The organism is Alkalihalobacillus deserti, from assembly GCF_020734105.1.
GTDB classification, from domain to species: Bacteria; Bacillota; Bacilli; order Bacillales; family Bacillaceae_D; genus Halalkalibacter; species Halalkalibacter deserti.
In genome coordinates this window covers 115,344-173,014 of record NZ_JAJAFR010000004.1, presented here as the reverse complement: position 1 = coordinate 173,014, position 57,671 = coordinate 115,344, and the positions used below count along the sequence as shown (strand labels likewise).

Genomic DNA, 57,671 nt, shown 5'->3' with positions numbered 1-57,671 from the left:
TAATCTATCTACATCAGGTTCAGTTGGTAACACACACACAGCAGCAATTCCTTGTGGGGTCTCTGTTTCAGATAATTCCTTCATTACTTGATCACTTACGATAATGACGTCCTCATTTTGCAAGGATAACGTTGCAGGCGGATTTGTCCCCTCTGTTAAAAGAATATACTCCACAAGTTTCTGTGCCTTTATAGCCTCTTCAACAAGATGATAACCCTCTAAAAGAAAACGCCCCGTTGTTTCTCTACCCTTTTTCGTTTTTAATTTTTTCCACCGTTTTACATGTTCATTTTTTACTGAATCAATTCGCTTCATTTTCTACTCCTTTAGACCCTACTTTCTCATTTCATCCATCATACCCATTTTTTTCGTCATAATCCAGTCCATGCTGTTACATACTACTATTAGAATCATAATTATCACTAAAAAGGAGTGTAACACTTATGGGTTTTAATTTACGCGGTGCCATCATGGCCAACATTCAAGGAAGTACACATGAAGACGTTGAAGCAACAATTGTAGACGCCCTTCAAAAAGGCGAAGAAAAAATGCTACCAGGATTAGGTGTTTTATTCGAAGTTTACTGGAAAAATGCAAGTGAGCAAGATAAAGATGCAGTTTGCGAACAGATTAGCCAAGGCTTGCAATAATCACAACAGAGCTTGTCTCCTTAGGGATAAGCTCTTTTTTTAATAAAGCTTTTTTCGATAAGCCTTTTACTGTGTTGGTCTTTTAAGTCAGGTAGTTCCTTTTGTTGTTTTATTTATATTTTCCGCTGGTAAGTACTAAACGATCGCTAATATACTTTGATTGCAGTTGAAATAGAACTTTCTTTGATATGTGAGATATATTTAAACAACTATGTTTCTCTTTTGTCTAAGAGACTTTCATACCTCTACTTCTCGTAAAAAGTGCTATTTAACGGCCTACTCTAAATTGAAGATCCTATGAAAATTCACAATCACAAAAAAACCGAACTTCATTAATGAAATTCGGCTCTTACTCTTATTAGTTATACGTTATTTTCTCAACTGTCTCCTGATCAAGCTTTTTAATCACTTCAACAATTAATTTAACTGTATTCTCATAATCATCACGATGTAGCATAGCAGCGTGAGTATGAATATAACGAGTTGGAATCGTGATAGATAAAGCTGGAACACCGTTTGCTGTTAAGTGAATGGCTCCTGAATCTGTTCCGCCTCCTGCCATTGAGTCGAACTGATAAGGGATACTATGTTCATCTGCCGTATCTGTCACGAAATCGCGTAACCCTTTGTGAGAGACCATAGACGCATCATAGAGAACGATTTGTGGACCGTCACCCATTTTAGCCAGAGCTTCCTTTTCTGTCACTCCTGGCGTGTCGCCTGCAATCCCTACATCTACTCCAAATCCGATGTCTGGTTCAATTAGATGAGCAGATGTTCGTGCACCACGTAAACCGACTTCTTCTTGAACTGTTCCTACCCCATAAACCGTATTAGGATGATCTACTCCTTTCAGACCGCGTAATACGTCAATCGCAATTGCACAACCGATTCGGTTATCCCAAGCTTTTGCCATTAAAAACTTTTCATTTTTCATCACGGTGAATTCACAAACTGGAACAACAGAATCACCTGGACGCACACCAAATTCCTGTGCTTCTTCTTTACTTGTTGCACCGATGTCAATAAACATATCTTTCTTATCTACCGGCTTCTTCCGGGCTTCAGGTGCTAAAATATGTGGAGGCTTCGAACCAATAACACCAGGAATGTTGCCATTCTTTGTCATAATTGTGACACGCTGTGCGAGCATCACTTGCTCCCACCATCCTCCGACTGTTTGAAAACGAAGGAATCCTTTATCATCGATTCGTGTAACCATGAATCCAATTTCATCAAGGTGGCCTGCAACCATAATTTTAGGTCCGTCTGCTTTTCCTGTTCTTTTCGCAACTAGACTACCTAGCTTATCCGTTGTTACTTCATCAGCAAATGGAGTTATGTATTTAGACATGACTTCTCTTACTTCACGTTCGTTCCCCGGAATTCCATTCGCATCCGTTAAATCCTTTAACATTTGCAGTTTTTCGCTAAGCTTTGTCATCGTATAGCCTCCTTTTTATTTAATCCTTTTTAGTATACAGAAAACTATTTCTCTACTCAAATTATCTAATAATTTTAACATTAATATCCATTATCTTGCCTCTCATGATTAACTTTATTCTTTTCTAAATATGCTTTTTCCATTTCATCGTATGTAAAACTAAGCTTATGACCTAGAGCGAAGAAAGAGTCGATAAATTGTTGAAATTGTTCCTGCGACTGATTTAAGCCTAACTGCTGGGCAAGATTTAGTACATCTAGAAAATGATCTGTTAGCTTTTCTTTTTGTTCGAATTCATCTTTTAAAATTACCTCTGTATATCCAAGACTCAATCCTAAAGTAAGAGCAAAGTGTAGCCCGTCAACATACTCTTCTAAAATAATCGTGCGTTCTGAAGAAGGTTTGCGACTCCAATATTTAAAGCACCTTGTTTCATTCGCAAGCTCTCCTACTTCGACGATAAAAGCAAGAAGTTTCTCTTGAAATAAATCTTGTCCAGCAAGTTGATGCTCTGCGATAATTCGATCATTTAATTGTTTTTGTATGGAAAATAATGATTTAATGTCCACGTGAATCCCTCCTCTATATAATGATTATAACAATGATGGAACATTGGGTGGAACTACAATAATTTTTTTAAAAAAGCGTAACCAATTGACAGCTTATTCGTATTACCTATTAGAGACTTTACTTCTTTAAATAAAGTATGTCAAAATCAAGTTAGAACTCTAGAAATCACCTCATAAGGAGGCATAATAAATGGTTATTTTATTTAGACTGCTATTATTAGTAGCACTCATTGTCCTAGCGTATTCAGCTTTTAAATATTTGTTCCATCCAAGAAGAAAACTAGAACAAGCACATGACCGTAAACAATTCTTCTTTTTTGATGATGATAAAGATGTACGCAAGAATTTCTTAATTACGTATAAAGGCGTTATGTTTGAAGGCGAAAAATATTTAGGTACAACAGAACAATCCTTTGAGATTATCTCGATTTATGTATGGGCTAGGCAAACCGATCAATTAAAAGGCTGTAGCAAGGAAGACTTTCAATTTATTGCCGATGATATTCGCCTACGGTACCCACGCGCAAAAATAGAATGGAAAAGTCCAATTAAAGAACTATTGCGAAAATAACGGTTTTACACTCACGAGCCTTGGAGCAGTCATTGCCGAGTTAGTCGGTCCATTAATCTTTGTACCTTTTTCGATTCAGTAGATAAGAAAAACTCAGTCTACAGACTGAGTTTTTTTCCTAAAATGCACTACGTTCTTTTCGTTGAAAAAAAGTCATCCCAACTAATACTCGTTCTTTTTTTTCGAAAAAAGAGAAACAAGACCGCTAAGAATAACGTAAAAATTATAGTACCGGCAAGCGGCAGCTCGTGAATCATATCTCCAGAAGCTGTATAGATAACAGCCGGGGGAATACTAACAAGAAAAGAGTATTTGCTATATGTTTTAAAGTTCTTTGTTGACTCGATTAAATATAAAGATACCAAATGAAAATGAACGAAAGGCATTAACCTCATGATCACCATTTGTGGAATTGTCAGTTGGTGTTTTCCTTTAAGAATACGCTTCTTAAGCTTTGTCAATTTCTCTCTCATACTAGGTAAAATATGAATGAGACCGTAAAACACCATGCTTACTGCTGTAAGACCAATAATCGAATAAATTGACCCATAAATAGTTCCAAATAAGTAACCGCCTAAAAGGCAAACCAACAAGACTGGTATAAAAAATATTTGCCTGAAAACATGGAGAAAAATAAAAAAAAACGGAGCAAGCCATCCACTTTGCTCAATAAACAGAAATGAGCGTTCTAAAAATCCCTCCATTTGGTTGCCTCCTCTTCCTAGTCTATGCTAAGAAAGCTATAAGATGAAGACGAGTATTCCAATTTGGGCAAAAAGAATAATGGGAGTTCCTATCTTAAAACTATTATGCTTTGTTTTATGCCGGAATGACTTCATTCCTGTATAAACTCCTAAACTTCCTCCAAACAAAGCGAATAAAAACAACGTTCTTTCAGGTATCCTTTTTTGATGCTTTTTTGCTCGACTCTTGTCCGTACCCATCAACACATAAGCTACTAAATTGATGATAACTAGATAGACTGTCAGAATCATATAGACACCCCAATTATTCTTTTTTAATAAAACTATAGAAAAAAGCGCGACGAATGCCGCGCTTTTCTAAAATTATGCGTTAAGACTTGCCTTTGCTTTGTCAGCAAGTTGTGCAAATGATTTTTCGTCAGTGATTGCAAGTTCAGCAAGCATCTTACGGTTTACATTGATCTCAGCAAGCTTTAAACCGTGCATGAAACGGCTATAAGAAAGACCATTCATACGAGCAGCTGCGTTGATACGCGTAATCCAAAGCTTACGGAAATCACGTTTCTTGTTGCGACGATCACGGTAAGCATAAAGTAATGACTTCATTACCTGACCTTGAGCTGATTTAAATAATGTATGTTTAGAACCGTAATAACCTTTAGCTAACTTTAGAACTTTCTTACGACGACGACGAGCGACATAACCGCCTTTTACTCTTGGCATCGAAGTTCCCTCCTTCTATCAAACGATCAATTATTTTTTGTACGTTAACATTGCGCGGATACGCTTGAAATCACCAGAATGAACCATTCCAGCTTTACGTAACTTACGCTTTTGCTTTTGTGACTTGTTACCGAATAAGTGACTTCTAAATGCGTGTGAGCGCTTCAGCTTTCCAGATCCAGTCTTCTTGAAACGCTTTGCAGCACCACGGTGAGTTTTCATTTTTGGCATAACTCAGGTCCTCCTTTAATCTTGTTACAAGCTAGTGTGAGATATTACTTTTCAACTTTTGGAGCAAGCATCAGAAACATGCTACGCCCTTCCATCTTAGGCATTGATTCAACCACTGCAACATCTTCACAGTCTTTTGCAAGACGCTCTAGTACTTTCCGTCCAATTTGAGAGTGAGTAATAGCACGTCCACGGAAGCGAATCGCCACTTTTACTTTATCTCCTTTTTCAAGGAATTTACGAGCGTTGCGAAGCTTTGTATTAAAATCATTATCTTCAATCGTTGGGCTCAAACGAACCTCTTTTACATTGATAATTTTTTGATTTTTACGAGCTTCTTTTTCTTTCTTTTGTTGTTCATAACGGAATTTTCCGTAGTCCATAATACGACACACAGGTGGTTTCGCAGTTGGAGCAACACAGACTAAATCAAGATTGACATTTTGTGCCATTTCAAGTGCTTCTTGTTTTGACTTTACACCAACTTGATCTCCGTTTGCTCCAATAAGACGTACTTCACGAGCACGAATCCCTTCATTGACCAACATGTCTTTACTAATAATGAGCCACCTCCAAAGGATATTAACGAACCAAAGCATTATATAGCATTACTACTGGGTACAGTAGCATCAATGCACCTCATTTAAGTACAAAAAAAAGTGTAGGCGCAATACATACACCCACACTTATTCCATTTATCAAAAATGAAACGTTTTATACCTGCAAACTGCTATTGCGTCATCAGGTGAGAAGCGGGCGCCTCTGCTTGCTTTGTTTCCAATGTTTAATTGTTTACTAAATGACTATATCATATCGATTGAAAGGTGTCAAACTTTTTTAGTGGCCGACCTATATTATTCTAACTCCTAAGTTACTAGAAAGCAATGACTTATTACAACAAAATGGAGTAGAAAGTTTGAGAAAGCAGTTACAATGGCTCCACTCGCTGCGCGCCTCTCTGAGAAAACCGCTCAGAGTGGCTTAAAACCTTGCAGCGGTTCCGCTCTTTGCTTCGTTTGTACAAAAAGGTAAAGTTCGACCTTTTTGTACAAACTACTATTTTCTAGCTTCTGTTTTCATTTGTTCTACAAATTGATCTAGGGCAACAGATGCTGAGTCTTGTTCGCCATATTTACGGATATTTACAGCTGATGCTTCCATTTCTTTGTCACCTAGAACAAGCATGTATGGAATCTTTTGCATTTGTGCTTCACGGATTTTATATCCTAACTTTTCATCGCGCTCATCGATTTCAACTCGAACGCCAACCGCTTGTAAGCTTTCTTGAACTTTTTTAGCATAATCAAGATGTACATCATTTGATACAGGAATGATTTGCGTTTGAATCGGAGCCAACCAAGTTGGAAATGCCCCTTTGTATTCTTCTAATAAGAACGCAACAAAACGCTCCATTGTTGATACAACACCGCGGTGAACAACAACTGGTCGGTGCTGTTGACCGTCCTCCCCGACATAAGTTAAGTCAAAACGTTCAGGTAGTAAAAAGTCTAATTGAACCGTCGATAACGTCTCATCTTTACCTAGAGCTGTTTTCACTTGTACATCAAGCTTCGGACCATAAAATGCAGCTTCCCCTTCAGCTTCATAATACTCGATATCACCAAGCTCATTCATCGCATCTTTCAGCATACTTTGAGCCTTTTCCCACATGGCATCGTCATCAAAATATTTTTCTTTATCTTCAGGATCACGATAAGATAAACGGAATTTAAAGTTCTCAATTCCAAAATCTTTATATACTTCACGAATTAAGTGAACAACGCGCAGAAATTCATCTTTAATTTGATCCGGTCGACAGAAGATATGAGCATCATTTAGTGTCATTCCTCGTACACGTTGAAGACCAGAAACAGCCCCAGACATTTCATAACGGTGCATCATACCAAGCTCAGCAATACGAAGAGGCAATTGACGGTAACTTCTCATGTCTTGTTTATAAACCATCATATGATGTGGACAGTTCATTGGACGCAGAACGAACTCTTCATTATCGCGTTCCATTACCGGGAACATATCATCTTTATAATGCTCCCAGTGACCAGAAGTTTTGTAAAGTTCTGAGCTACCTAAAATTGGCGTATATACGTGTTGATAGCCGAGTCTTTCTTCCTTATCAACAATATAGCGCTCAATAATTCGGCGAACGGTTGCGCCTTTAGGTAACCATAGAGGTAGACCTTGTCCCACTTTTTGCGATAGAGCGAAAATACCTAGTTCTTTTCCTAACTTTCGATGATCGCGCTCTTTTGCTTCCTCAAGCAAACGAAGATGTTCTTTTAAATCTTCTTTGTTAAAGAAAGCCGTTCCGTAAATACGTTGTAACATCTTATTTTTGCTGTCTCCACGCCAATAAGCCCCAGCTAAGCTAAGCAGCTTGAATTCCTTAATTTTATTTGTCGATGGGATGTGAATACCACGGCAAAGATCAAAGAATTCACCTTGCTCATAAATCGTCAGCATTTCTCCCTCAGGAATCGCTTCAATAAGCTCGAGTTTATACTCGTCACCAATTTCTTTGTATTTCGCAATTGCTTCTTCTCGTGTGACTTCAATCCGCTTCAACTCAAGGTTTTCAGAAATGATTTTCTTCATTTCCTTTTCAATCCTCGGCAAGTCCTCTGCTGTGATCGATTCCTCTGAATCAATATCATAATAGAACCCGCCTTCAATGACAGGACCTACACCAAGCTTTACATCTTTAAACAAACGTTTAACGGCTTGTGCCATAACGTGTGCCGTACTATGACGCATAATTTCTAATGCTTCATCTGAACCTGCTGTCACAATGGCCATTTCACCATCATCTGTAATAGGTGTCCGTAAATCAAGCAATGTATGATTAAATTTTCCAGCGATTGCCTTCTTTTTTAATCCCGGGCTAATAGATGCAGCAATGTCTTCTGTTGTTGTTCCAACAGGAAACTCCTTTACTGCACCATCTGGAAACGTTATTTTTACAACGGCCATACTTGTCAACTCCTTCAAAAGTATAAAATAAAAAACACCCATCCCTCCATATAGAAGGGACGAGTGTAGTTCGTGGTTCCACCCTTGTTCGAGACAACTCAAAAAGCAGAGCGTTCTCCTCAAGATACAATGTAACGGTTGATACCGGCATTAGATAGTCCACAGTTGTGTTTCCCTAACGCAGTTCAGAGGTGGTAAGAACGCCTTCTAGCTAGGAAGCTCTCAGCAATACTTCCCTCTCTGCAAACCAATTTGAACGCCTCATGTCCTCATCAAGACTCTTTCTTATATTGACTATGATATGTAGTATTATAGGGAGCCTTGTCTAGAAAAGCAAGTGTTTCCAAAAGTTAATTCCAATCTTGTTCGTACGCTTTCAATGGAAAGAGCTTCATTCTTTCTTGAAAAATAGCTTGAATGGATAAAATGACACCATGATCAGGATCATCCGTGAAAACATGAACAAGACCTGGGACCATACTTACTAACGGACTTATGACCATGTCCTGTATATCTACTTCTTGTTCAAAGACTAAATCGTCTTGCAAATGAAAAAGCAGTTCTTCTCTCGTCATACGACGAAAATGTTCATCGTAAAATGTAAAACTACCATCATGGACAACATAAACGAGTTCTACTTTTGATCGTTTAAATTGAACAAATTGCCGGAAATCCTCAATCATATTTTGATATTCTTGCTCAAGCATATACTCATCAATAGCTATTTCTACACAGTCAATTAATATTTCACCATAGTCCCGCAACCTGAAGGTGAGAAAAGGCTCATAGTAAAATGTAGTTTCTTCCTCGAGATGCTTGGCAAAAGCGTCGTAAATAAAAGCTCTCCTGTTGAAGAATGGTTTCATTTGCGGTAAATCATTTCGATCACCTTCTAAAATAGAGCGAGCAATCGTCAATATTTGCTCCTGTTCTTCATTGTCAGTGAAATAGAACATGTTTTCAATAATATCTAATAACCAGTCATCTTCCTTCGTACTAATCACATAATCGGTTAACACAGATGCAAGTAAAGGATGAAACGAATCATAGAAATTTATATGCTTGTGTTCATAGTTGAGAATAATTGTATCATCCCCTTCTGCATTAACAGCTCCACCTAAGCCGTATTTAGCGTACTTTTGGATATACGCCGTCAGCTGATGAAACAGCTGCTTGCAATCGTGTTCTTCTTCAAAATGGATTGCTATCAACGTTACTCCCCCTTACATATAACGAACACCTCTATGGGTACATCTTCTTGTCTCCATTTTTCAGACAGGCTCTACTTTCATCCTATGTTTTTGTTTTGAAATAATGATAACAAAATGATTTCAACAAGGTAGGAGAAGCATTACTTTACCGTTGACCGTGGCTTTTCACCGAAAACTTCGCCTTTCTTTCGGCAACGCGCTCTTTTTCCAGCAACTTCTGCTCTTTTTCCAGCAACTTCTGCTCTTTTTCCGGCAACTTCTGCTTTTTTTCCGGCAACTCTAGCTCTCTTTCCGGCAACTTGCTCGCTTTCCGGCAACTCTCGCTCTCTTTCCGGCAACAACCGTGAAGCACAAAAAGGGCCTAGCTCCCATAAATGGGGTTAGACCCTCCAACAAAAATTTAATTTTGCATAATAAAATCTTTTTCTGCTGTTTCTTCTCCGTCAAATACACGAAGAATATCATACTTCGTGTTACGCTGTGCTGGAACCTTTCCAGCCTCACGAATCAAACGAAGGGTTTCATTCGTATTTACTTTATGTGTTGCCCCTGCAGCAGATACAACATTTTCTTCCATCATCGTACTCCCGAAGTCGTTACATCCATACTCAAGCGATAATTTCCCAACCTCTGGGCCCATTGTTACCCAAGAAGATTGGAAGTTTTCAATATTATCGATAAAAAGACGTGAAATCGCAACATTCTTCAGATAATCGCGTGGCGTTAACTTTTTCGTTTTATACATACCCGTATTCTCTGGCTGGAATAACCATGAGATATAAGCCGTAAAACACTGTGTTTCATCTTGAGCATCACGAATTCGCTGCATGTGTAGCGCACGTTCTTCAAATGACTCACCAAAACCAATAACCATCGTAGCCGAACCGTGCATCCCCACACGCTTACTCGCCTTCATCGCCTCAATCCATTGCTCCCATGTGATTTTCAAACGGCTAACCCGAAGTCTTGTCTCTTCAGTTAAAATTTCAGCACCACCACCCGGCATACTGTCAAGCCCAGCTTCATGTAATTCACGTAAAACGTCTTCGACCGACAATCCAGATACTTCAGCGATCTTCCAAATTTCGGCTGGAGAGAAAGAGTGCATCCAAATATCAGGATAGCGACTTTTAATCTCTTTCAATAGATCGGTATAATAACTAAGAGGTAAATCAGGGTTTGTACCGCCCTGCATTAGAATTTCTGTTCCGTTGACAGCTTGTGTTTCTTCAATCTTTTTAAAAATGACATCATCACTTAGAACATATCCTTCTTTATTTCCTGGCGCTCGGTAAAACGCACAAAACCGGCAGTACGTATCACAAAAATTTGTATAATTTACATTACGCCCAATCACAAATGTTGTAATTGGCTCTGGATGCCATTTTTTCATGATTTGATTAGCCGCTTCACCCATTTTCTCTACTTCATCACTCTCGTAAAGAGCAATCGCATCTTCCATCTGCAAGCGTTCACCATTTAGCGCACGTTTTAATATCGCATCAATGCTCATGTTGTACCCTCCGCAATAATCAAAATATGATACTCTCATCCTATCATAGTTGCTTCTTTCAGCAAAGAGAAGAGCTCGCAATTGGAAAAAAGTTCAACTTACCTCGAACGTCGATTTGTACCCTCAACCGACACAAACGTTGTGAAATGCTTAATTCGTTCCATAATTCTCTTTGCTTTAAGTTCTTCAATTCCGCCTCTTTCTGAATACGAGAGATGTTCTTCTAACTCATCATAATCATAGTTTGACGTAAACAAAGTTGGGAGATTTTCTAGCATTCTATGTTGTAAGATCGCGCCTAATACATCATCTCGAATCCAACCTGAGATCGTTTCGGCTCCAATGTCATCGAGTATCAACACTTTTGCTTTTTTAACCATATCAAGTTTTTCTTGAAAGGTACCATCACCAATGGAGGACTTCATTTCTCTAAAGAAATCTGGCGTATAAACGATATATGTTTCGATTCCTCTATCCCGTAGCTCATTTGCGACAGCACCCATTAAATGCGTTTTTCCGACACCAAATTTCCCAGAAAAATAAAGACCTTGACCATCCACACCTGGATTGGTTCCTAACGCAAACGCCAGAGCTGTTCGACTAGCTTCTTCACGCTCATGATCACGATCTAGCTTATCAAAGGTAGCCTCTAGAATATCCTTTGGTACATACAATGACTTTATTAATTGTCGCTGTTTACGCGCACTTTCTTCCTTTGTTTTTAAGGAACAAGGGTGATATTTAAGATCTAATGCTTTTCTTGTTACTAGCAATTCTGGTTGATACCCCTTCATCATATTAGGGCAGTTTGAAAGGCCAGGACAATCATGACAGTGATGGAGTTCTTTCTGCAATTCATATAGTTTTATTAAACCTTGCTCAAGCATTTCTTCTGTAACGGAAACTTGCTCTATAGCCTTTTTCACAATTGGGTCCGCGAGCAATGTGTTTCTCGCATCATTTAACCTCTGCTGAAATTTATTATTATCTTGACTCCATTGTTTCAGTGCAGATTGAATGGATTCCATATTTACGCCTCTCCTCTCTTTGCCTTGTTTCTTCTTCGTTCTTCAAGCATCTGTTCAAAACTTTTTTCACCCACTGGCACTTGATCTTTCTTCATTTCTACTTGGTTAGTCGCTTCAGGTGCTTTATTCTCTTTTTCTTTCTCTGCCAAAAGCCATTTAGGCAATTTATCTCGTTTCGGCTGTTGCTTGCGTCTAGTTGCTTGCTTACTGTATGGAGCCGTTGATTTCTTGACCTGCTGTTCATTGGTTTTTCTCTGCTCCTGCATCGCAAGTTGCATCGCTTCTTTAACCGTCTGCACTTTCTTTCTCGCCCAGTGTCCAGCTATTTTATCTATTAATGCCTTAGACAGTTTCATGTCCTGACTCCAAAGCATGAAGTCTAATAACACATTAGCTACACCTGGAAGTAATTGATGATCGAGGATAAGCGACTCGACAATTTTCATATCGGCTGCTGCTACTTTCGCGCCATCCGACCTGATTTCCAACAACGTTAGAGGAGGCGTCGTTTCGTAAAATTTAATGGTACGTTCTTCTTCTGTAACTGGTTCTTTTCCCTTCATCGACTGAAATTTGGCTGGGTGCTGCTGCAATCCTATACCAGGTGGTTCATTTCCATGTTCAATCTTATACCATTCTTGAATTTTCTTTCTAAATTCCATCACATTCAATTTATCATCGTGTAAGAGTGCTTGTTGTATAATAGAAGTCATTTCTAAAGGCTCAATTCGATACACGAAAGCAAGCCTGCCAATCAATGCTTTGACATCCTTCGTTAAAACCTCTTGTGGCACGATAAACGATGATAAGCTTTTTTCTAGCAGATCGAAGTCAAACTGTTTATTTTGAAAATAAAGTTCTTCCTCATCTGTTGAAATCAATTCTTTATCCTTATCAACGCGTAGCGCATTTCCAGTCTCAGATTTTAAATTTGAGACCATTTCTGAATGATGTAAGGAAGCAAACACTTCATCAAATGCATAAGTTAGCTCTGTGTACTCTTCATGTTCCATTTTTTCTAACGTGAATCTCTCACGAAGTTGGCGATAATGTGTTTTTCCAAGTCGGTTAAAAAGGTAAACACTTAGTACATCATTTTCAAAAAATTGTTTGGGCGTCATTGGTGGCTGTAACTCGTATAAATAAATCGTATCTCCATCTTCTTCTTTGCGTTTAAATGTTTTGAGCAAACCAATTCCCTCGAGCTTTTTTCGTTCTTCATAAATCACTTCGAGCGGAGCACCTAGCAACAACATTAATTGCCTATGTGTTTGCTCATTACTCCAGTATTGATCTTTTTCTAACTGAGACAAAAACGTTACATATAAGCTATGTGCGACAGCTCCAATAAGTGGTTGATATAACAATGTTAATGACAGACGATCCATCTCTGTTACATACTTACTTGTCCGAATTGTAAATCGATCAACAGGAAGTAGCTCTTTCCAATGCCATGTCATTTCTAAGTCCTCCTCTCGACTCTAACTTTCAGCTGAAAAAGAGCTTGCAGCGACTTACGCTTAAGCTCTTTTGTTCCTTAACTCTTATTCATCAGATCAGTCAGTTCTTTTATAAATACATTAATATCTTTAAATTGGCGGTAGACTGATGCAAAGCGTACATATGCAACATCATCAATATCAGCAAGTCGTTCCATAACAAGCTCACCCACATCATGACTCATTACTTCATTCTTCCCTAATCCGCGAAGTTCACGCTCCACACCGTTGACAATTTTTTCAAGCGTTTCTAATGAAACAGGTCTTTTCTCACAGGCACGAATGAGTCCTCGAAGAATCTTATCTTGACTGAATATTTGACGGGTCCCATCTTTTTTCACAACGATCAGAGGAATTTCCTCAACCATTTCAAATGTTGTGAACCTGTGACTGCATTCTTCACATTCTCTTCTTCTACGAATTGAACGGCCTTCATGACTGGGTCTTGAATCAAGTACTCGAGTTCCATTATGATGACAAGCAGGACATAGCATTTGATCAACTCCAATTTCCGTTACGTATCTTTCATAATAGTAAAAAACGGGATGACAAGAAAAGGCTCTTTGTCGTTCCTTATCGAAATTAAACTATATATATCATATCATATTCATCTTTTTTAGGGGAAAAATCCAAAGAAAAAGTACCAAATCAAAAAGAGGTTGACCCAAAATGTACTTAATCTCTTCCTCAATTGCTTTGAAACATCTAAGTTTCGTTCGCTATTGAACAAGAGTTAAGAACATTTGTTAGAGTCAACCTCTTCTATCTCACTTATAGTGCTTGAACTTTTGATTTTTCAATTTTAACTGGTCCCATTCCTCTAGGCACCTCAATGACTTCACTCGATTTAGCACCTAACGCCTCAGTAATATGATTTGCTGCCACATTAGGATCAAGATCACCACAAGTATACACATCAATACTCGCATATCCGTGTTCAGGAAAGCTGTGAATCGTTAAATGAGATTCTGAGATAATAACAACTCCACTTACTCCGTGTGGAGCAAACTTGTGAAATGCGACCTCTCTTACCTCAGCTCCTGATTTCAATGCTGCATCAACAAATACTTGTTCAATAAAACTCATATTATTCAACTTCTCCACGTTGCATCCCCAAAGTTCTGCAATTACGTGACGACCCATAGTGTCCATAAGTTGAATCCCCCTTCACAAAAAATGTCATGCCTTCTCAAGCATGTAGGAAAGTTAAATTACACGGGGGAAAGTTAGTCCAGAGAGGTCCTAACCCGGTCTGTAAAAAACAGTTCCTGATTTGCTTTAATTGAAGTTCACGAAAATCAGTATACTTGGTTTATAATTTGATTGCAACAGTTAGAAGTAACTTTTTTTAGGTTACTTCAGGACTATTATCATCTATCCTAGTTGAACTGCAATCAAACATCAAATGTGAACAACAATTATTTTTAAGGTTTCTCAACTTTATGGGCACTAAACCTTTTATAAAAATAGTTTTAATGCACTTTACTTGGTTCTTTTAGCTTTTCTGCCACAAAACATACAAGGTCTACCACACGACACGAATAACCCCATTCATTATCATACCAAGCAAGTACTTTTACTTGTCTGTCGTTCATGACCATGGTTGATAAACCATCGATTACAGAAGATTGCTCATTCCCGTTAAAATCGATGGATACAAGAGGTTCGTTTGTATAACCTAAAATCCCTTTTAATGAGTTTTCAGAAGCTACTTTTAGGGCGCTATTTACCTGTTCTACGGTGACATCTTGCTTTACATTAACAACTAAATCAACGAGTGAAACATTTGGAGTCGGAACACGCAAAGCCATTCCATTTAACTTTCCTTTTAATTGTGGAAGTACTTTGGCAATCGCCTTCGCTGCACCAGTTGAGGTAGGAATAATCGATTGGCCACAAGCTCTAGCTCTTCTGAGATCTTTATGTGGATTATCGATATTTTTTTGATCATTTGTATAAGCATGAACCGTTGTCATCATGCCACTTTCAATCTCAAAATTTTCATCAATGATTTTAGCTACAGGAGCTAAGCAATTTGTTGTACAAGAAGCGTTCGAAATGATATCATGTTCTTCATTCATATAATCGCCTTCATTAACACCCATTACTACCGTTATATCTTCATCCTTACCTGGTGCCGTTATCACTACTTTTTTAGCTCCTGCTTCTAGGTGATAACCAGCAGTTTCTTTTGATTTGAATTTACCTGTTGCTTCAATGACAATATCAATTCCAAGTTCTGCCCAAGGCAGTTCTCTAGGATCTCTTGATTGTAAAAGTTGAATCTCTTTACCCCCAACAACAATAGAGTTGCTTTTCGCTTCGACTTCTAACTCGTATATGCCATGTATACTATCATATTTTATTAAATGAGCTAATGTTTCTGCAGGATAGCTTGCGTTAATTGCTACTATATCAATTTTTTCATCCCTCATTGCCTTTCTGAACACCATACGACCGATACGGCCAAATCCATTAATTGCAACCTTCGCCTTCATTAGTGTGACTCCTCCCGCAATATGAGCTATACTTTATAATTCTCTTTATGTTAATTAGTATAACACATTAAATGAATAATGACATTAATTTCATCGTATTTTATAAAAATAAAAAAAGCGCCTAAATCAAGCTTGATTTAGGCATTTTTCGCCCAGAATCCATGCTTGTTTTAAGTCACTTTTCTGTTAGCAACTGTTCGAATACAAGATCAAGTTGCTTCTTTGTTTCTTCAATAGTAAATGAGTTATCAATAACATAATCTGCTCGTTCACGTTTATCAATTAATGGAATTTGTGATGCAATTCTCTGTTTAGCATCTGTTAATCCCGCTGAATCTCGATTTAATAGTCTTTGAAGTTGCGTTTTGGCATCCACATAAACAAGAATCACCTTTTCTACCAGATGAAATAAATCACTTTCATACAAAAGAGGGATATCATAAACAATCGTTGTTTCTTCCTTATCTAAATAAAATTGCTTTAATTCACCCATTCGTTTCCTAACAGCAGGATGCACAATCTCATTTAATACTTGGCGTTCTTTTGGATCTTCAAAAATAATGGCACCTAACTTTTTTCGTGATAATGTCCCATCTTCATTTATGATCGTAGGACCAAAATGATCGTAAATAGCTTGTAGTGCCTTCGTACCTGGCTCTACAACGTCTCGGGCAACTTGATCGGCATCTATAACGGGTATTCCCATCTCACGTATCATCTTACTTACAGTTGATTTACCACTGGCAATACCGCCCGTTAAACCTATAAACATGATTACTCCTCCTAAATATATTGAGGTTATTCAAAAAGGTAAAAACAACCTTTTTGAATAACCTCTACAAACTAAAAATGCCTATTATCATAAGCAGGAGTCCTGGTAGGAATGAAAATTTTTTTATCCAGATAGAGTCTGAAAAGCGGTGACCACTTTTCATTCCAAGTGTGACACATAATGCACTCATCGTTGCGACGCTAATGGCCATCCAAATTGGAGAGAATCCAATTAAGGCAGCCCCAATCCCAGCACCGAAGGCATCGAGGGATAACGCGACTCCAAGTAAAAAAGCTTCACGTCCAGTGATCGTTCCTGAATCATCAAAATCGGCAACCATCGGCTTTCTTAAAATACGGATAACTACTCCTAACACTTTGATTTCAAAATTTAAAATAATTTCGTCTCCCTTTGTTTTTACTTCATTTTTAGCTGGGCGGTATACTTGGTACAATGCCCAAGCTCCAATCATGATTAAAATGATCCCACCTAAAGATTCAGCAACTCGCGGAGACAAATAAGTCTGAATGACCCTTCCAAAGAACATCGCTATTAATATAGAAGTAGCAGAACAACCTGCAATAAACAATAACGATCTCCACGGTAATTTCATTTTTCTAAGTCCATAAGTTAACCCTACACCAAAGCTATCAAGACTGACAGCAAAAGCGATAGCTAATAAGGAGAGAATCTCAACCATATGATAAGCTCCTTTCATTCAAACATACGATAGTATATGGCAGGAGCCTATCCGGTGTACTTTATTTTTGACAATTCAAGCAGAAATGTGTTCCTCTTCCTCCTATAACAGTTTTGGAAATTTCCTCTCCGCATTGCTTACAAGGTTGTCCTTTACGACCATAAACATTTAGTTGTTGCTGAAACATACCCATCTCACCTTGGCCATTCACATAGGATTTGACTGAACTACCACCTAAATCAACCGCCTCTTGTAAAGTGGTGACAATGGCCTCATGCAAGCGAGTGTATTCCTCAATCGAAAGGGAAGAGGCCAGTCTCTCTGGATGAATCCCCGATCGAAAAAGAGCTTCATCGACATAAATATTTCCTAGTCCAACAACGGTTTTTTGATCCAATAAAACTACTTTGATGCTTCGAGTCGTTTTCTGAAAAGAATCACGTAAGAGTTTTATTGTGAAAGCCTCAGAAAAAGGTTCGACCCCTAATTGTAAAAGAGGTAAAGACTCTTCCTCTGTGCCTTTTTTAAACAAATGCATCGTCCCAAATTTACGTACATCTTGATAACGTAGCTCTGTTCCATCTGTAAAACTAAAAATAACATGAGTATGGGGAGTAAGTTCCTCATCTTTTGTAAAAAGACCATAACGGCCTTCCATCCTTAAATGAGAGACCATCGTAATGTCATCAAGCACAAAAAGAAGAAACTTACCACGCCGGTTCACTTCATGTACGGTTTGTCCGATTAACTCAAGTTTAAACTGTTCGACATCATCTGGTTTTTTGATGATGTTTGCCCATCTCACATCGACTCCGGCTATCTTCTTCCCAATGACTAATTCACGGAGTGTGCGACTAACGGTTTCGACCTCAGGCAATTCAGGCATGATTTTATCACTCCTTACTTCGCGTCATACCATGTTTCTCCATACGAAACATCAGCTTTTAACGGAACTCTTAATTCAACAGCTTTTTCCATTACTTCGGGAACCAAAGCTAGCATCTTCTCCACTTCATCTTCTGGTACTTCAAATATCAATTCATCGTGAACTTGAAGGAGCATACGACTTTGCATTCCTTCATCTTCTAATTTAGCGGCCATTTCAACCATCGCCTTTTTAATGATATCTGCTGCCGTTCCTTGAATAGGTGTATTCATCGCTGTTCGTTCTGCAAAACTACGTTTATTAAAATTTCGGCTCGTTAACTCTGGGAGGTACCGTCTTCGATGAAGCAAGGTGGACACATACCCTTTTTCTCTTGCATCCTCAATGATGTTCTCCATATATTCTTTTACTTTTGGATAGCTGGCAAAATAACGTTCAATAAATTCCCCTGCTTCTTTTCTTGTTATCCCGAGACTCTGTGACAAACCAAAATCACTAATTCCATAGACAATCCCGAAGTTAACTGCTTTCGCACTTCGACGCATATGAGACGTTACTTCTTCTTTGCTTACGTGAAACACATCCATCGCAGTTTTGGTATGGACGTCCATATCCGTTTGAAATGCTTCAATGAGTTTCTCATCTTCAGCAATATGAGCAAGGACACGAAGCTCAATTTGAGAATAATCAGCGGCAATCATGATCCATCCTTTTTCAGATGGAATAAATGCCTTTCTAATTCTTCTTCCTTCTTCTAAACGGATCGGTATATTTTGCAGATTCGGATCTGTTGAACTTAAACGTCCTGTCTGCGTTAGGGCTTGATTATATCTTGTATGAATTTTATGGGTGTTCTCTTTCGTAACTTTTAACAGACCTTCTATATAAGTTGAGTTCAACTTCCCTAATTGTCTGTAATGAAGAATGTATTCAACAATTTCATGATCTTTTGCTAGCTTCTCCAATACGTCTGCTGATGTAGAATATCCTGTTTTTGTTTTTTTAACAGGTGGCAACCCTAATTTCTCAAATAGTATTTCTCCTAATTGTTTTGGAGAATTAATATTAAATGACATCCCAGCTGATTCATGGATTTTTTTTTCAAGATCGTTTAGTCGGTATTCAAGGTCTTCACCCATTTGCTCAAGTTGTTCCTTGTCGACTTTGACACCTGTCGTTTCCATTCTTCCTAACACAAGCGAAAGTGGCATCTCAAGGTCACGATACAACTCTTCTTGCTCGTTCTCTTTAAGTTCTTTTTCAAGAACCGGTTTCAGTTGATAAAGAGCTTCTGCTTTACGAACTAAGTGTTCAGCTAACTGATCTAGCTCAGGGATTTTTCGTTTAGCCCCTTTTCCATAGACGACTTCATCTTCTTGAAGTTGTCCAAATCCTTTACGAATGGCGACATCGCTAATTTCATGAGAAGACAATGATGGATCAAGTAAGTAAGAAGCCATTTGAAGATCGAATACAACCCCATTTAATAAAATCCCTTTCCACCCCAGAGAAACGACAGCCTGCTTCGCATCAAAAACTGAAATTTTTGTTGAACCATCCTTTAACCAGTCAACAAACGCTTGAGATTCTAACGCGCGTTCCGTTGAGATGAAGTAGCGACCTTTCTCGTTGACCATCGCAAATCCCTCTATCGGTGTTTGATGATAGTTTTCACCTAAGACTTCGACAATCAATGTCGCTTCTTCTGCAAGATGTGTGTCCTCAACTTTTTCTAAGTGTTCATATGTAATTTCTTCTAGTTCAATTTCTTCGGCTTTTTCCGTATCAAACTTAGTAACTAATGAAGTAAATTCAAGTTCTTTCATGAAGTCGACGACTTTCTTTTGATCATAATCGCCAAAACTCAAATCATCTAATTCCGTATTAAATGGAACTTCAAGAAAAATCGTTGCCAACTCTTTACTCATGAGCGCTTGCTCACGATTTTCTTCTAGTTTCTCTTTCATTTTTTTTCCGGATATTTGGTCAATCGATTCCAGAACTTTTTCCACTGAGCCAAATTCTTTTAAAAGCTTAAGAGCTGTTTTCTCTCCAACTCCAGGGACACCAGGGATGTTATCAGAACTATCGCCCATTAATCCTTTCATATCAATAATTTGCTTAGGGGTAATTCCATATTTTTCAGAAATTAAAGCCTCATCATATGCTTCGACATTCGTAATTCCTTTCTTTGTTAACACAACCGTAACTTTATCTGAAACAAGCTGAAGTAAGTCTTTATCTCCTGAATACACCTTCACCTCAAACTCTTTTTTTTCTGCATCTTTAGCAAGCGTTCCGATAATATCATCTGCTTCATAATTTTCTGCTTCATAGCGAGATATCTTAAAGGCATCAAGAAGTTCACGAACTAACGGAAACTGTTCGGATAATTCAGGGGGAGTTTTTTGCCGCCCCCCTTTATATTCCTCAAATGTTTTATGTCGAAATGTTGTTTTACCGGCATCAAAAGCCACTAACATATGAGTTGGTTTTTCTTCTTCAATAATTTTAAGTAACATCGTCGTGAACCCATACACGGCATTTGTATAAACTCCTTTTTCATTATTCAATAAAGGTAATGCAAAAAAGGCACGATACGCAATACTATTTCCATCTATTAATACGAGTTTTTTCAATTGAAAGACTCCTCTCTTTTCTTTAGGGTAATCTTCGTTTATTGTAGCATAGCCATGGGAAAATGAGAAAAAGGGAGAAGCTGATTCGCCTCTTGTATTAGCCATATAAGAAAACTGCTCGTGCAATTAACTGGAGTTTTCGTGCAATTAGTTGAAATTTTGTGCAATTATTTTTGAAAACGTGGAATTTATTTTGGTTTTCACCCCAATCATGCTTTTCTTGCAACTGATTTGGCTACTGGAGATTAAATTAAGTACATTCGAGTTTTAAAAAAAAGAGAGGACGACTGAGTCGCCCTCTCTCACTTTAGTCCGTATATCCCATTAAGATACGCGCATATGGTGCATTAGCTGGAAGGACAATAACTGTCTCTTCTCCAATCGTTTTTTCATAAGATTCAAGTGTCCGGTATAACTGATAGAACTCCGTATCACGTCCAAATGATTCATTGTAAATACGAGCTGCTTCAGCTTCCCCTTCCCCTTCAATTTCATTGGCATCTGCATTTGCGGTTGCAATCGTTTCCGTTACTTTACGGTCTGTTGCAGATTGAATTCTATTTGCTTCAGCATCCCCTTGCGATAAATATTCCTGTGCAGTCGCATGACGTTCAGAAATCATGCGACTAAATACAGCTTGCTCATTCTCTTCAGGTAGATCAGTACGCTTCATTCTAACATCGGTTAAAATAATACCATACTCATTACGCTTAAGTGCTTCATTTACACGCTCGAGAACTAATTCATTGAAGCTTCCTCTTGATGATTTTTCTTCATTGATGATCTCATCGAAATTCAATTGACCTAACTCAGCTCGAATCGCAGAGAAAATCAATTCACCTAAAATAGCTTCGGCACGATCCTGTGTCACCGTATTCGAAATCATAAGCTGAGGACTTTCAATTCTCCACACCGCATAATGATCGGCAAGTACTCTTTTTTTATCACGAGTATTGACTTCTGCTGGCGGGATGTCATAAATCATTTGATACTTTGGTAGCGTTGTGACGGATTGAATAAAAGGAATTTTGTAGCTTAACCCAGGCTCACTTTCAATTCGAACAACCTCACCAAACTGCCTAACTACTTTATATTCTCCTTGCTCGACAATAAATAAATTACTAATAATCGTTGCTAAAATTACTATTAGGATAATTACTGTAGCACCAAGCTTCGTATACTTTTTCCACTCATCACTTGGACGGCGTTCATTGATATCAACAATATTTTCATCACTCATTAGTTACTTCCTCCTTCAGCTGCTGTGTTTTGCCCACGCTCAAGCGGCCTAATCGGTAAGTAGCTTACTGTATCATTATTGCTATCCATGATATAAATCTCTGTATTAGGCAAGACATTTTCTAACGTTTCTAGAACGAGACGTTGACGGGTGACATCTCGGTTGACGAGATACTCAGCATAAAGGGCATCAAACTTCGCCACATCCCCACGCGCTCGCTCAATTCGCTCAGCTCGGGTTCCTTCAGCCCGAGAAATGATCGCATCTTTTTCCCCTTCAGCTTCATTAATTAACTGATTACGATATCTAGTTGCTTCATTTATTTTCGTTAAACGCTGCTCACGAGCATCCGTTACTTCTGTAAATGCACGACGTACTTCTTCAGTCGGAAGCTCAACATCTTGTAGTTTAACATCTTGGATACTAACACCAATTTGATAGACTTCTAACAAATTAACTAAATTTTCAAAAACCTGAGCCTCTACTTGTGGTCTTTGATCGGTCAATACATCATCAATTGCTGTACTCCCAATGACTCCTCGTAGAGCAGCAGAGGTGGCATTATACAATACTTGCTCAGCATCAAACGTACTATATAAATATAATTCTGGATCGGTGATTCTCCACTGAACAGCCAAATCTGCAAAGAGAATATTCTCATCACCCGTTATCATTTTGGCTTCTCGAGTAAATTCAACAACCTCACCATCTTCTTCACTGTAACCTACTTGAAGGTTAAACGTCCCCCTTGAGAGAATCTCTACTCTTTGTATGGGCCACGGCATCTTAAACTTTAACCCAGGTTCTGTAATCGTATCTTCTACTTTACCAAATGTAATAAGTGCAGCTTGTTCAGATTCGTCGACTATGTACCATCCCGTCACTAAAAATAAAATAAGAATGGCTCCAGCTATTAAAGAAACAAAGCCAACGAGCAATTGCTTAATGGTCATCGTATCATCCCTTCTTATTATGATGTCTTTCTTTCTACGCATTTGCCGATAAAACGGTTTCACTATTCTTTAATTAATTTCATTCTTTTTCATTATAGTACAAATTTTAAGATAAATGGGGGCTTTTGAGAAAACTCTGAAGGTAAGGAGTCATTAGAGGTTATTAGGGGTTCGTGCATTAAATATAAAACTAGTACATTTATGATCAAGGTTTGTCTATGATTTTTAAATTCGGTCATATATGATCGGGTTTCGTGCAATTATTTAAAGTAGGTTCGATTCTTGTGGTTAACGCTATAATCATTGGTGGCAGCAACATTTGTTGTTTTCAAAAAGGGAAAAGCCGACCTTTTGAGTAAGAACGAAGCCGGCAATGGCTCCGTTCGCTTAGTGCCCTCCTACAGAAGGGCACTCATAAAAGGCTCAAAAGATGCTGCGACTACTCTCATTGCTTAAATCATTTGTAAATAATTAATCTGTCTTCTGTCGCTCTTTATTAAATTCAATTGAAAATGTCGTTCCTTTTCCAATTTGACTTTTCACGGATAGGACAGCTGAGTGCGCCTCGACTAAATGCTTCACAATGGCTAAACCGAGCCCCGTACCACCTGAATTTCTGCTACGCGCTCTGTCTACTCTGTAGAAACGTTCAAAAATTCTAGGTAGCTCACTTTCACTTATCCCCACTCCCGTATCAATTACATCTAACTCGACTCGGTTATCTCTCCCTTTTACAAAAACCGTCACTTCTCCACCAATTGGCGTATACGTAATCGCATTATTAATTAAGTTTATTGCAATCTGTTTAAGACGAGCTGTATCCCCTTCTAAAGTCGTATCTCCTTCAATGACTAAATCAAGATTAATTTCTTTATGAGTAGCTTTTTCTTTTAATAAATCAAACACTTCTTCAATAATACTTTTGAAGTTAGTGGTATGCCAATTGAGCCTGAAATAAGAATGCTCTATTCTTGAAAGTTCAAGTAATTCTTCTATTAAATTTTGAAGCCGTTCACTTTCTTTCGAGATAATATTTAGGAATTTCTCCCTTAACGATTCCGAATTCATAGCCCCATCTAAAAGGGTTTCTGTAAATCCTTTTATCGAAGTTACAGGCGTCTTTAATTCATGAGAGACATTTGTAACAAAATCGGTTCTTACTTGCTCAAGTTTTTTTAAGTCAGTAATATCATGAAGGACAAGAACGATTCCTTTTATTTTACCTCTCCTGCTCATCACCGGTGCTCCATACACCTCAAAGTGGCGTACTTCAAGTTTTACAGGAAAATGAATTTGTTTTCTTTGGTTTTCCTCTGTCAAGAAAATGGTCTGAACAATGTGAATGACCTCTTTATGCTTAATCACGTCATGATAAAGTTGATTTAACCAAGAATCAGTATTCTCTTGAAAGATCAAACGACAGGTACCATTAATGAGAGTGATATCCCCTTTTTTATTAATAAGGATCAAGCCACTTCCCATGTTTTCTATTAACGTTTCCAACCGTTCCTGTTGAGCCTGGTGCCGTTTAGTAAGTCGCTCTAAATTGTAAGCTAGAATGTTAATTGACCGCGTCAATTGTCCAATCTCATCCCGCTTCCCTTCTTGTATTCTAACTTTAAAATTACCCTCCGCTAACTCATTGGCTACAACTGTAGCCTGTTCAATCGGCCTTATCATTTCATTGGCTACTCGGTAAATAATAGACACAATGATAATAAAAGCAATGAAGAAACATGTTGCTAATATTCCCCAGATCATTTGATTTATATCATCTAATGTTTGAGTCGAAAGCCCCAAACGTAAAAAACCTAAATGCGTTCCTGTAGAATCAGTAATAGCAACTGCATAATAGAGCAATTCGTCATTTACAGTATCACTATAACGGATTGCTGTTCCTTCATCTCCTCTCTCCACGGCAGCAATCTCCGGTCTAACTAAATGATTCTCCATTAGTGAAGGATCTTTCGCTGATTCACCAATAACAGTTCCATCCGGCAAAATAATGGTTACTCGTGCATCTAGCTTTTCTGCAAACTTCATCGCTAAACGTTGAGGTGTTTCCCCCTTCATGCTTTCTTCACTTATCATATACGCAGCTAAGTTAGCTTCTTTTTCAATCCGTTCAGTTAAGTTATTCACATAAAACGTTTGATACATCTGCCCAATAACAATGCCAAGTCCTGCCATAACAAGCAGTGTAATCAATAAAATGGCAAAAATGAGCTTAAATCGAAGTTTATACATTTAGAGAGGCTCCTCTAATTTATAACCGAGCCCTCGGATTGTCTTAATGTAAACCGGCTTTTTCGTATTTACTTCTATTTTTTCTCGAAGATGACTTATATGTACATCGACAATTCTTGTGTCGCCGACAAATTCATAGTTCCAAACAGCGTTTAAAAGTTGATCTCTTGTCAAAACACGGCCTTTATGATTGGCTAGATATAAAAGTAATTCAAATTCCTTCGGCGTTAATTCAAGTGACTGATTTTTAAAGAGTACTTCGTAGTTCTCAGGATATATGGCTACTTCGCCAAACTTAATAACATGATCTTGAAAACCACTTTTTCCAACCATCGCTTCTGTAATAGAGGGGTTGGCGCGTCTTAATATTGCGCGAACTCTTGCAACCACTTCCCTTGGGCTAAATGGTTTTGTCATGTAATCGTCAGCTCCAAGTTCTAAGCCTAATATTTTATCAAATTCATCGTCTTTAGCGGTGAGCATCAAAATAGGTGTCATAACTTTGTTTTGACGTAAAGACTTACACACATCTAAACCATTTAGTTCAGGTAACATGAGGTCAAGAATAAGCAAATCAAAGTTTTGATTGGTTGCGAGTTCAAGCGCTGTCGCACCCTCCATTGCAGTTATCACTTCATAACCAGACTGCTCCAAATTAAATTGAAGTAGAGTAACAATTGATTCTTCATCATCGACAATTAATAAGCGTTGTGACATATTCATCCTCCAAGCTCGAAACGAGCAAAATGTTACGGTTCATCCCTGCAGCGGATCAACATAAATAGCTTCTCTTTTTATAATTTTAGTATAGCACAATCAACACAGTAGATGACTCTATTTGTCGTTCAGCTCGTTAAGTACAAAAGTGACCACTTTTTTAAGCTGAACATAAAATATTGAATTACCTTAATTCTACGTCGCCAGGGACATACTTGCGTTAATCTAACCATTAATTCCGCCTTGACGACTCAGGAGTTGCACCCTATTACAGCCAGGCACACCAAAAAAGTACACCACTAATCAAGCGGTGTACTTAAACAAATATTATGCAACATGCTAGTCATACAGGAATACTTCCTGATTCAGCAATTATTTAGTTGGCAATGCAGACATAACATTACGAATAGATTCAACAGATTTACCAAGTGCTTCTTTTTCATCTTCTGTTAAATCAAGCTCAATGACTTTTTCAATTCCGTCTCCACCAAGGATTGTAGGAACACCAACATAAAGGTCATTATAACCATACTCGCCTTCAAGATAAGCAATTGTTGGAATAACACGCTTTTTATCTTTAATGATCGCTTCAACCATTTGAGTAAGTGATGCAGCTGGAGCATAGTAAGCACTTCCGTTACCTAGAAGACCAACAATCTCACCGCCACCCTTACGTGTACGCTCAACGATAGCGTCTAAGCGATCTTTGGGGATAAGTTTCTCAAGTGGAACACCACCAGCAGCTGAATAGCGAATAAGAGGTACCATGTCATCACCGTGTCCACCAAGAACAAAGCCTGTAATATCTTCAACAGATAGGTTTAGTTCTTGAGCAACAAATGTACGGAAACGTGCAGTATCAAGTACACCTGATTGACCAATTACACGATTTTTCGGGAACCCTGACTCTTTGTAAACAGTATAAGTCATTGCATCTGCTGGGTTAGTTAAAACAATAATGTAGCAGTTTGGAGAATATTTAACAACTTCTCTTGTAACAGCCTTCATGATTCCAGCATTTGTATTTACAAGATCATCGCGACTCATACCTGGTTTACGTGCAATTCCTGCAGTAATTACAACAACGTCAGAGTCCTTAGTATCTTCATAATTTGAAGAACCAATAATATTAACATCAATCCCAGCAACAGGTGTTGATTCTAGCATATCTAATGCTTTCCCTTTTGTTGGACCTTCCATTTGCGGAATATCAAGAAGAACAACATCGCCTAATTCTTTTTGAGCAACCATAAGAGCTGTAGTAGCTCCCGTGAAGCCACCACCAATAACTGAAATCTTTCTACGCTTAATTGCCATCACACACTCACTCCCCGCAAAATAATATTTTAAAGAAGTTGAATTTTATGTTCAAAAAGGTATAAAGCAACCTTTTTGAACAACTGACTTAGAGCGATACATAGTAGTTTGCGATGTAATACAAAAAGGTAAAAACCGACCTTCTTGTATTACATCTCTTTTAAAGGTTTTTAATTAATTCTTCTGCAAATCCAGAACATGATACTTCTGTAGCGCCGTCCATAAGACGTGCGAAATCATATGTTACCACTTTGCTTGCAATTGTTTTATCCATTGATGCCATGATTAAATCAGCTGCTTCAAACCAACCTAAGTGACGAAGCATTAACTCTCCAGAAAGAAGAACTGAAGATGGATTAACTTTGTCAAGACCTGCATATTTTGGTGCTGTACCATGTGTCGCTTCAAAAATTGCATGTCCTGTATCGTAGTTGATGTTTGCTCCTGGAGCAATACCAATTCCGCCTACTTGAGCAGCAAGTGCATCAGAAATATAATCACCGTTTAAGTTCATTGTTGCTACAACATCAAATTCTTTAGGACGAGTTAAAATTTGTTGTAAGAAGATATCAGCGATCGAATCTTTAACGATAATCTTCCCTTCAGCTTCAGCGTCTGCTTGCGCTTTGTTAGCTGCTTCTTTACCTTCTGTCTCAACTAACTTGTCATACTGAGCCCATGTGAAGACTTTATCTCCGAATTCACGCTCGGCCACTTCATAACCCCAGTTTTTGAATGCTCCTTCAGTGAATTTCATAATGTTCCCTTTGTGTACTAATGTCACACTCTTACGACCTTCGTCAATTGCATATTGAATAGCCGCACGAACCAGTCGGTCTGTTCCTTCCTGCGATACAGGCTTAATACCAATACCTGAAGTCTCAGGGAAACGAATTTTCGTAGCTCCCATTTCGTTTTGTAAGAAAGCAATTAGTTTCTTAACTTCATCAGAGCCCTCTTTAAACTCAATACCAGCATAGATATCTTCAGAATTTTCACGGAAAATAACCATGTCTGTATCTTCAGGACGTTTTATAGGTGATGGAACGCCATCAAAATAACGAACAGGACGAAGACATACATACAGATCAAGTTCTTGACGAAGAGCAACGTTTAAAGAACGAATCCCACCACCGATAGGCGTTGTTAAAGGTCCTTTGATTGCAATCATATATTCACGAATGGCTTCTAACGTTTCTTCCGGAAGCCATTCACCTGTTTGGTTGAAAGCTTTTTCTCCAGCAAGAATTTCTTTCCACTCTATTTTCTTTTCACCGTTGTATGCTTTTTCAACAGCAGCATCTAGTACACGTGAAGCAGCTGCCCAGATATCTGCTCCAATACCATCACCTTCAATATAAGGAACGATTGGGTTGTTAGGTACATCGAGTACACCGTTGTTTACTTTAATTACGTCTGCCATGTTCTTTACCTCCTAAAATAATTGAAAAAATATAAGACTACTTAGTCTAATGTAGACAAAACTTAACACGGTTGTCAATAATCTATGTAAGGGAGATCATTCCCCCCAGGCATATATTAGCGTTGTTCAATTGGAATATAAACTTGTTTACCAGGTCCCACATATTCTGCACGCGGACGGATAAGACGGTTGTTACTGTATTGCTCAAGAATATGCGCTAACCAACCAGACGCACGACTCACGGCAAAAATCGGTGTAAATAGATCATGCTTAATCCCAAGGCTATGGTATACACTTGCTGAATAAAAATCCACATTTGGAAGTAGGCCTTTTTCTCCTGTAACCATCTCGTTGATTTTTTTAGACATTTCATACCACTTTGTTTCACCAGTGATTTCAGTAAGTCGTTTCGACATTTCTTTTAAATGTTTCGCACGTGGGTCTCCGTCCTTGTATACACGGTGTCCAAAGCCCATGATCTTTTCTTTATTGTCCAATGCTTTGCGAATGTAAGGTTCTACGTTTTCAACTTCTCCAATCTCCATAAGCATTTTCATAACAGCTTCGTTTGCACCGCCATGTAATGGACCTTTTAGAGCGCCAATCGCAGCCGTAATTCCTGAGTAAACATCTGATAAGGTTGCCACACAGACACGAGCTGTAAACGTAGAAGCATTCAACTCATGGTCAGCATGCAATACAAGTGCTTTATTAAAGGCATTTACAGCAATTTCATCTGGTTCTTTACCCGTTAGCATGTATAAGAAGTTTGCGGCAAAGCCCAAATCATTACGTGGAGCAACCGGTTCTAAACCATCACGCACACGTGAAAACGCTGTCACGACCGTTGGTATTTGTGCTTGAATCTTGATCGCTTTAAGTCGGTTTGCTTCCTCTTCCATTACATCTGCTTGTTCATCAAATAATGCCAAACTTGAAATCGCTGACCGAAGTGCTGCCATTGGATGAACTTTCTCGATCGGATAAGCTTTCATTTGGTCAATAATTTCTTTAGGAACTTCTGCATGATCTGCAAGCTCTTGAGTAAATTGACTTAACTCCGTTGAATTTGGTAATCGTCCATTCCATAAGAGATAAATAACCTCTTCAAAACTCGCATTATCCGCTAAATCATCAATATCATATCCTTGGTATGTAAGGACACTTTCAATAATTGAACTAACGCTTGACGTCGTTGCTACAATACCTTCTAGACCACGAGTTGTACTCACGTTAACCTCTCCTTTTCTTAAAAACTTAGTTTCCCTAAATAGTAAATGCTTACACTTCCTTATTAGGAATGTAGCGGTTTCTATGTAGAGGAATGTTCACAAGTTCTATTATACCGATTTATTAAGCTTTTGTGAACGTTTTCTCTAAAAGTTGTTTCTAAATTTTACCCTTTTTATTTTCCCTATTGCTAACAAACCCATTCTCAACAATGATTTCAACTACCTAAATCCGAAAAAAAAGTTACTATTTTCATGGCGAAATAAGCAATTCCTGCTCCTATTAGCGGACCCACTGCCACACCTTTAAAAACAGCGACAGATAAGATCGTACCAAAGACTAAAGCTGTTGTAATATGTGGATCATTTTTCAATAAATCAATTCCACTTGCAGCAATTAATGCCACTAAAACCCCTGCTCCAAGTGCAACCCATGCATATGATGACCTAACTGCTTCACCTAACTGTTTAAAGCCGATCTCTCCTGTTACGATTGGAGTTAAAACCGCAATAGTAATAACCGTTACACCAATATTAATTCCTTTGTGTTGAAAAAGCGGAAACAATTTATCACCAAGCCCAACCCATCTAACAACAAGTAAAAAGGCAACCGCTACAATTAAAGATTGATTTTTTGCTAAAATAGCGATACCTAATAAAATCAGCATAAAAATGGACGCTTGTGACACAGTTCCCCCTCCTTCCATCAAGAATGTGTAACGAAAAGAAGTAATGGAGTTAACCGCACCATCTATAATATACATCATTCTTTATCTTCTATTCATAATGATGAAATTCCCATTTTTTATCATGTTGTTAAAAATTTTTAAAAGTAACGCTTTAGCAATTGTCCGTGTTTTGGGGATTAACAAAAAAAAGCCAATCGTGTCGGTGATAAAACCCGGGGTTAACAAAACCACCCCACCAACGAGTATACAGATACCATCAAGAAGAACTCCACTAGGTAACTGACCTTGTTGTGTTTGAAGCTGAGCTAACCGTAACGTTTGTAATCCTTCTTTTTTTGCAAGCCATGCCCCTAATACTCCAGTAGCAATAATAATAAAAATGGTCTGCCAAACCCCGATTAGATTTCCTGCTAATATAAGAACGGCAATTTCTAATGCAGGTACAACAATAATAAGCAATAATAGTAATCGAAACATCACATGCTCCTTTTTTAAAGTGATCATAATAACATATATTAGTATGAGGCAAAAAAGCAATAAAGGACTTGTTTATAAACTTACTTGGGCAGGATTTACTTCATTCATGCTCTGACCCAAGAAACTCGAACCATCTTTTGTATAAAAATAGGAGAAGGGATTCCCTTCTCCATAATATTATTTATTATAGTACACTGGCGTGGCCTCTGTAAATATCCCCTCGTGCACTATCAACTGTAATCTCTTCTCCATCTTTAAACAAGTCAAGCGCTCCTCGGACCCCAACGATAACAGGTGTACTTAAGTTAATACCGACAACTGCTGCATGAGAAGTTAAACCACCTTCTTCAGTGATGACAGCTGCTGCTTTTTCAAAAGCGGGTATCATATCTTTATCTGTGCTATACGTTACAAGAATAGAGCCCACCGTAGTCTTTTCAAGAGCTTCAGCTGCATCTCTAGCCACAACCACTCGCCCTGCTGCAGAACGTCGACCAATTCCTTGTCCTTTCGCGACAACTTCACCAATCACATGTACCTTCATAATATTGGTTGTCCCTGGTTCTCCTACTGGAACTCCAGCGGTAATAACAACTAAATCGCCTTGCTTAATTGAGTTCGATTCTAAAGCTGTATTAATAGTTGATTCAAACATTTCATCTGTAGAAGTAGCTTCTCTTCCCTGTATAGGAGTTACTCCCCAAACAAGATTCAATTTCCTGATCACCTTTTCATTACTTGTCACTGCAATTATTGGTGATTTAGGACGATATTTAGAAACAACTCGCGCCGTATGACCACTCTCCGTTGCTGATAAAATAACTGCTGCATTTAAGTTAGAGGCAGTATGAGCAACCGATTGTCCAATTGCGCTTGTAATGGTACTTGTTTCTTCTTTCGTTTTCTTACGAAGCATTGCACTATAATTAAGGGCTTGTTCTGTACGAGTAGCAATATTATGCATCGTTTGAACAGATTCAATCGGATAGTCCCCTGCCGCTGTTTCACCTGAAAGCATGATCGCATCTGTTCCATCAAAAATAGCATTGGCTACATCACTTGCTTCCGCTCTCGTTGGTCTAGGATTACGTTGCATCGAATCAAGCATCTGCGTTGCTGTAATAACTGGTTTAGCAGCAAAGTTACATTTTTTAATAAGCTGCTTTTGCACTAGAGGTACTTCCTCAGCTGGAATTTCAACACCTAAATCCCCACGTGCAACCATTAAACCATCTGAGACGTCTAAGATTTCATCGATGTTATCAACACCTTCTTGATTCTCAATCTTAGGAATGATATGAATCTCACTACCGTTATTATTATCAAGAAGTTCACGAATTTCAAGGACATCTGTCGCTCTTCTTACGAATGACGCCGCAATGAAGTCGACACCTTGCTCGATACCAAATTTAATATCTGCAACATCCTTATCCGTTAGTGCAGGTAAGTTCACACTAACATTTGGTACATTTACCCCTTTTTTATTCTTCAATGTACCACTGTTTAAAACTTTGGTTACTAATTCTCCTTCAAGGACCTCCGTTACTTCAAGGCCAATTAGCCCATCATCAAGAAGTATGCTTGAACCTGCTGATACATCATCAATAAGACCAGGATAGCTAACTGAGATTTTCTTATTGTTTCCTACCACTTCCGTCATTGAGATAATAAGTTCATCCCCAGCTTTTAATTCAGCAACTCCGCCTTCTAACGTTTGTGTGCGAATTTCTGGTCCTTTCGTATCGAGAAGAATTGCAACTATTTTTCCAGTTTTTTCCGCTGCTTCACGAATGTTTTTTATTCGAGCCCCATGTTCCTCAAAATCGCCGTGAGAAAAATTTAATCTTGCTACATTCATTCCAGCTTCTAATAACGCCTCTAACTTTTCCACTGATTCACTTGCTGGACCAATCGTACATACTATTTTCGTTTTACGCATATATTTACCTCCTGATATATTTAATAGAAAGGATAATGGCTTCGAGATTTTACTAAAAGGTAAAGTTCGAACTTTTAGTAAAATCTCTTAAATCGATAGTTGTTGAGATAGCTTATACATCTCTAGATCAATTGTATGCTTTCTTGTTAGGGCTTCGTTAATATCATGATAGACAAGTTCATTTTTTTCAATTCCTACTGTTACTCCTGCTTTACCTTCTAAGAGAAGGTCTACTGCTTTTGCTCCAAGACGACTCGCGAGGACACGGTCAAAACCAGTGGGTGACCCTCCACGTTGAATATGACCAAGTACGGTAACACGTGTCTCAATATTCATTGCCTCTTGAATACGATTTCCGAAATCAAAACCGCTACCAGCACCTTCTGCTACAATAATGATACTGTGCTTTTTTCCACGTTCTTGTCCACGCTTGAGGCGCCCGATGATTTCTTGCATATCATAATCCGCTTCAGGAACGACAATAGTTTCCGCTCCATCAGCTAATCCAGACCAAAGAGCAAGGTCTCCAGCATGACGTCCCATTACTTCAATTACATATGTACGTTCGTGTGAGGTTGCCGTATCACGAATTTTATCGATCGCATCAATCACCGTATTTAAAGCCGTATCAAAACCAATCGTAAAGTCTGTTCCTGGAATATCATTATCAATTGTTCCAGGTACTCCGATAGTAGGAAAACCATGTTCAGTTAGCTTTTGTGCACCTCTATACGAACCGTCTCCACCGATGACGACAAGTCCTTCAATGCCAAATTTCTTCAATTGCTCAATTCCTTTTTGTTGACCTTCTAGTGTCTTGAATTCTTCACAACGAGCAGTGTACAGCATCGTTCCTCCCCGATGAATAATATCACCTACTGAACCTAGCTCCATCTTTTGGATATCTCCATTAATTAAACCTTGGTACCCATATGAGATTCCATACACTTCTAGTTCATGAAAAATCGCTTTACGAACAACAGCCCGAATAGCTGCATTCATCCCTGGCGAATCTCCGCCACTTGTTAACACACCAATCCTTTTCATTTAAATTCCTCCTCAAACTTTATATATATTGTAAATAAATAGCAATCAGTTGTTATTGGCTCTGATAGAGGTCAGTTTTTGTATTTTAAAAGCCTCGTTTTTATAGCATGTGTATTTCCCAATTATTCATGATGATCTTTAACAGACTTTCCTATCCATTTTTAAAAATACCACTTTACTGAGATGAATACAATCCAGTAAATACCAATGTAAAAAATGCTCCCAAGAAATCTGGAAGCATTTAGCCTTTATTAGCAGGCATGACATCGTTTACATACGTAAATTGTCCAATATTTTTGTATTTTTGGTAGCGTTGTTCGATTAATTCATCCTCCGTTAATTCAGAAAGAGAAACAATCGATTGCTGAAGCACTAGATCGATTGATTGAGATTGTTGAATCACATCGCGATGTGCTCCACCCTTTACCTCGTGGATGATTTCATCAATAATACCTAATTCTTTCAAATCTGGAGCTGTAATTTTCATCGATTCTGCCGCTTTTTGAGCAAGTGATGCATCTTTCCAAAGCAGGGCAGCTGCACCCTCAGGGGAAATAACAGAGTACGTTGAGTTCTCTAACATATGAATATGATTCCCAACCCCTAATGCTAGCGCTCCTCCACTTCCCCCTTCTCCAATAACGATACAGATGACTGGGACGGAAAGACCAGCCATTTCAAGCAAATTCTTCGCAATCGCTTCACTTTGACCACGTTCTTCTGCCGCTTTTCCAGGATAAGCCCCTTTTGTGTCAATGAAACATATAATCGGACGATCAAATTTCTCTGCTTGTTTCATTAATCGAAGAGCCTTTCGGTACCCTTCAGGATGTGGCATCCCGAAGTTCCTCCGGATATTTTCCTTTGTATCTTTTCCACGTTGATGACCAATAACCGTTACTGATCTACCTTTATACTTGGCAATCCCACCAACAATAGCTTCGTCATCTCCATAAAATCGATCCCCGTGCATTTCTAAAAAATCAGTAAATAAGTGTTCAATATAATCAAGGGTTGTAGGGCGTTCATTATGTCTTGCTATTTGAACACGTTCCCATGGTTGAAGATTTCCATATATATCTTTCTCTAGTTGCTGTAAGCGATTCTCAAGTTTCTTTATTTCATCTGTTAAATCAATCTCTTTTTCTTCCGTAAACGTGCGAAGTTCAGAAATTTTATTTTTAAGTTCTAGAATCGGTTTTTCAAATCCTAATTCACTTGCCATTTCTCTACACCTCCTTTATGAAGCATGAATGTCTAAAATTTTTGTCAATGTTTCCTTCATCTCTAAGCGTGGAAGAACCCGGTCAAGCTGTCCATGTTTTAAAAGGAATTCAGCCGTTTGAAAATCCTCAGGTAAATCTTGGCGGATGGTTTGTTCAATAATTCGTCGTCCAGCAAAACCAATTAATGCTTTCGGCTCAGCAAAATTATAATCTCCCAAAGATGCAAAACTAGCCGATACCCCGCCAGTGGTTGGATGCGTCATAATCGAAATGAACAAGCCACCTTGGCGATTTAATTTTTGCAAGGCTGCACTCGTTTTAGCCATCTGCATTAAACTTAAGACACCTTCTTGCATTCTGGCTCCACCAGATGCTGAGAATAGGATAAATGGTACATTCATTTCAATCGCATGTTCCACTGCTCTTGTAATTTTTTCACCAACAACCGATCCCATACTCCCCATACGGAAACGAGAATCCATGACAGCCATAACAACTCCAAATCCATTGATCGTCCCTTTTCCCGTTACAATTGCTTCGTTTAAATTCGTCTTTTTACGATCTGCCTCTAATTTTTCTTCATATGTTGGAAAGTTAAGCGGATTTTGGCTAATCATATCTCTATCAAATTCAATAAATGAACCCACATCAAGCAAACTATCCATTCTTTCTGGTGCTGTCATTCGAAAATGGTGTCCACATGAATCACAAACATTTAAATTCTTTTGAAGCTCTTTCGTGTACATAATCGTCCGACATGATGGACATTTCGTCATCAAACCTGCTGGGACCTCTTGCTTTGCCCGTTCTGAAGGAATGGTTGCATATCTTTTTTTCTTCTTTAAAAAATCCTTAAGCATTTTTCCCACCTCATTCGCTTAAGCTTCAATAATTCATCTTATGGCGATTGTTTTTAGAATAGTACAAGCTAAAAGCGACTATTTTCTAAATTCCGTTTCATAGCTACAGTTGCTAGGTTATGATCGCGATTTTTTAGAGCTTGATAGATCTCTTCATGTTCTTTTAAAGTGGCTGAAATTCGCCCCTTCCTTCGAAGAGAACGTTCAATTGCTACTTTATTATATTCAACAAGAGAAAACCACCAATTAAGTAGCAATCGGATATCACAAGCTTTTACAATCGTGCTATGATTTAAATAACCCTCTTCAACTGGCAAATCACCATGTGACCATTCTTTTTTTTGCACGAATCAAAAGTTGATCAAGTTTAACAATTGATTCATCCGTGATTCGATCACAGGCTAATTTTAACGCTTCAAGCTCTACTATTCGTCTTGTTATGATAACAGAGTTTCCACTAGTCGATAACTACCAAAAGGCTTCATATACGTACCTTCTCCACGACGAGTTTCGATTAAATCAAGTAACTCTAATTGCACGTAAAGCTTCTCGGACAGAAGAGCGACCAACATCAAGACGGTCGCTCAATTCTCTCTCTGAAGGTAGTTTATCGCCACTTCCGAGCTAGTCCTCATTAATAATGTTGTTAATTTGTTTAATGACTTCTATATAAACTTTGGGTTATTCTTTAGGACATTTGTCATCCTCACTTAAGTTATAAGTTCGAGGTTATTCAAAAAAACCCACTTTTTTGCTCTTTGCACTGGATTGGCACACTACGTCTCTGCCCATTGCTTAGAGCTTATACTTCATCCCCAATAATGGCAAGTCTGCGCGTTTTCTCCGCAATAGCTTCTGGGTCAACTTTCATACGTGCTACACCTGTTTCCATAGCTGTTTTAGCTACGGCAGCCGCTACAGCTGGAGCAACTCTTGGATCAAATGGGCCTGGTATGACATAGTCAGGAGTTAGTTCGGCTTCTGTAACTAGGTCGGCAATCGCATAAACGGCAGCCACTTTCATTTCCTCATTAATATGAGTCGCTCTTACATCAAGTGCTCCTCTGAAAATACCTGGGAATGCAAGAACATTGTTTACCTGATTAGGGAAATCTGAGCGTCCTGTTCCAATCACTTTTGCACCTGCTGCCTTCGCTTCTTCTGGCATGATTTCTGGCGTTGGATTAGCCATTGCGAAAATAGTTGGATCTGGATTCATACTCTCGATCATTTCTTTTGTTAAAGCCCCGGCAACCGATACTCCGATAAATACATCTGTACCTTTTATGACATCAGCTAAACTACCTTCTAAATTGTCGCGGTTGGTAAATTTAGCAACCTCTGCTTTCATGCTGTTCATACCGTAAGTACGCCCTTCAAAAATAGCACCCTTTGAATCACACATAATGATGTCCCTGACACCCATTCTTTGCATGAGTTTAATAATGGCAATCCCTGCTGAACCAGCTCCATTTGCCACTACTTTAATCTCTGACAATTTCTTCCCAGTAACTTTCAATGCATTAATTAAACCTGCTAACGTAACGATAGCTGTTCCGTGTTGATCATCATGAAAAACCGGAATATTCGTCTCTTTTTTCAAACGTTCTTCAATTTCAAAGCAATCTGGTGCTGCAATATCTTCTAAATTCACACCACCAAAAGTAGGTTCAAGTAATTTCACTGTCTCAATGATCTTTTCTACATCTGTTGTACGTAAGCAAATTGGAAAAGCATCGACGCCAGCAAAAGATTTAAAAAGAACTGCTTTTCCTTCCATAACAGGTAAAGAAGCTTCTGGTCCGATATTGCCTAGCCCTAATACAGCTGTACCATTGCTGACAACTGCAACCATGTTTCCTTTCATGGTATATTCGTAGACCTTCTCAACATCTTCAAAAATCTCCTTACAAGGCTCTGCTACACCCGGAGAATAAGCTAAACTTAAATCCTTCGCATTGCGTACAGCTACCTTCGCTCTAGATTCAAGTTTCCCCTGATTAATTCGATGCATATGCAAAGCTTCTTCTCTAGTTGTTGCCACAACGACACTCTCCTTCAAAATGAATTTAAAGTTACTCTATTTAACTTAGATAAGTTTACTGGCCTGACCACTAAAACATCCTTAATTATATAGAATATTCCTTGTTTAGCCAAGACTAAATATGAATTGGTTCCACCATGTAGTGAAATGTAGATTCAAAACATAACAATTTTCCTTTTTGAACCTAGCCCTAGACAGGAGGTAAATAGCTTGAACTTTTCTGTAACAAAGAGCCAAACACTTCCAAACATTTTTGTAAAAAAAATTCTCTAACCTTATTCACTAGCTTTTAATATTACATTCTCATCACCTAACAGCACTTTCATACCAGATAAAAAGTCTTTACTTGAGTTCACATGATAATCTTGAGATAAATGAATCGTTTGTTGGGTGCGCTCGTAATACAAAATTACAGGTATCTTACCCGTATGATCAAGAAGTAAGCTCTTCACTTTTGTTAATATCTTTGATTCCTCCTGTTCAGCTGTAATCCTTAAAAAGAGAGCATCTCTTTCTTTCTTCATATCAAGAGAATGGACTGCTGCAGCTTTCTCGACAATTAGTTGAATTCGCTCTTTTGTATGATCAAAGCGCCCCTCCAGTAGAACAAGTTTTCCTTCGTCAAAAACTTGTCCATGATTTTTCCAAGCCCGAGGAAAAATAATTAATTCACATTGTCCAGATTCATCTGTAATCGCTGAGAAAGCCATGCCTTCCCCTTTTTTTGTTTTAATTTTTTTAACTTGTGAGACAAGTCCTGCCACCCTGACTGTTCCTTTTCTTGTTAACGCTTCATGTACAGTGACACGTCCTACTGCTTGTAGTTTTTCATTCCACACTTCAATTGGATGTCCTGACAAATAAAAACCTAATGCTTCTTTTTCATAATCTAATTTTTCTTGAATGAGGAAAGGCTCTACTTTCCGGTAATTGGGTGGCTGCAAATCTAAAGTAAAAAGCCCCTCTGTCTCATTTTGAAAAGAGTTCACTTCGCTTGCGAAACGAATCGCTTCTTCGATAGCGTATAGCAAGGTAGCACGATCCTCTTTAAACTCATCCATGGCTCCTGCTTTTATTAGATTTTCTAGTGCTTTTTTATTGACAACTTTCTGATCAACTCGAACAGCAAAGCTAAATAAATCAGAAAATGCTTCTTTTCTTCCTTCTTGGACAATAAGTCTTGCCGCTTGTAATCCGACATGAGCAATTGGCAGTAGCCCATAGCGAATCCCTTGGCCTTCTATCGAAAAGAGAATATGACTCTTTGAAACAGAAGGAGGCAAAACATCGTAACCTGCATCTTTACACTCACGAATATGATGAGCCAATTTATCATGTTGGTTCCAGACCCCAGATAAAAGAGCCGTGTAAAAAGCAAGCGGATAATTGACTTTTAGATACGCTAAATAATAACTAATCATGCTGTAGGCTACGGCATGACTTCGGTTAAAGCCGTAATCAGCAAATCTCTCAATTAGCTCATAAACTTCTTCTGCGACTTGTTTTGAATAACCTTTTGAGCTAGCTCCTTTTATAAAGGCATCGCGCAGCTCGTCTAATTCTAATTTTTTCTTCTTGCTGATGGCCCTTCTAAGGATGTCTGCTTCTGCAAGTGAGAAACCAGCCATAGTTGAAGCGATTTCCATGATTTGTTCTTGGTAAATCAAGACACCATACGTTCTTTTTAAAATCGGTGCTAAGTCGCGATGAGCAAATGTTATCGGCTCATTTCCATGTTTCCCTTTTACATAAGTTGGAATAAACTTCATCGGTCCTGGACGGTATAATGCATTAACCGCTACAATATCTTCAAATTCTGATGGTTTTAATTGCTTTAAAACCTGTCTCATTCCAGCTGATTCCAGCTGAAACACCCCAGTTGTTTCTCCCTCTCCTAACAAGGTAAAGGTCTTTTCATCATCAAGTGGCAAGTCGGACAGATTAACCTTAGTACCTGATTGTTGTTCGATTAATTTTGTTATACTCTCAAGCAAAGTTAAATTCCGTAATCCAAGAAAATCAAACTTAAGCAAACCTAACTTTTCAACGATATCCATCGTCGCTTGTGTCAAAGAAATCGTTGACTGTCCTGCTTGTAATGCCATTACTTTCGTCAACGGTTCACTGCTAATCACCACACCTGCAGCATGAGTAGATGCATGACGGGGGAGACCTTCTAGTTCCAGTGCAACCTCCCATAATTCCTTTACATCCTCTGATTGATGAATCATTTTTTGCAGTAGCTCACTATCAGCAAATGCTTTTGCTAATGTCATGCCGGAGGAAGCTGGAATTTGTTTGATTAATTGTTCAATCACAAATCCATCTGCCCCTAGCACTTTCCCAACATCTCTAATAACCGCTCTTGCCGCTAAAGTTCCAAACGTAATAATCTGCGCTACATGAGCTTTTCCGTATTTATTTTGAACGTAGGCAATGATCTCATCACGCCTGTGATCTGGAAAATCAATATCAATGTCTGGCATTGATATTCGTTCATGATTCAAGAAACGCTCAAATAAAAGCTCATAATGCAATGGGTCAATATTGGTAATTTGCAACACATAAGCTACTAAAGAGCCAGCAGCAGATCCCCTTCCTGGCCCAGTTAAAATGCCTTGTTCTCTCGCATATTTCATAAAGTCCCAAACGATTAAAAAGTAATCACTAAATCCCATTTGTTCAATGACGGCTAGTTCTTTCTCAAGTCGCTCCATTACCTCGTTTGATACAATCTCATAGCGGAGAGAGCAACCTTGTAGGCATAAGGCTCTTAAGAAATCAGTCGAACTCTGATTTTCTTCATTCGGATACTTAGGGAGCTTTGGCTGATCTAACTGAAGCTGAACTGAACATCTTGAAGCAAACAGCTGAGTTGCATGCAGAGCCTTTTCCTCCCCTTTGAAAAGTCCTTTTATTTCTTCAGGACTATGTAAGTAGTAAGAGGTTTCTTTTCTCTCAAGTCGATAATCTTCTATTTTAACATTTTCTTTAATAGACCGAATAACTTGATAGGCCTTTGCATCTTTTTCCTCTAAATAAAAACTAGGATGAGAAGCTAGCAAATTCAGTCCTGTCTCCTCAGAAAGCACCTTTATGCTTTCGTATTTTTCCTTGTCCTGCTCCATACCAGCTTGTAACTCTAAAAAGCAATCTAATTGATTTTTAGCTCCTAGCCATTCTCTTATCCATCCGCTTGCTTGGTCAATTCGATTCTGAATAAGAAATGATGAGAGGGGGCCACCACTAGATGGAATGACAACAATTAAGTCATCCAAGTATGGGATGACCTCATCTCTTGCTAGGTAAGACTTCTTTTCTGGTTTATGTCCAATGATTGTTGAGAGTTTAAGTAAGTTTATATAGCCATTTTGATTTTTTGCATACACTCGAATCAATACCATTTCACTAGAATCAATACTGCTTTCTTGTTCTATTGTCAGTTCTAAACCAAAAATTGGTTTTACATGATGGTCTAAACAGGCTTCATAGAAAGGAACAGCTCCATACATAACATGTCTGTCACAGAGTGCCAGTGCCTTATAACCAAGTTCTTTCGCTCTTTTAACGAGGGGTTTTATACGATTAGTCGAAGATAGAAGACTGTATTCACTATAAATATGACTTAGGACAATCTCCATTCCAACCTCATCCCTTTCCTTATTTGTTCCTCTAGTATAGTACATATTTGCCTTAGTTGAACATGTGAGTGCCTAAGGAGTTTATGTTTCTAGTCATAATTTCTGGCTTCTTGTCTTATATATAGTATGGATAAGCATTAGAGGAAGTAAAAGTTGATCTTTCGTTTTATTGAAAACTTCCCTTTCCTAGGTGTCCTCCCCGGTGAAATCGCCCATTCATAGAAGGCAAACTAGAGCTCGGGCCTTTAAATCTCAAAAAATGCTAACCGCTTTTTGTCTATACACTAATAGGAAAGAAAGGTGAAACCATATGTTGACTCGTGAACTTCTTGCTACACTCATAATTGATTTCTTTGTTGCCTTTGGTGTCATCATTGGTGGAGCTATTATTGGCGGGATCGGAGCCTTTTTAATAGGGAAACCGCCATTATCGGCCATGCATGATTTAGCAGGTAGCTTAAAAATATGGGCGATTGTCGCAGCGATTGGGGGAACTTTTGATGCGATTACGAATATTGAGCGGGGACTTTTTTACGGTACACATGATGATATTTTTAAAACAGGATTTATGATCTTGGCTGCTTTGTGTGGAGCACATTCGGGTACCGTCTTTATCCAATGGATCGTTGGGGAGTCGTTACCTTCATGAGGATCCCTCCCTTTTTTCAACGACGTACCGTTCAACGTTTTTTTGCTGGGATCATACTGGGAGTTTTCATTGGTTGGTTCTTTTTCATTTATCAATACGGACAAGTTTACGAAGGGTTAATTGTTCGAATCTCTGAACAAGAAGCTACAATTACAGACCTTGAAAAAAATATTAAAATACTAGTAAGTGAACAAACGAAGTTGAATAAAGAAAATCAAAAAAAACTGACTCTGCAGGAAATTGAAATCCATTTTATTAATAACAATAAGATTAGGCTGAACCAACTTACCCTATTAGACCTAAAGCAACAAGTTTTAAATGAATTACAATACATTAAGAGAAAAGACCTCGAAACGATTGCGAATATGAAGGAGTTAATGATTAGTACGATAGAGAATAAAGTGTTTCCTGTTGAAGATAAGCGCTATCAACTTGACATTAAAGATATCTTCCTATATACGACGCTTGAACTTCATGTAGAAGTTATACCATCAAGTTAATCATTCACAATTTTCTGAACTTTTTTAGTTGTCGGTTTCTGACTAGCTGATTTTACTGTATAATCAATGTGTATCCACTCAAATAGGAGGGTTTAAATATGGATTTAACCGGAAAAGAAATGGTGATTAATCGTAAAGAAATGGCATTAAAAAAGGTTGAAAAAATCAAAAATGGGTTATCGGCGTTTGCTGAATCAAAAGAAGTAGTTGAGATCATTCGTAAGGAGCTAGAGCAAGATGGCATTGCCGTCCACGAAGATATTACAGAGGTTGGATCTTGGTTTATTCCAGCTAAAAAATGATAAAACCCTTTAAAAGGGGGATTGAATGACTGCGTCTATGCTCTCTTCAATTCCCTCTTTTACTTCTTATTGGCAAATCATTATTAACTTTGATACGATCTCTTCGGTTTCATCCCACGAATAGGCCGTCGCACCAGCCGCCATTGGATGCCCCCCACCATGATGTTCGGCTGCTATGCCGTTAATAATTGGTCCTTTCGAACGAAGCCTAACGCGGATTCGGTCCTCATCCTCAACAAAGAACACCCAAGCTTTTAATCCTTCGACATCAGAAAATGTATTAACAAGCTGTGACGATTCATTCGAAGTCACTTGAAACTGTCTTAAAACCTCTGCAGTTAAACGCATGACACCCACTTGTCCAACTATCAAAAAATGTTGCAAGACATAACCTTGCAAACGTGTCATCTTTAAATCTTTCTTATGTAAATTGGAATAAAAAGCAGTTTGGTCAAATGTTTGTTTAACAAGTAAGCTCGTTCTTCTTAGCGTTTCGGCTGTTGTGTTATTATACCTGAAACGACCGGTATCACCCACTATACCAGCATATAAAAGCAAGGCAGATTCAGAGCTTAGATTGTAGCCATTTTTCTCGCCTTGAACTAAAAATTCAACGATCATTTCACTTGTCGAACTATAAGAAGGATCAACCCACACAATGTCACCATAAGGCTCTTCATTCGGATGATGATCAATCTTTATTAAACACATTCCTTGGTTAAAGCGTTTGTCATCAACTCTTTCGGTATTAGCTGTATCACAGACAATAACCAGAGCCTGTTCATATTCACGATCTGAAACTTGATCCATTTCACCTAAAAAAGCTAATGACGGCTCTTCTTCTCCTACTACAAACACTTTCTTTTCTGGAAATCTTTCTTTAATAACACGGGCTAATCCCAACTGCGACCCTAACGCATCTGGATCAGGTCGTTCATGTCTATGAATGATAATCGTCTTAAATTCTTTTATTTTAACTTGAATGTCTTCAATCATTTTCTCACTCTCCTGTTTGTTCACGGATCCTCCACTGGCAAAATCACCGCGATCAATATACAATTGCTACTATAACGCATTTGAAAAGGATCATGCAATAGCATACTCACTAGGTACGTCTGTTACAAAGAACCATTACAGTGGCGACGAAATTTCCCTTGCTAGAGTTCACTAATTTGCATGTAAATTATTTTAAAATAGGAGGGTCATTTTTTTATGGACAAACTACTAACGATTATTATTGTGATTTCAGCCGTTTTCTTTATGTATAACAAATTTAAATTTTGGCGTGCTTCGGAATCGTTATTAAAACGAATTTACCAGACTAAGTCGACCTTTGCTCTTGGCTTCTTTCTTACAGCATTCGGTGCAAATCTGCTCATACACCCTAGAAGTACAATAGATTTTGTAGTTGGAACTATTTTTGCGATACTTGGTCTAGCCAATGTTATCTATGGTTTTCGTGCGTCCCGTCATTATATTGGACAATTAGATCAATAACACTAAAGCAACCTCCCTAAGCAATGAGCAAACCCATTACAAGGGCACAGAAAAAGGTACGATTTCCACCTTTTTCTGTGCCCTTTTAGCAATGAGCGGAACCGTTGCTTTGTTTTAAAGCCTGCTATGAGTGGGGTTTCTCATAGCAGGTGCGCAACGTGTGGAGCCATTGCTGCTTCCTCGAATCTGCTAAATCGGACTTTTTCAGTGGCCTCCCCTTTACTTAGGGGGTTACTAGTTTAATCAATCAATTGCACCATCATTAACGCTTTGCCGACAATATCGTCGCCGTGATAGAGTTCAACATCAATCTTACCGTTTCTTCTTCCGCTTTCAAGAATTTTCGGTCGGATCGTCATAATGCTGTCAATTTGAACAGGCTTAATAAAGTAAAGAGTAATATTTTCTACAACTAAATCACCCTTTTTAAATTTTCGTAACACCCTTCGCCCAACTTCTGTCACTAAGGTTGTAAGCACTCCATATGATATTGTTCCTAATTGATTTGTCATCTGCGGAGTCACTTCACACTCAAAAATTAATTCTTCCGTCGAGACATCACGTATACGACTTGTGACAATATCCTCAATAGTCTCACCGATATGGGGCTGGCGTTGAACCATTTGCAGAGCCTTGAGAACATCTTGTCGACTAATTACACCGAGAAGCTTTCTTTGACTATCAATTACAGGCAAGAGTTCAATTCCTTCCCAAACCATTACATGGGCAGCTGCCGCTACAGATGTCCGTTCATTTACGGTAATGGGGTTACCTGTCATCACCTTTTCAATCGGTGTTTGTTTCGTCGCTCCTAGCACATCTTTTGCTGCAACCATGCCCTTGATTTTCAAATTTTGATCAATAACAGGATAACGACTATGCCCTGTTTTTTCATTTAGGTCATGCCATTTCTCGACCGTATTTTGAGTGGTCATATAATACGTATCTTGGAATGGAATTAACACATCATCGACAAGGACGATTTCCTTTTTAATCAATTGATCATAAATGGCCCGGTTAATCATCGCCGCCACGGTAAATGTATCATAGCTTGTCGAAATAATTGGTAACTCTAATTCATCAGCAAGCGCTTTTGCCTCATCACTCGTATCAAAGCCCCCTGTGATTAGGACTGCCGCCCCTGCTTCAAGGCCGACTTTATGAACTTGATCGCGGTTTCCTACGATAAGTAAATTGCCTGCTTCTACATACCTCATCATCGCATCTAGTTTCATTGCACCAATGACGAAACGATTTAATGTTTTATGAAGGCCTTCCCGCCCACCTAGGACTTGTCCATCGACAATATTTACGACTTCTGCATATGTAAGCTTTTCAATATTATCTTTCTTTTTCTTTTCAATTCGAATCGTCCCTACACGTTCAATGGTACTAACTAAACCTTGGTTTTCCGCTTCTTTAATTGCTCTATAAGCTGTTCCTTCACTTACTGTAAGTGCCTTCGCAATTGAACGTACTGATATTTTCTCTCCAACAGCTAAATTTGTAATATATTCAATGATCTGCTCATGCTTTGTAGCCATGATAGCCACCACACTTTCACTCGGCTGTTCTACCGAAATTCTTTACCTGTATTAATAAATATTATACGTGTGAAAGAAGCGACTATCAAGGCTCTCCTTCTTAACTTCTTAACTTTGTTCGCACTTGCTCTTTCTTTCCTATAGATACAGTTCTCCGTACTTCTTCATTTTTTCGATATAACAGCTGTAATCCATTACCACAAATGACTAAAACTGCAAAAGTAATCCATATCGAAGCAAAGAGTTGATCGATCCCCCATCCCGTTAAAGGTAGATACTCAACCCCATAAATCAGCAAAGCTACAGACAACAAAAAGCACATGAAATATCTTTGTCTCATTTCAACCCCTCCGATTCATACTTAATAATATGTGTTTTTGAGAAAAAAAGACCAAGCCCCCTGTTAAAGACTTAACGTAGAGCCACATTTTCTAATAGCGTTCGAAGTGATCAAGTACTCTCTAGCCTGTTGTAACAAACGAGAAAACGACTTAGAACAACCGCAGACCGCGAGTTTTAAGTCGTTTTTTTCGTCAAATATTGATTATAAATCAATCGATTCTCCTACTTTTAATGCAAGACCTTTTTTACCCGATAAATTTTCAGCAAATTCAACTGGATCTTGTTCAATGACAGGAAATGTATTGTAGTGTATCGGTACTACTCGTTTGGCTTGTAACCATTCAGCCGCAATCGCAGCATCTTCTGGTCCCATCGTAAAATTATCACCTATTGGTAAAAATGCAAGATCAATCGTATTTCGTTCGCCAATCAATTTCATATCGCTAAAAAGAGCTGTGTCTCCCGCATGGAAAATGGTTTTACCTTCAGCTGTAAACAACAATCCTGCAGGCATTCCGGTATAAACAATTTTTTGTTCTTCCTCAATGGTATAAGATGAACCATGAAAGGCTTGCGTAAGTTTCACCGTTCCAAAATCAAATTGATGAGAGCCACCAATATGCATCGGATGAGTTCGCACACCTTGCCAGCTTAAGTATGTAGATAATTCAAAAGGCGCTATCACTAATGCGTCATTGCTTTTTGCTAATGCTACTGTATCTCCCACATGATCATTATGTCCGTGAGTCAAAAGAATAACGTCGACCTTTACTTCGCTTGGATCTAAATCCGTTAGACCGTTTCCTGTTAAGAATGGGTCAATAATTAATTTTGTTCCTTGCGTTTCAATGTAAACAACTGAATGTCCATGGTAGCTAATTTTCACTAGTATCGACTCCTTAATAAAATTATTTCCCTTCTCCCATATCATTTAATCATTTTCGGTGAAAAAGGTATTCATCTCCTCTTCTCCTACTCTTTCTTATTCTATCATATGATGGTAAATTAAGAATAATCAAAAGATTGAAGGAAGTGTTCATTATGTACGACAACGATTACAGTCTTATAAACATTGGTTGAAAGAAAACGATGTAGCTTTTGGCTTTATCCAAGGCAAAGCTAATTTGTTTTATCTAACAGGGTTTCGTTGTGAACCTCATGAGCGATTAATAGCGATTTTTGTTTTCCAAGAAAATGAGCCATTTTTAGTTTGTCCTAATATGGAAAAATCGTTTGTACAACAAGTAGGTTGGGAGTTTCCAATTATCAGTTATAGCGATCACGAGAACCCCTGGGACATAATTACTCAATGCCTGGCTTCTTTTGCTTTCAGAGGTAGCAATATAGCAATAGAAAAGGAAGGCCTTTCTGTAGCTAGGTACGAGCAATTACAACAGCTTTCACCAACGCTTAGCTTTATTAATTGTGACCAAGCTCTCATGGAACTTAGACTGATTAAAAGCGATGAGGAAATTTCCATCCTCCGTGAAGCAGCTAAACTAGCTGATTTTGGAATAGAGGTCGGTATTCATGCCTTGCAATGTAAACGATCAGAAATCGACGTTTTAGCATTAATTGAGTATGAATTAAAGAGAAAAGGAATTGTCGAAATGTCCTTCGGTACTTTAGTACTAAGCGGGAAACAATCAGCCAACCCTCATGGTAAGCCAAACATGAAAAAGATTGAAATAGGAGATTTTGTTTTGTTTGATCTAGGAGTCGTTCTAGATGGCTATTGTTCTGATATTACAAGAACGGTTCTATTTGGCCAGCCAAGCGAAGAACAACAAAGAATTTATTCAACAGTTTTAAAAGCGCAAGAAGAAACATTGAGCATCTGCCAAGAAGGTACTATTTTAGGAGACTTAGATCGTAAGGCAAGATCGATTATTACAACAGCCGGCTATGGGGACTTTTTTCCACATCGGATCGGTCATGGCCTTGGAGCTGAAGTTCACGAACTTCCATCACTTAATGAATTGAATTCCGATCGTTTAAAAGTCGGAATGACATTTACGATCGAACCTGGAATCTATATACCTAAAATCGGTGGTGTTCGAATTGAAGATGATGTACTTATTACAAATTCAGGGTATGAATGCTTAACAAACTATCCAAAGGAATTGCAAATCATCAAAGAATGATTCTGTCATAGACAATCCAAGGATTTTATATGTATTAGTCCAAATTTTTCAAAACTTTAATCTTTGAACAAAGGTGGTCTTATTGTGATCACCTATTCTAATAAACGACCTACTTAAAGAGTTATCATAGCATGCAAACAAAGAAAAAGACGCATTAGACCGTGTCCATCATGCGTCTAACCAAACCTATAGTAAGATTCTAATCATAGTAGAAACAATGAGATCACTAGTATCTATTCTGAATTAGCATGAATCCAACCCACCGACAATTCAATCCTCGTAAGATCGCTGAACTTACGATTCCCAAACCCATGTATATAACTTTCCTTCTCCATTCATAAAGCGAATGTCGATACGATCTAGTTCTGGGAATTGTGATTCCTTCAATCTTTGGACATAATGATTGACATCTTCTTGCTCATCCAAATTTAGTACCCGAAGAATGTTCTCCATTTTTTCTTTTGCTTCGTCCCCTTTAATCACACGTTCCCCTTGTTCGTATTCATATTGACTTGGACTATCATATTCCCACTCATACTCAACCCCATTTTCGACAACCGTAATACGGATAGAGAAAAGGGTCATAAGCTCTGTCCCAGATGCACTTACCGGGCTAACTAGCACTATCAACAGTAAGGACAAAATGATTGGAAGCATACACCACTTCTTCTTCATGTACATCACCTCATTTTTAACATGCACATAAATTGGTATATTATTCATTAATTTTATTCTTAATACGTAAGGATAGATCGCATATTGCACTTATGATCGGTTGACTCCTCATAGCAACCTACATATCTTTAACGATACCGATGAATGACATCGACTCCACCAGTTACTTCTAATACGGTGCCTGTCACCATGTCGGCATTTTCTTCACATAAAAAAAGAATAGCCCTAGCAATGTCTTCGCCTGTGCCGGATCGACCAATTGGAGTTTCACTGTCCAGATTTAGCCTTGCTTCCTCGATCGTCGCTTCCTTCATCTCGCCAAGAATATTCCCCGGACACACCATGTTTGCTGTAATCCCATATTCAGCTTCTTCTATAGATACTGTCTTCATTAAAGACACAAGACCCACTTTTGCTGCTGCATATGCAGAGCGATATATCCACCCAGGTGCGCTATTAGCTCCTTGGAATCCATATGTAATAACCCGACCGAAATGTTGCTTCCTCATAATCGGGACCACTTTTTTTAATAGCTGATAGACAGCGGTTAAATTTCCTTCAATCATATTGTGCCATTCATCATTTTCATAATCGACTAATTTTTTTCGCTCGAACACATATGGTCCGGCATTATTAATGAGTAGGTCAATTCGATTGAAACGATTAAAAGCAACATCGACTGCCCGGTTAATTTCCTCCTGCTTTGTCACATCAGCTTGAACAAATTGAAGATGCTGCTTATATTGGTTCCATCTTTGTTGCAATTTTTTCACAGCTTCTTCATCACTTCTAAAGGTAACTGTAACAGAGTATCCATTTACTAGAAGTGCTTCCGTTACTTGAAGTCCCAGTCCCTTTGTTCCCGCTGTAATGAAGGCATGACGCATGAATTCCCCTCCTAACCCTATTCTTTCTTTAAAAGCGTGTTCAAAAAAGCTGAGGCAGAAGCTATACTTAATGCTTTGCCTGTATTCGTAAAGAGGAAAACATTCCCTTTATACATTCTTATTAGATCATACTATGTTTTTATCTGATAGTAAAAAAAAGAGACTGACTTAAAAATGATCTAAGCTGCTGATTAAAGCCACTATATCACTTATAAAGTCAATCTCTGTTTTTAATATTTCGTTTTCTCGTATTGATGATCCATTTCATCCTGATGTCTCTGTTCATCATGTGTACCATGATTATAGGAATCCATCACTTGTTGATGTACCGTCATTTCACCATCCGCATCATACGTTGCATTCGATAACTTATGTTCTTTCATCAAAGGCGTGCCTCCCCTTCTAAGAAAATTATTTACTTAGTTAGTATTGGCACAAACAAATGTATTATGTGGAGAATAAATTAAGCTTCACTTGAAACAACCAAGCATTTCTCGGCTTTATCTAAAGCGATTTTTACTTGATCGAATCCTGTTCCCCCAGCACTATTTCGGCGAGCGACAACCGTCTTCGGATGTAAGACATCGTAAATATTCTCTTCAAATAACTCACTAGCTTCTTTATAGTCAGAGAAAGGTAAGTCAAGTAAAAAAACACCTTTTTGAATGGCAACGAGTACTAGCTTTCCAACTACTTCATGAGCCTGACGGAAAGGCATTCCTTTTGTTGCTAAATAGTCAGCAAGCTCTGTCGCATTTGAGAAGTCTTGGTGTACGGCTTTTTCCATCGTATCAGTATTGACTGTCATCGTCTCAATCATACCAGCAAAAATATTTAAAGAACCTTTTACGGTTTCAACAGTGTCAAACATCCCTTCCTTATCCTCTTGCATATCTTTGTTGTACGCTAAAGGTAAGCCTTTCAATGTTGTTAAAAGGGAGAAAAGGTTGCCGTAGACACGACCTGTTTTACCACGAATTAACTCCGCCATATCCGGATTCTTTTTTTGCGGCATAATGCTGCTACCTGTTGCAAATGTATCATCCATTTCAATAAATTGAAATTCTTGTGTAGACCAAAGAATCAGTTCTTCGCATAGGCGAGAAAGATGCATCATTAAAATAGAAGACGCACTTAAAAATTCAACAATGAAGTCGCGATCGCTAACAGCATCAAGACTATTGTTATAAATATCATCAAACCCTAATAGCTCAGCTGCATAAGCGCGGTCAATTGGAAAAGTTGTACCAGCTAACGCTCCAGCTCCTAGAGGAGAAATATTTAAACGCTTTAAGCTATCTTCATATCGACCAAAATCACGCTCTAACATCCAGAAATAAGCAAGCAAATGATGGGCAAATGAAACAGGCTGTGCACGCTGAAGATGAGTATAGCCAGGAATTAACGTTTCTACATGATTCGTTGCTTGATTATACAATGCCTCTTGTAGCTTTTTCACTGCAGACATAATTTCTTTCGTATTATTGCGTAAATAAAGATGCATATCCGTTGCAACTTGGTCATTACGACTGCGCCCTGTGTGTAACTTTCCACCTACTGGTCCAATTTCATCGATGAGCATTTTCTCAAGATTTAAATGAATATCTTCTTCTGAAACAGAGAACTCAAGCTCTCCTTTTTTCGCTTTCTCACGAAGAATATTCAAGCCTGATTTAATTTGCTCAACCTCTTCTGCTGGAAGAATGCCACACTTGCCAAGCATCGTAACATGTGCAAGACTTCCCTCTATGTCTTCATCGACAAGCGCCTGATCAAAGCCGATCGATGCACCGAATGCATCGACCCACTCCTCAGCTGTCTTTGTAAAACGTCCCCCCCAAAGCTTAGACACTATTGAGTGACCTCCTTCTTCTCTTTGTTCACCATGCTGTTGACTTTTGTTGATAATCCCCATAGAGAGATAAAACCAACTGCTGCACTGTGATCAAATTCATCATCTGTTGAATACGTCGCAAGTTTCTCATTATAAAGTGAATACGGTGATTTACGTCCCTCAACGATCGCGTGACCTTTGAATAATTTCACACGAACGACTCCCGTTACTGTTTTTTGCGTTTCTGTTAAGAACGCTTGTAACGCTTTTGTAATAGGTGAGAACCATAACCCGTCGTAAATCACTTCAGATAGTTTCTTTGAAATAACTGGTTTAAAATGAGCTACTTCTTTTGTCAAAGTAATATCTTCAAGTTCTTTATGTGCTTTAATTAACGTCATCGCACCTGGACACTCATACACTTCACGAGACTTAATTCCAACAAGACGATTTTCTACATGGTCAATACGACCAACGCCATGTTTACCAGCAATTTGATTTAATTCAAGGATCAATTGATCTAGTTGATAAGACTTACCGTTTAATGTAACCGGAACTCCTTGCTCAAACCCAATTTCCACATACTCAGCTTGATCTGGCGTGTTCTCAATCGATGCAGTTAACTCATAAGCACCTTCTGGCGGAGTTGCCCATGGATCTTCAAGAATTCCACACTCGTTTGCACGTCCCCATAAGTTTTGATCAACTGAATACGGATTATCCAAATCTATTGGAATTGGAATATTATTAGCTTCTGCGTAAGCAATCTCTTCATCACGTGACCAGCCCCACTCACGAACTGGAGCCAACACTTTCAAATTAGGATTTAACGCTTGAATTGACACTTCAAAACGTACTTGATCGTTCCCTTTTCCCGTACATCCGTGAGCTACTGCGCTCGCTCCTGTTTGTTCAGCAATTTCCACTAACTTCTTTGAGATAAGTGGACGAGAAAGTGCTGAAACTAGTGGATATTTTTCTTCATACATTGTATGTGCTTGCAATGCAGGTAAAACAAAATCTAGAGCGAACTCTTTTTTCGCGTCAATCGAATGTGATTCAATGGCACCCACATCTAAAGCTTTTTGTTTAACGAAGTCTAAATCTTTACCTTCTCCTACATCCAACCCGACTGCAATAACATCATAACCTTTATCTGCTAACCATTTAATTGCGACTGAAGTATCTAAACCACCTGAATATGCTAATACTACTTTTTCTTTGCTCATCTCTCATAACCTCCAATGAATATTAATACTACAAATATTATTTTTATACATCCTTATTCAAAAAAATGAGTGCTTCGATTACTCGCACCAATTTGCATAAAACCAAATACAATTCTTATTAATATTCATTACTTTAACAGGGGTGCTTGGTTTTGGCAAGTAATTTTTTTCTTTTTTTAGTTGTTTTTCATTCCATTTTTCTAGAACATTCGTTATGATCTAAATGAGGTGAATACAAATGAGTGTAGAGTTTATTTATGATTCACGTCTCTGCCTTTCGCTTCCTAGTTTGCATGGTTCTTGGAAAGAATTAAACGAAAAAAGTCAAGAACAGATCTTAGCCAAATGGGAATCGATTAGAGGGACCATTCCAGATCGTATAAAAGAGATTGAAGAAGAAATTGAAACGGTTCATGAACAGTTAACTCGAGAAGAGGATTTCGAGCGTTCATGCGAATTAAATTTAGAAATGGCTGAGCTTGCATCAGCTATAAATGACTTGTGGATATGGTTTCGTTTAACCCCTTCTTTGACAACATAAGTTTACATGCTTGTATTGTTGCCTGTTTTTCTTAAATCAATCGAAGAGTATGTGCTTAAACTGCAAAAAGGCTGTCGGAGAAATTTCCCAACAGCCTCTTATTTGGTTACATGTCTTCTAATAACCTTCTTTTTTGATAAAAGCGTTGTCCAATTTCAATAACTTGTTGAGAGAAGCGGTAGTTCATTCCCGCACCAACCGCCATTCCTACGAGCGGGACTCCTTGAATCATCTTTTTTCTAAGCATCGTAATGACAAAGCTTTTTGCCAGTTGATTCATTAATTGCGCTAAACTAGATTCTTGAAAGATAGCGTCGTCACCTTGATAAAAAACATGATCGTGGTCTTGTTGCTCCACTTCTTGAACTAACTTCTCCCATTCTATTAATTGATAGGATTTAGGAGCTGTTGCGACATAGAAAAGCTTTAATAAATTGACCATTTCAATTGGTCGTCTTACATCATATCCGTACACTAAGGCTAATTGCTGTAAGGATCGCAGTTGAATAACAGCAAGAGCAGGTAAATCGGCTAGTAACAAGAATGCCCCTCCCATTCCTGTTAAACCTCCTTGTCCTAAAGCAAAGAGCCGTTGTTTAGCCATTAACTGTTCGGCTAAATAATCCAATTGTTCAAGTGGAAGATTTTGCAACTCTTCAATTGTTGTCATATGAGGATCGAACATACGTGCATGCGAAATGACTCTTTTTTTCGTTTCCTCATAAGACCGGCTATGTTGTAGCCATGCATGCAAATGGATTAAGCATGAGTCCATTTTTTCTAACCACTTTTGCTTACGCTTATTTCCTAATTGATTAAATAATCGTTCATTCCATTTGTTATAAGTACCAGTAAGATCTGTAGCATCATAGGTGAAAAACGTTTCTTCCCATTCCTTAACTTCATTCCATCTTTGATTCATCATTATCCCTCTTTATTCGTATACATTTTCCTCTTAAACATAGGCGAGTACGTCCAGTCTTCGTTAGAACGTTCCTGAACCATTTCCAAAGCATGTAGCATCGTATTCATCTGCTTAATATGGTGGAAAAAGATTGCTTCTGCCGTTTTGGGTGATACCGTACTTCCGAACCCTTCGCTAACACTTCCAAACTGACTTGCTATACAATGCTTTACTCTCAATAATTCAACATTACTCCTTGGAATCCCTGCTTCTTTTGCAGCGTCATTGAGGAGTTCAAGTCCGAGAGTAATATGCCCTATGAATTCCCCAGCTGTCGTATAGTCAGGGGCTACAGCTTCTGTAAATAGCTCTGTCTTTCCTAGATCATGTAATAAACAAGTTGATAGAACAACATCTCTATTGACGTGAGGGTAAAGCGGAAGCAATTGTAACGCACACCCTGTCACATGAACGATATGATCAAGCAATCCTGCGTAATAAGTATGATGATAGTTTTTAGAAGCTGGAATGGTCGTTAATCGCTCTCTAATAGTCTTTTCGCTAAAAAGAGATTTTATAATAGATCTAAGCGTTTTTGATTGTACTTCTTCCATCATAAGTCGTAACTCATGCCAAAGCGCTTCTCTTTGAACTCCTTCTCTCGAAATTAACTCTGAGACTTTTACTTCGTCTTCTTCTGTAGCTAAACGGATGCGATTTATATTTAATTGCAACTGTCCACGATAGGTTATGACCGTACCCTCTACTTTAACAATCGACTTTCGTAAAAATTGTTGCTTTTGTTCTATAGTAATATCCCATAATCGCGCCAGCATAACATGTAAGTTGCGCTCTATCGTAAGATTTGCATATTCGCTACCATTAGATGCTTGCTTAATTTCACGTTCTTTGATTAGAAAAAAATCTGTTATCGTCTCTCCCTCTTGCCATTGAACCACCAACAATCCCCCCATTCGCTTGTCTACATTCTATGCGACAGAGAAAGTTTTCAGTCTTATGATAACGCCCTCTTTAAACAAAAGTAAAGAAAGAGAAACTACAGCCTTAGCGCTCCTTCATTCCCTGTATATTTCAAAGTAATGATGCAAGTATAAATTATACCTATGAAAGCCCGCTATGAGTGATTTATAGCGGGCTTGTTCGAGGTTATTATTATTCAGATAATCGCACTGTATCGCGCGCAATCATAACTTCTTCGTTGGTCGGTATGATTAAAACTTTAACCGGCGAATGTGGATAGTTAATAAAAGCTTCTTTTCCACGAACCTTATTTAAAGCTGGATCCCAATAAACGCCCATGAATTCAAGTCCTTTTAAAACACGTTCACGAATAACATCACTATTCTCACCAATTCCAGCCGTGAAAATAATTGCATCTACTCCACTCATACGTGCCGCGTATGAACCTACATATTTATGAATTCTTGAAGTGAACACTTCTAAAGCGAGTTCGGCACGTTCGTTTCCAGCGGCTGCTTCTCCTTCAATATCACGAAGGTCACTAGAGAATCCAGATACCCCTAAAAGTCCGCTACGCTTGTTTAACGTATCGAGCACTTCATAAGCATCTTGACCAGTCTTCTCCATAATATAAGGAATTAACGCTGGATCAATATTACCAGAACGCGTCCCCATTGTTACACCTGCAAGAGGGGTAAAGCCCATTGATGTATCAATTGATTTACCGCCTTCAATTGCTGCAATGCTCGCCCCATTCCCTAGATGACAAGAAAGCAAACGCAATTGCTCAAGAGGGCGACCTAATAATACTGCAGCACGCTCTGAAACATATTTATGAGAAGTACCATGGAAACCATACTTGCGAACACCAAAATCCTCATAATACTCATATGGCAAACTGTATAAAAAAGATGACTCTGGCATCGTTTGATGAAACGCTGTGTCAAATACCGCTACAGCTGGAACATTGGGTAAAACTTCTTTAAATGCTTTAATCCCTACTACGTTCGCAGGGTTATGTAATGGGGCAAGCTCAGAAACTTCTTCAATACCTGTTAATACTTCATCTGTAATTAGAACAGAGTCACTAAATTTTTCTCCTCCATGAACAACACGATGGCCAATTCCATCTATTTCTTCTAGCGATTGAATGATTCCAAGTCCCGTTAGCTTTTCAAATAACGTTTTCACTGCAACTGCGTGATCAGGAATATCTAAAATTTCTTTATTCTTTTCACCGTCAACTTCAATCGTAAATACGCCATCTCCTAAGCCAATGCGCTCAACAAGACCTTTTGTTACTACTGTCTCCTCTGGCATATTTAATAATTGAAATTTTAATGATGAACTACCTGCATTAATTGCGATGATTCTTGCCATTCTTTAAATACAGCTCCTTCTTACGCTTTTCTACGTTTTTATCCTCTTTCATTTAAGCACCCTGATTCAACCATTTCAAGTTTATTCGCTGAGATTCGATCATTTTCGCCCATATTCACTATTTTCAGAAATGAAATTGCTTTAGAACATTCGTTTTGCTTACCAATAAGAAACTGAACACCAGCATACTCACTGGATTTTCCAGCTCTCAAAAAAAAACTTGACCTTAACAGCCAAGTTTAAATTCTTGTTTATAGTATGCGTAATTCTGTTTCAAACCATTTATTAATTTGTTGCATCATGTCCGCAAGGGCGTCCTTTTTGGTGAAAGAAGGTAATTCTGCAAGGAGTGCTTGTTTGGGTATGATAGTCTCTTCTCCCTTTTTCTGTAGCATGAAGATACTTTTACCTACTTGCTGCGATTTGAACATGCTTTTTGGTAGTTGTAATAACCCGAGGATATTCGCTTCTTTTTTTATATAGTCGTGTAATCGTTTAGCTTGATCGCTTTCAAATAAGAAGTTGGGAACAACGAAAAAAAGAAAACCTCCAGCTTTCGTCTTTTTTATAGCCTGTTCAATCATTAG

Annotated in this window: 59 protein-coding genes, 1 pseudogene and 1 other annotated feature (2 of these 61 cut by a window edge); of the genes and pseudogenes, 8 read left to right on the top strand and 52 right to left on the bottom strand. The window is 38.4% G+C overall.

Annotation, left to right across the window (positions count from 1 at the left end):
• Positions 1–315 carry the 5' end (the start) of a TrmH family RNA methyltransferase gene (locus tag LDX58_RS09765; protein ID WP_227936647.1) on the bottom strand. The gene continues 441 nt to the left of window position 1, outside the view, so the window shows 315 of its 756 coding nt (coding positions 1–315); it begins with the start codon at positions 313–315; the stop codon falls past the left edge of the window.
• A 128-nt stretch (positions 316–443) separates the two neighbouring features.
• Here LDX58_RS09765 and sspI point away from each other — a divergent pair, with 128 nt between their 5' ends.
• A complete protein-coding gene (gene sspI / locus LDX58_RS09760) occupies positions 444–650 on the top strand; it encodes a small acid-soluble spore protein SspI (protein WP_227936646.1) in 207 nt (68 codons plus the stop codon).
• Between the two features lie 358 nt (positions 651–1,008).
• Here the strand turns inward: sspI and LDX58_RS09755 are convergent, their stop codons facing one another.
• Positions 1,009–2,094, bottom strand: a complete 1,086-nt coding sequence (locus LDX58_RS09755; protein ID WP_227936645.1) for a M42 family metallopeptidase — start codon at positions 2,092–2,094, stop codon at positions 1,009–1,011.
• An 80-nt stretch (positions 2,095–2,174) separates the two neighbouring features.
• Positions 2,175–2,663 (bottom strand): dUTP diphosphatase, encoded by a 489-nt coding sequence (locus LDX58_RS09750; protein ID WP_227936644.1) that lies wholly within the window; start codon positions 2,661–2,663, stop codon positions 2,175–2,177.
• A gap of 190 nt (positions 2,664–2,853) precedes the next feature.
• Between LDX58_RS09750 and LDX58_RS09745 the strand changes: the two genes are divergently transcribed.
• Entirely contained in the window at positions 2,854–3,234 is a 381-nt protein-coding gene (locus LDX58_RS09745; RefSeq protein WP_227936643.1) for a sigma-w pathway protein ysdB, read from the top strand.
• 128 nt (positions 3,235–3,362) lie between these two features.
• On the opposite strand, the gene LDX58_RS09740 is transcribed toward LDX58_RS09745, so the two are convergent.
• The 35 genes and pseudogenes from LDX58_RS09740 to dnaE form a co-directional block, all read right to left on the bottom strand.
• Entirely contained in the window at positions 3,363–3,938 is a 576-nt protein-coding gene (locus LDX58_RS09740; RefSeq protein ID WP_227936642.1) for a TVP38/TMEM64 family protein, read from the bottom strand.
• 36 nt (positions 3,939–3,974) lie between these two features.
• Positions 3,975–4,229: a DUF1294 domain-containing protein gene (locus LDX58_RS09735; RefSeq protein WP_227936641.1), complete on the bottom strand. Its 255-nt coding sequence runs from the start codon at positions 4,227–4,229 to the stop codon at positions 3,975–3,977.
• Between the two features lie 72 nt (positions 4,230–4,301).
• Positions 4,302–4,661, bottom strand: a complete 360-nt coding sequence (gene rplT, locus LDX58_RS09730) for a 50S ribosomal protein L20 (RefSeq protein ID WP_227936640.1) — start codon at positions 4,659–4,661, stop codon at positions 4,302–4,304.
• Positions 4,662–4,691: 30 nt separating this feature from the next.
• Entirely contained in the window at positions 4,692–4,892 is a 201-nt protein-coding gene (gene rpmI / locus LDX58_RS09725) for a 50S ribosomal protein L35 (protein WP_227936639.1), read from the bottom strand.
• Positions 4,893–4,936: 44 nt separating this feature from the next.
• Entirely contained in the window at positions 4,937–5,440 is a 504-nt protein-coding gene (infC, locus tag LDX58_RS09720; protein WP_227936878.1) for a translation initiation factor IF-3, read from the bottom strand.
• A gap of 99 nt (positions 5,441–5,539) precedes the next feature.
• Positions 5,540–5,666, bottom strand: a sequence feature (ribosomal protein L20 leader region).
• A gap of 282 nt (positions 5,667–5,948) precedes the next feature.
• On the bottom strand, positions 5,949–7,880 hold the full coding sequence (gene thrS, locus LDX58_RS09715; RefSeq protein WP_227936638.1) for a threonine--tRNA ligase: 1,932 nt from the start codon (positions 7,878–7,880) through the stop codon (positions 5,949–5,951).
• 350 nt (positions 7,881–8,230) lie between these two features.
• Positions 8,231–9,091 carry a putative sporulation protein YtxC gene (gene ytxC, locus LDX58_RS09710; RefSeq protein WP_227936637.1) on the bottom strand — a complete coding sequence of 287 codons (861 nt, stop codon included), beginning with the start codon at positions 9,089–9,091 and terminating at the stop codon, positions 8,231–8,233.
• Positions 9,092–9,231: 140 nt separating this feature from the next.
• Positions 9,232–9,408 (bottom strand): hypothetical protein, encoded by a 177-nt coding sequence (locus LDX58_RS09705; protein WP_227936636.1) that lies wholly within the window; start codon positions 9,406–9,408, stop codon positions 9,232–9,234.
• Between the two features lie 83 nt (positions 9,409–9,491).
• Positions 9,492–10,604: a cyclic dehypoxanthinyl futalosine synthase gene (gene mqnC / locus LDX58_RS09700; protein WP_227936635.1), complete on the bottom strand. Its 1,113-nt coding sequence runs from the start codon at positions 10,602–10,604 to the stop codon at positions 9,492–9,494.
• A 98-nt stretch (positions 10,605–10,702) separates the two neighbouring features.
• Positions 10,703–11,632: a primosomal protein DnaI gene (dnaI, locus tag LDX58_RS09695; RefSeq protein ID WP_227936634.1), complete on the bottom strand. Its 930-nt coding sequence runs from the start codon at positions 11,630–11,632 to the stop codon at positions 10,703–10,705.
• Positions 11,633–11,634: 2 nt separating this feature from the next.
• A complete protein-coding gene (locus LDX58_RS09690; RefSeq protein ID WP_227936633.1) occupies positions 11,635–13,092 on the bottom strand; it encodes a replication initiation and membrane attachment family protein in 1,458 nt (485 codons plus the stop codon).
• 77 nt (positions 13,093–13,169) lie between these two features.
• Positions 13,170–13,625 (bottom strand): transcriptional regulator NrdR, encoded by a 456-nt coding sequence (gene nrdR, locus LDX58_RS09685; RefSeq protein WP_227936632.1) that lies wholly within the window; start codon positions 13,623–13,625, stop codon positions 13,170–13,172.
• A 277-nt stretch (positions 13,626–13,902) separates the two neighbouring features.
• Positions 13,903–14,283: an adenosylmethionine decarboxylase gene (gene speD, locus LDX58_RS09680; protein WP_265416623.1), complete on the bottom strand. Its 381-nt coding sequence runs from the start codon at positions 14,281–14,283 to the stop codon at positions 13,903–13,905.
• A 320-nt stretch (positions 14,284–14,603) separates the two neighbouring features.
• Entirely contained in the window at positions 14,604–15,629 is a 1,026-nt protein-coding gene (locus tag LDX58_RS09675; protein ID WP_227936631.1) for a glyceraldehyde-3-phosphate dehydrogenase, read from the bottom strand.
• 175 nt (positions 15,630–15,804) lie between these two features.
• Complete coding sequence (gene coaE, locus LDX58_RS09670) at positions 15,805–16,401, bottom strand: dephospho-CoA kinase (RefSeq protein WP_227936630.1); 597 nt, start codon at positions 16,399–16,401, stop codon at positions 15,805–15,807.
• A 64-nt stretch (positions 16,402–16,465) separates the two neighbouring features.
• The gene (ytaF, locus tag LDX58_RS09665; RefSeq protein WP_227936629.1) at positions 16,466–17,101 is read right to left on the bottom strand and encodes a sporulation membrane protein YtaF; all 636 of its coding nucleotides are present in this window, start codon (positions 17,099–17,101) and stop codon (positions 16,466–16,468) included.
• A 61-nt stretch (positions 17,102–17,162) separates the two neighbouring features.
• The gene (gene mutM / locus LDX58_RS09660) at positions 17,163–17,987 is read right to left on the bottom strand and encodes a DNA-formamidopyrimidine glycosylase (RefSeq protein ID WP_227936628.1); all 825 of its coding nucleotides are present in this window, start codon (positions 17,985–17,987) and stop codon (positions 17,163–17,165) included.
• Between the two features lie 14 nt (positions 17,988–18,001).
• Entirely contained in the window at positions 18,002–20,626 is a 2,625-nt protein-coding gene (gene polA / locus LDX58_RS09655) for a DNA polymerase I (protein ID WP_227936876.1), read from the bottom strand.
• 307 nt (positions 20,627–20,933) lie between these two features.
• Complete coding sequence (gene hflC, locus LDX58_RS09650; RefSeq protein ID WP_227936627.1) at positions 20,934–21,866, bottom strand: protease modulator HflC; 933 nt, start codon at positions 21,864–21,866, stop codon at positions 20,934–20,936.
• Positions 21,866–22,819, bottom strand: a complete 954-nt coding sequence (gene hflK / locus LDX58_RS09645; protein ID WP_227936626.1) for an FtsH protease activity modulator HflK — start codon at positions 22,817–22,819, stop codon at positions 21,866–21,868. The genes hflC and hflK overlap by 1 nt, the downstream gene beginning before the upstream one ends.
• Positions 22,820–23,290: 471 nt before the next feature.
• Positions 23,291–25,066 (bottom strand): two-component system histidine kinase PnpS, encoded by a 1,776-nt coding sequence (pnpS, locus tag LDX58_RS09640; RefSeq protein WP_227936625.1) that lies wholly within the window; start codon positions 25,064–25,066, stop codon positions 23,291–23,293.
• Positions 25,067–25,783, bottom strand: a complete 717-nt coding sequence (locus tag LDX58_RS09635) for a response regulator transcription factor (RefSeq protein ID WP_227936624.1) — start codon at positions 25,781–25,783, stop codon at positions 25,067–25,069.
• A gap of 372 nt (positions 25,784–26,155) precedes the next feature.
• Positions 26,156–27,100 carry a malate dehydrogenase gene (mdh, locus tag LDX58_RS09630; protein WP_227936623.1) on the bottom strand — a complete coding sequence of 315 codons (945 nt, stop codon included), beginning with the start codon at positions 27,098–27,100 and terminating at the stop codon, positions 26,156–26,158.
• A 160-nt stretch (positions 27,101–27,260) separates the two neighbouring features.
• Positions 27,261–28,523, bottom strand: coding sequence for an NADP-dependent isocitrate dehydrogenase (icd, locus tag LDX58_RS09625; RefSeq protein WP_227936622.1), 1,263 nt, complete (start codon positions 28,521–28,523; stop codon positions 27,261–27,263).
• A 116-nt stretch (positions 28,524–28,639) separates the two neighbouring features.
• On the bottom strand, positions 28,640–29,755 hold the full coding sequence (gene citZ / locus LDX58_RS09620; protein WP_227936621.1) for a citrate synthase: 1,116 nt from the start codon (positions 29,753–29,755) through the stop codon (positions 28,640–28,642).
• A 215-nt stretch (positions 29,756–29,970) separates the two neighbouring features.
• The gene (locus LDX58_RS09615) at positions 29,971–30,459 is read right to left on the bottom strand and encodes a DUF441 domain-containing protein (RefSeq protein WP_227936875.1); all 489 of its coding nucleotides are present in this window, start codon (positions 30,457–30,459) and stop codon (positions 29,971–29,973) included.
• A 63-nt stretch (positions 30,460–30,522) separates the two neighbouring features.
• Complete coding sequence (locus tag LDX58_RS09610) at positions 30,523–30,918, bottom strand: FxsA family protein (protein ID WP_227936620.1); 396 nt, start codon at positions 30,916–30,918, stop codon at positions 30,523–30,525.
• Positions 30,919–31,102: 184 nt separating this feature from the next.
• Positions 31,103–32,857: a pyruvate kinase gene (gene pyk, locus LDX58_RS09605; RefSeq protein ID WP_227936619.1), complete on the bottom strand. Its 1,755-nt coding sequence runs from the start codon at positions 32,855–32,857 to the stop codon at positions 31,103–31,105.
• 87 nt (positions 32,858–32,944) lie between these two features.
• The gene (gene pfkA / locus LDX58_RS09600; protein WP_227936618.1) at positions 32,945–33,904 is read right to left on the bottom strand and encodes a 6-phosphofructokinase; all 960 of its coding nucleotides are present in this window, start codon (positions 33,902–33,904) and stop codon (positions 32,945–32,947) included.
• A 241-nt stretch (positions 33,905–34,145) separates the two neighbouring features.
• Positions 34,146–35,129 (bottom strand): acetyl-CoA carboxylase carboxyl transferase subunit alpha, encoded by a 984-nt coding sequence (gene accA / locus LDX58_RS09595; RefSeq protein ID WP_227936617.1) that lies wholly within the window; start codon positions 35,127–35,129, stop codon positions 34,146–34,148.
• Positions 35,130–35,144: 15 nt separating this feature from the next.
• Positions 35,145–35,990 (bottom strand): acetyl-CoA carboxylase, carboxyltransferase subunit beta, encoded by an 846-nt coding sequence (accD, locus tag LDX58_RS09590; RefSeq protein WP_227936616.1) that lies wholly within the window; start codon positions 35,988–35,990, stop codon positions 35,145–35,147.
• Positions 35,991–36,058: 68 nt separating this feature from the next.
• Positions 36,059–36,337 carry an FCD domain-containing protein gene (locus LDX58_RS26975; RefSeq protein ID WP_227936615.1) on the bottom strand — a complete coding sequence of 93 codons (279 nt, stop codon included), beginning with the start codon at positions 36,335–36,337 and terminating at the stop codon, positions 36,059–36,061.
• A 99-nt stretch (positions 36,338–36,436) separates the two neighbouring features.
• A pseudogene (locus LDX58_RS26970) lies at positions 36,437–36,659 on the bottom strand (FadR/GntR family transcriptional regulator); the annotation flags it as partial.
• Between the two features lie 133 nt (positions 36,660–36,792).
• Positions 36,793–38,004, bottom strand: coding sequence for an NADP-dependent malic enzyme (gene ystJ / locus LDX58_RS09575; protein ID WP_227936874.1), 1,212 nt, complete (start codon positions 38,002–38,004; stop codon positions 36,793–36,795).
• A gap of 305 nt (positions 38,005–38,309) precedes the next feature.
• Positions 38,310–41,675, bottom strand: a complete 3,366-nt coding sequence (gene dnaE, locus LDX58_RS09570; protein WP_227936614.1) for a DNA polymerase III subunit alpha — start codon at positions 41,673–41,675, stop codon at positions 38,310–38,312.
• Between the two features lie 313 nt (positions 41,676–41,988).
• Here dnaE and ytrH point away from each other — a divergent pair, with 313 nt between their 5' ends.
• The 3 genes from ytrH to LDX58_RS09555 all read left to right on the top strand — a co-directional run bounded on the left by ytrH (position 41,989) and on the right by LDX58_RS09555 (position 43,126).
• The gene (gene ytrH / locus LDX58_RS09565; RefSeq protein ID WP_289623483.1) at positions 41,989–42,324 is read left to right on the top strand and encodes a sporulation membrane protein YtrH; all 336 of its coding nucleotides are present in this window, start codon (positions 41,989–41,991) and stop codon (positions 42,322–42,324) included.
• Positions 42,321–42,824, top strand: coding sequence for a sporulation membrane protein YtrI (gene ytrI / locus LDX58_RS09560; protein ID WP_227936612.1), 504 nt, complete (start codon positions 42,321–42,323; stop codon positions 42,822–42,824). The genes ytrH and ytrI overlap by 4 nt, the downstream gene beginning before the upstream one ends.
• Before the next feature lie 98 nt (positions 42,825–42,922).
• Positions 42,923–43,126 (top strand): YtzJ family protein, encoded by a 204-nt coding sequence (locus LDX58_RS09555; protein WP_227936611.1) that lies wholly within the window; start codon positions 42,923–42,925, stop codon positions 43,124–43,126.
• A gap of 66 nt (positions 43,127–43,192) precedes the next feature.
• Here the strand turns inward: LDX58_RS09555 and LDX58_RS09550 are convergent, their stop codons facing one another.
• On the bottom strand, positions 43,193–44,122 hold the full coding sequence (locus LDX58_RS09550) for a DHH family phosphoesterase (protein ID WP_227936610.1): 930 nt from the start codon (positions 44,120–44,122) through the stop codon (positions 43,193–43,195).
• Positions 44,123–44,338: 216 nt separating this feature from the next.
• Between LDX58_RS09550 and LDX58_RS09545 the strand changes: the two genes are divergently transcribed.
• Positions 44,339–44,623, top strand: a complete 285-nt coding sequence (locus LDX58_RS09545) for a YtpI family protein (RefSeq protein WP_227936609.1) — start codon at positions 44,339–44,341, stop codon at positions 44,621–44,623.
• Positions 44,624–44,862: 239 nt separating this feature from the next.
• Here the strand turns inward: LDX58_RS09545 and LDX58_RS09540 are convergent, their stop codons facing one another.
• The 3 genes from LDX58_RS09540 to LDX58_RS09530 form a co-directional block, all read right to left on the bottom strand.
• On the bottom strand, positions 44,863–46,167 hold the full coding sequence (locus tag LDX58_RS09540) for a CBS domain-containing protein (protein ID WP_227936608.1): 1,305 nt from the start codon (positions 46,165–46,167) through the stop codon (positions 44,863–44,865).
• 100 nt (positions 46,168–46,267) lie between these two features.
• On the bottom strand, positions 46,268–46,507 hold the full coding sequence (locus LDX58_RS09535; protein WP_227936607.1) for a hypothetical protein: 240 nt from the start codon (positions 46,505–46,507) through the stop codon (positions 46,268–46,270).
• A 204-nt stretch (positions 46,508–46,711) separates the two neighbouring features.
• Positions 46,712–47,395 carry a metal-dependent hydrolase gene (locus LDX58_RS09530; protein WP_227936606.1) on the bottom strand — a complete coding sequence of 228 codons (684 nt, stop codon included), beginning with the start codon at positions 47,393–47,395 and terminating at the stop codon, positions 46,712–46,714.
• A 136-nt stretch (positions 47,396–47,531) separates the two neighbouring features.
• Between LDX58_RS09530 and LDX58_RS09525 the strand changes: the two genes are divergently transcribed.
• Positions 47,532–48,653 (top strand): M24 family metallopeptidase, encoded by a 1,122-nt coding sequence (locus LDX58_RS09525; RefSeq protein WP_227936873.1) that lies wholly within the window; start codon positions 47,532–47,534, stop codon positions 48,651–48,653.
• Between the two features lie 294 nt (positions 48,654–48,947).
• Here the strand turns inward: LDX58_RS09525 and LDX58_RS09520 are convergent, their stop codons facing one another.
• From LDX58_RS09520 to LDX58_RS09500, 5 genes are all read right to left on the bottom strand, one after another.
• Positions 48,948–49,328, bottom strand: coding sequence for a hypothetical protein (locus tag LDX58_RS09520; protein WP_227936605.1), 381 nt, complete (start codon positions 49,326–49,328; stop codon positions 48,948–48,950).
• Between the two features lie 128 nt (positions 49,329–49,456).
• A complete protein-coding gene (locus LDX58_RS09515; RefSeq protein ID WP_227936604.1) occupies positions 49,457–50,215 on the bottom strand; it encodes an SDR family oxidoreductase in 759 nt (252 codons plus the stop codon).
• A 230-nt stretch (positions 50,216–50,445) separates the two neighbouring features.
• Positions 50,446–50,598, bottom strand: coding sequence for a hypothetical protein (locus LDX58_RS09510; RefSeq protein WP_227936603.1), 153 nt, complete (start codon positions 50,596–50,598; stop codon positions 50,446–50,448).
• 80 nt (positions 50,599–50,678) lie between these two features.
• Positions 50,679–52,067, bottom strand: coding sequence for an argininosuccinate lyase (argH, locus tag LDX58_RS09505; RefSeq protein WP_227936602.1), 1,389 nt, complete (start codon positions 52,065–52,067; stop codon positions 50,679–50,681).
• Positions 52,067–53,278 carry an argininosuccinate synthase gene (locus LDX58_RS09500; protein WP_227936601.1) on the bottom strand — a complete coding sequence of 404 codons (1,212 nt, stop codon included), beginning with the start codon at positions 53,276–53,278 and terminating at the stop codon, positions 52,067–52,069. The genes argH and LDX58_RS09500 overlap by 1 nt, the downstream gene beginning before the upstream one ends.
• 238 nt (positions 53,279–53,516) lie before the next feature.
• Between LDX58_RS09500 and LDX58_RS09495 the strand changes: the two genes are divergently transcribed.
• Positions 53,517–53,819 (top strand): hypothetical protein, encoded by a 303-nt coding sequence (locus LDX58_RS09495; RefSeq protein ID WP_227936600.1) that lies wholly within the window; start codon positions 53,517–53,519, stop codon positions 53,817–53,819.
• 106 nt (positions 53,820–53,925) lie between these two features.
• On the opposite strand, the gene LDX58_RS09490 is transcribed toward LDX58_RS09495, so the two are convergent.
• From LDX58_RS09490 to LDX58_RS09470, 5 genes are all read right to left on the bottom strand, one after another.
• Positions 53,926–54,741: an EcsC family protein gene (locus tag LDX58_RS09490; RefSeq protein ID WP_227936599.1), complete on the bottom strand. Its 816-nt coding sequence runs from the start codon at positions 54,739–54,741 to the stop codon at positions 53,926–53,928.
• A gap of 2 nt (positions 54,742–54,743) precedes the next feature.
• Complete coding sequence (locus LDX58_RS09485; RefSeq protein WP_227936598.1) at positions 54,744–55,682, bottom strand: 3'-5' exoribonuclease YhaM family protein; 939 nt, start codon at positions 55,680–55,682, stop codon at positions 54,744–54,746.
• A gap of 214 nt (positions 55,683–55,896) precedes the next feature.
• Positions 55,897–57,084 (bottom strand): acetate kinase, encoded by a 1,188-nt coding sequence (locus tag LDX58_RS09480; RefSeq protein WP_227936597.1) that lies wholly within the window; start codon positions 57,082–57,084, stop codon positions 55,897–55,899.
• A 38-nt stretch (positions 57,085–57,122) separates the two neighbouring features.
• Complete coding sequence (locus tag LDX58_RS09475) at positions 57,123–57,296, bottom strand: hypothetical protein (RefSeq protein ID WP_227936596.1); 174 nt, start codon at positions 57,294–57,296, stop codon at positions 57,123–57,125.
• 39 nt (positions 57,297–57,335) lie between these two features.
• A protein-coding gene (locus tag LDX58_RS09470) for a class I SAM-dependent methyltransferase (RefSeq protein ID WP_227936595.1) crosses the window boundary here: on the bottom strand, positions 57,336–57,671 show its 3' portion. It continues 657 nt past the right edge of the window; only the last 336 of its 993 coding nucleotides appear in the window; the start codon falls outside the window, past its right edge; its stop codon occupies positions 57,336–57,338.

Coding starts and splice junctions, on each gene's coding strand:
- pfkA (WP_227936618.1), bottom strand. CDS start 33,904: ATGAAAAGGATTGGTGTGTTAACAAGTGGCGGAGATTCGCCAGGGATG.
- coaE (WP_227936630.1), bottom strand. CDS start 16,401: ATGTTTATAGGTTTAACGGGCGGTATTGCCAGTGGTAAATCAACTGTA.
- ytaF (WP_227936629.1), bottom strand. CDS start 17,101: ATGGTTGAGATTCTCTCCTTATTAGCTATCGCTTTTGCTGTCAGTCTT.
- LDX58_RS09490 (WP_227936599.1), bottom strand. CDS start 54,741: ATGAATCAAAGATGGAATGAAGTTAAGGAATGGGAAGAAACGTTTTTC.
- LDX58_RS09520 (WP_227936605.1), bottom strand. CDS start 49,328: ATGAAGAAGAAGTGGTGTATGCTTCCAATCATTTTGTCCTTACTGTTG.
- speD (WP_265416623.1), bottom strand. CDS start 14,283: ATGGACACTATGGGTCGTCACGTAATTGCAGAACTTTGGGGATGCAAC.
- LDX58_RS09690 (WP_227936633.1), bottom strand. CDS start 13,092: ATGACATGGCATTGGAAAGAGCTACTTCCTGTTGATCGATTTACAATT.
- pnpS (WP_227936625.1), bottom strand. CDS start 25,066: ATGTATAAACTTCGATTTAAGCTCATTTTTGCCATTTTATTGATTACA.
- mqnC (WP_227936635.1), bottom strand. CDS start 10,604: ATGAGCATTGATGCGATATTAAAACGTGCGCTAAATGGTGAACGCTTG.
- pyk (WP_227936619.1), bottom strand. CDS start 32,857: ATGCGTAAAACGAAAATAGTATGTACGATTGGTCCAGCAAGTGAATCA.
- LDX58_RS09675 (WP_227936631.1), bottom strand. CDS start 15,629: ATGAAGGCGAAGGTTGCAATTAATGGATTTGGCCGTATCGGTCGTATG.
- dnaE (WP_227936614.1), bottom strand. CDS start 41,675: ATGGAGATTGTCCTAAGTCATATTTATAGTGAATACAGTCTTCTATCT.
- hflC (WP_227936627.1), bottom strand. CDS start 21,866: ATGAGTGATGAAAATATTGTTGATATCAATGAACGCCGTCCAAGTGAT.
- accA (WP_227936617.1), bottom strand. CDS start 35,129: ATGGCAAGTGAATTAGGATTTGAAAAACCGATTCTAGAACTTAAAAAT.
- infC (WP_227936878.1), bottom strand. CDS start 5,440: ATGTTGGTCAATGAAGGGATTCGTGCTCGTGAAGTACGTCTTATTGGA.
- LDX58_RS09510 (WP_227936603.1), bottom strand. CDS start 50,598: ATGAAAGAACATAAGTTATCGAATGCAACGTATGATGCGGATGGTGAA.
- LDX58_RS09550 (WP_227936610.1), bottom strand. CDS start 44,122: ATGATTGAAGACATTCAAGTTAAAATAAAAGAATTTAAGACGATTATC.
- LDX58_RS09635 (WP_227936624.1), bottom strand. CDS start 25,783: ATGTCACAACGCTTATTAATTGTCGATGATGAAGAATCAATTGTTACT.
- ystJ (WP_227936874.1), bottom strand. CDS start 38,004: ATGCATCGAATTAATCAGGGGAAACTTGAATCTAGAGCGAAGGTAGCT.
- icd (WP_227936622.1), bottom strand. CDS start 28,523: ATGGCAGACGTAATTAAAGTAAACAACGGTGTACTCGATGTACCTAAC.
- accD (WP_227936616.1), bottom strand. CDS start 35,990: ATGCTTAAGGATTTTTTAAAGAAGAAAAAAAGATATGCAACCATTCCT.
- LDX58_RS09615 (WP_227936875.1), bottom strand. CDS start 30,459: ATGGAAGGAGGGGGAACTGTGTCACAAGCGTCCATTTTTATGCTGATT.
- LDX58_RS09500 (WP_227936601.1), bottom strand. CDS start 53,278: ATGAGCAAAGAAAAAGTAGTATTAGCATATTCAGGTGGTTTAGATACT.
- LDX58_RS09745 (WP_227936643.1), top strand. CDS start 2,854: ATGGTTATTTTATTTAGACTGCTATTATTAGTAGCACTCATTGTCCTA.
- hflK (WP_227936626.1), bottom strand. CDS start 22,819: ATGACCATTAAGCAATTGCTCGTTGGCTTTGTTTCTTTAATAGCTGGA.
- LDX58_RS09610 (WP_227936620.1), bottom strand. CDS start 30,918: ATGTTTCGATTACTATTATTGCTTATTATTGTTGTACCTGCATTAGAA.
- LDX58_RS09740 (WP_227936642.1), bottom strand. CDS start 3,938: ATGGAGGGATTTTTAGAACGCTCATTTCTGTTTATTGAGCAAAGTGGA.
- LDX58_RS09540 (WP_227936608.1), bottom strand. CDS start 46,167: ATGGCTACAAAGCATGAGCAGATCATTGAATATATTACAAATTTAGCT.
- mdh (WP_227936623.1), bottom strand. CDS start 27,100: ATGGCAATTAAGCGTAGAAAGATTTCAGTTATTGGTGGTGGCTTCACG.
- LDX58_RS09555 (WP_227936611.1), top strand. CDS start 42,923: ATGGATTTAACCGGAAAAGAAATGGTGATTAATCGTAAAGAAATGGCA.
- thrS (WP_227936638.1), bottom strand. CDS start 7,880: ATGGCCGTTGTAAAAATAACGTTTCCAGATGGTGCAGTAAAGGAGTTT.
- rplT (WP_227936640.1), bottom strand. CDS start 4,661: ATGCCAAGAGTAAAAGGCGGTTATGTCGCTCGTCGTCGTCGTAAGAAA.
- LDX58_RS09515 (WP_227936604.1), bottom strand. CDS start 50,215: ATGCGTCATGCCTTCATTACAGCGGGAACAAAGGGACTGGGACTTCAA.
- LDX58_RS09545 (WP_227936609.1), top strand. CDS start 44,339: ATGGACAAACTACTAACGATTATTATTGTGATTTCAGCCGTTTTCTTT.
- nrdR (WP_227936632.1), bottom strand. CDS start 13,625: ATGCTATGTCCTGCTTGTCATCATAATGGAACTCGAGTACTTGATTCA.
- mutM (WP_227936628.1), bottom strand. CDS start 17,987: ATGCCTGAATTGCCTGAGGTCGAAACCGTTAGTCGCACACTCCGTGAA.
- LDX58_RS09495 (WP_227936600.1), top strand. CDS start 53,517: ATGAGTGTAGAGTTTATTTATGATTCACGTCTCTGCCTTTCGCTTCCT.
- ytrI (WP_227936612.1), top strand. CDS start 42,321: ATGAGGATCCCTCCCTTTTTTCAACGACGTACCGTTCAACGTTTTTTT.
- LDX58_RS09535 (WP_227936607.1), bottom strand. CDS start 46,507: ATGAGACAAAGATATTTCATGTGCTTTTTGTTGTCTGTAGCTTTGCTG.
- dnaI (WP_227936634.1), bottom strand. CDS start 11,632: ATGGAATCCATTCAATCTGCACTGAAACAATGGAGTCAAGATAATAAT.
- LDX58_RS09735 (WP_227936641.1), bottom strand. CDS start 4,229: ATGATTCTGACAGTCTATCTAGTTATCATCAATTTAGTAGCTTATGTG.
- rpmI (WP_227936639.1), bottom strand. CDS start 4,892: ATGCCAAAAATGAAAACTCACCGTGGTGCTGCAAAGCGTTTCAAGAAG.
- LDX58_RS09755 (WP_227936645.1), bottom strand. CDS start 2,094: ATGACAAAGCTTAGCGAAAAACTGCAAATGTTAAAGGATTTAACGGAT.
- LDX58_RS09480 (WP_227936597.1), bottom strand. CDS start 57,084: ATGGCAAGAATCATCGCAATTAATGCAGGTAGTTCATCATTAAAATTT.
- sspI (WP_227936646.1), top strand. CDS start 444: ATGGGTTTTAATTTACGCGGTGCCATCATGGCCAACATTCAAGGAAGT.